Raw genomic sequence first — 57,362 nt, 5'->3', positions numbered from 1 at the left:
CTTTATTCCGAATTCGAACTTAGACCGCCGCGCGCCGCACCGCGCACCCCACCCCCGAAAGGTTCTCCATGCCCTTGGCTCTGCTCGCGCTCGCGATCTCGGCCTTCGGTATCGGCACCACCGAATTCGTGATGATGGGCCTGCTGCCCGACGTCGCGAACGATCTGGGCACCTCCGTGCCCACCGCCGGCTACCTCGTCTCCGCCTACGCCCTCGGCGTCGTCATCGGTGCCCCGCTCCTGACCGCCCTCGGCTCCCGCGTCCCCCGCAAGCGGTGGCTGGTCGTGCTGATGGCGGTCTTCACGGTCGGCAACCTCGCCTCCGCCCTGGCCCCCACCTTCGGCCTGCTGATCGCCGGCCGGCTGCTGGCCGGGCTCCCGCACGGCGCGTTCTTCGGCGTCGGTGCGGTGGTCGCCGCCCGGCTGGTGCGCGAGGGGCGCCAGGCCCGCGCGGTGGCCACCATGTTCCTCGGCCTGACCATCGCCAACATCGTCGGCGTGCCCGCCGCCACCCTGCTCGGCCAGCACCTCGGCTGGCGCGCCACCTTCCTCGTCGTCGCCGTCATCGGCCTGGTCGCGATGGCCTCCCTGGCCCGGCTGATCCCGACGCTGCCGGCCGACCGGAACACCGGCCTGGGCGGCGAACTGCGCGCCCTGGGCGACCGCCAGGTGCTGCTCGGCCTGCTCACCACCGTCTTCGGCTTCGCCGGGGTCTTCGCCGTCTACAGCTACCTGGCCTCGATGATGACCGAGGTCACCGGCTTCGCCGCCGGCTCGGTCCCGCTGGTCCTGGCCCTCTTCGGCATCGGCATGACGCTCGGCGCGCTGGCCGCCGGCCCGCTCACCGACCGGGCCCTGCGCCCCACCCTCTACGGCTCCCTCGGCGCGCTCGCCCTGGTCCTGGTGGTCTTCCACTTCACCGCCCCCGTGAAGTGGGCGGCGCTGGTCACCGTCGTCCTGATCGGCGCCATCGGCTTCCTGACCACCACCCCGCTGCAGATGCTGGTGATGAACAAGGCGCAGCAGGCGCCGACGCTGGCCGCCGCCTCCAACCAGTCGGCGTTCAACCTCGCCAACGCCGGCGGCGCCTGGATCGGCGGCCTGGTCCTCTCGGCGGGCTGGGGCTGGACCTCGCCCACCCTGGCCGGCGCGGTGCTCGCCGCCGCCGGTCTGGCGGTGGCGCTGCTGGCCGGCCTGCTGGACCGCGGCGCACCCGACGTTCCCACGCGGATCGTGGCGCGCGGCGGGGAGGGCGAGCCGGAGCCGGCGACGCCCGGGGCATCGGACGCCGCCCGGCAGGCGGGAATTTGACGGCAGGCACTAGCTATAGCTAGGCCCCCTCCCGCCAGTGGTTCGTGATCGGCAGCCGCCGGTCCTTCCCGAACCCCTTGGCGGAGATCTTGGTGCCGGGCGGGTACTGCCGTCGCTTGTACTCGGCGTGGTCCACCATCCGCAGCACCCGGGTCACCATCGCCTCCTCGAAGCCCTGCGCCACGATCTCCTCGCGGCCCCGGTCGCGGTCGACGTACAGCTCCAGGATCCGGTCCAGCACCGCATAGTCCGGCAGCGAGTCGGTGTCGACCTGGCCGGGCCGCAGCTCGGCGCTGGGCGGCTTGCTGATCGAGTGCTCCGGGATCGGCGGGGTCTGGCCGCGCTCGGCGGCGGCCCGGTTGCGCCAGCGCGCCAGCTCGAAGACGACGGTCTTGTAGACGTCCTTGATCGGGCCGTAGCCGCCGACCGAGTCGCCGTAGAGCGTCGAATAGCCGCACGCCAGCTCGGACTTGTTGCCCGGCGCGAGCACCAGGTGCCCCTCCTGGTTGGACAGCCCCATCAGGGTCGTGCCGCGCAGCCGGGACTGGAGGTTCTCCTCGGCCAGCCCGGTCACCCCCAGCGCCTCCATGTACGCGTCGAACATCGGGCCGATCGGCACCGTGCGGAAGTGCAGTCCGGTGCGGCGGGCCAGTTCGGCGGCGTCGCCGATCGAGTGCTCGGAGGAGTAGCGCGAGGGCATCGCGATCGCGTGCACCTGCGCGGCGCCGACCGCGTCGCAGGCCAGCGCGGCGACCAGCGCGGAGTCGATCCCGCCGGACAGCCCCAGCACCACGCTGCGGAAGCCGTTCTTGGCGACGTAGGCGCGCAGCCCGACCACCAGCGCGGTGTAGATCTCCTCCAGGTCGTCGAGGCGTTCGGCCTGTCCGCCGAGGGTCTGCGGCGGGTAGGGCGGCAGGGGGTCGGCGGAGAGCACGACGTGGTCCACCCGCAGCCCGTCGTCCAGCTCCCCGGACGGCGGCTGCGGCGCGGCGGCGGGCAGCTCCAGGTCGACCAGCACGCACCCCTCGGCGAACTGCGGGGCCCGGGCGATCACCCCGCCGTCCCGGTCGACGACGATCGAGTCGCCGTCGAAGACCAACTCGTCCTGGCCGCCGATCATCGCGAGGTAGGCGGTGGTGCAGCCGGCCTCCTGGGCCCGCTTGCGGACCAGTTCCAGCCGGGTGTCGTCCTTGTCCCGCTCGTACGGCGAGGCGTTGATGGACAGCAGCAGCCCGGCGCCGGCGCTGCGCGCGGCGGGCACCCGACCGCCCTCCTGCCACAGGTCCTCGCAGATGGCCAGCGCCACGTCGACGCCGTGGACCCGGACGACCGGCAGGGTGTCCCCGGGGACGAAGTAGCGGAACTCGTCGAAGACGCCGTAGTTGGGCAGGTGGTGCTTGGCGAAGGTGAGGGCGACGGCACCGCGGTGCAGCACCGCCGCCGCGTTCTGCGGGGCGCCGGCCGGCCGGCCGTAGCGGGGCAGCGCCTGTGGGCAGCGGTCGAGGTAGCCGACGACGACCGGGACGTCGCCCAGCCCCTCCGCGGCCAGCCGGACGGCCAGCGCCGGCAGCGCGGCGCGGCTGGCCTCGACGAACGACGGGCGCAGCGCGAGGTCCTCGACGGGATAGCCGGTCAGTGCCATCTCGGGGAACGCGACGAGATGCGCGCCCTGGCCGGCCGCGTGCCGGGTCCAGTGCACGATCGTCTCGGCGTTCTGGGCGATGTCGCCGACGCAGGAATCGATCTGATTGAGGGCGAGACGAAGCTGAGGCACCCCGCCAGTCTAATCGTCTTTCTGACGCAATGGGGGGTGTGCGGCGCTACGAGGCCGCGCGCGGCGGGTTCTGTAACGGTGTTACTCGACGTCACTCGGCGTGCGGCGGCCCGGTGGTGGCCAGGCGACGGCCCGGCCGGCCCGGCGGAGCGCACCGGGCCGACCGGGCCGCGCGGTCATCCCCGTTGGTAGCCGAGGAGCGTCATCATCCCCGACTCCGAGTGGTAGATGTTGTGGCAGTGCAGCATCCACAGCCCCGGGTTGTCGGCCTCGAAGTCGACCGCCAGGCGCTGGCCGGGCCGCATGATCGTGGTGTCCTTGCGCGGCCCGCCGCCGGGGAGCGTGAAGCTGTGCCCGTGCAGGTGCATCGGGTGCCACATCTTGGTGCGGTTGCGGAACACCAGCCGCACCAGCTCGCCCTCCCGGATCGGATAGCGCTGCGACGGGTCGTACGTCCGCCCGTTGATCGCCCAGTCGAAGCGCTCCATGGTGCCGGTGAGCTTCATGGACAGGACGCGGTCCGGCCGCCGGGACCGGGACCGCACGCCCTCGGCCGCCCGGAGCCGGTCCGCGGTCGTCAGCGGCCCCTCCAACTCCCGGGGGTGGACCGAGGCTTCCGGCGCCCGGCCGCTCCCGGTGCGCAGCAGGGCCAGCGCGGTCTTGTTCCGGCCCTTGCCGTCGGCGACGGCGACCAGCGGGAAGACCCCGGACCCGGCGGTGACCATGACGTCGTAGCGCTCGGCCATGCCGATGAGCAACTGGTCGGCGCGGAAGTGCTCCACCGGGTTGCCGTCGGTGTGCGTCACCGTCATCCGGTGGCCGCCCAGCGCCACCCGGTAGGCGGTGTCGCCGCCGGCGTTGATGAAGCGGATCCGGATCCGGTCGCCGGCCCGGCAGCGGAAGGTCTCCGGGTCGGCCTTCGTACGGCCGTTGATGAGGTGGTAGGGGTAGTCCACGCTGCCCGGCATGCCGCCCAGCACGCTGCTGCGGGCGTTGGCCGGCAGCAGGCGGGAGGGCCCGTTGTTGCCGCGCCGGGGCCCGGGGCCGCCGGCGCGGAGGGTGCTGCGGGGGGCGCTACGGCTCGCCCGGGCCATCGCCGCGGCGCCCGCGGCGCCCGCGGCCGTGGCGGCCGTCATGCCGTGCAGGGGCAGGCCGCCCAGGCCGATGTTGTGCAGGTTCTTGTCGGCGAGGTGCAGGCCCAGGTTGCCCACGCCCGAGGGGTCCACCTTGGGGAGGATCCCGTCGAGGCCCAGGTCCTTGAGGATCGGCGGGGTCCGGGGAACCCGTTCGTCGTTGCCGATGTCGCCGTTGTGGACGTGGTGCTCGGTCCTGCCGGTGTCGTGGCTGCCGCCGTGGCTGCTGGCATGACTGCTGGCATGGCTGGTGGCATGACTGGTGGCGTGGCTGGTGCTCTTGCTGGTGCCGTTGGTCCTGCCGTGGCCCGCGCCGTGGCCGTCGTGGCCGGGTCCCTGGCCGTCGTGCCCCTTGCCGTGGTCGTTCGGGTGCCTGGGCTCGTCGTGCGCGTCGTGTCCGTGCGCCTCGTGCCCGCGCCCCCCGTCCGTGTCGCGTCCGTGCCCCTCGTCCCTGTCGCGTCCGTGGTCGGAGTCGTGCCCGCCGTGGTCGGAGTCGTGTCCGTCGTGGTCGCCGCCGTGCATGGAGCCCCGGCCGTGGTTCAGCTCGTTCAGCACCGCGTCCGGGTTGCTGCCGTCCACCCCGTCCAGCCAGTCGTCCAGGACGACGACCCACTCGTGGTCGTACTCCAGCGGCTCCCGCGGGTCGTCGACGATCAGCGGCGCGTAGAGCCCGTGGTCCTGCTGGACGCCGACGTGCGGGTGCATCCAGTAGGTGCCGGGCTGGGTGACCCGGAAGCGGTAGTGGAAGGAGTCGCCGGGCCGGATCGCGCGCTGGGTGACGTCGGGGACGCCGTCCATGTCGTTGCGCACCCACAGCCCGTGCCAGTGCAGCGTGGTGGACTGCGGCAGGCGGTTGAGGAAGGTCATCGACAGGGTGTCGCCCGCGGTGAGCCGGAGCACCTCGCCCGGCAGGCGGTCGCCGTACGCCCAGGTGGGGACGATCCGGCTGCCGATGTCGATCCGGGTCTCCCGGGCTTCGAGGTGCATCCGGCGCACCCGCCCGGAGGAGTGGCGCCGGTCCTCGACGTCGGCGACCTCCGGGCCGTGCGGGTCGACGTAGCGGCCGGGCGCGATGTGGTCGTCGTGACGACGGCCGTGCGGGCCGGGGGACGCGCCGGCGGAGGTGGCGAGCAGACCGCTGCCGGCGACCGCGATACCGGCGCCGAGCACGGCGCGGCGGGAGTGCGTATGAAAGGAATCCATGGGGTCAGCACCTCGTGGCGATGTCGGGGGCGGGGGAGCGGGGCGGCGCGGGGCCGTAAGGAGGCCGGGGTCGGCTCGTGCGCGCCGAGCCTGCGGTCAGCGGCGAAGCGCCGTGGGCACCGCGGCCCGGGGGGCTATCGGCCACGGTCCGTGCAGCCGGTGGTCGCGCCGGGCGGCGGCCTTGCGGTGTTCACCCATCGCGGACCTCTCGACGGCCGGTGGCGTACGGACGCACCCTTGTTCCCGGGGCGCCGACCCCGGAGGTGGCCCATCGCGCCGCGCTCGCCGCGTCCGGTGGACCGTCTGCCTATTCTTGGTCTTCCCACGTCCCCGGCATATCCGGCATTTCAGACGCGCCGCTGGGATCACCCGAACACCAGGAAGTCCGTGAGTCCGATCAGCTCCACCGCAGACGCCCGTACCGGCATCGCCGGGCGGGCCGCCGCCGTCCTGCTGCTGCTCGGCGCGCTCGCCTACACCGCCTGGGTGCTGGAACTGGTGAGCACCACGGGCCTGGACCCGGTACGGGCGTATGTGAGCGAACTGGCCGCCGCCGATCAGCCGCTGGGCGGCCTGTTCCGCGCCACCGACCTGGTCGCCGGGCTGCTGGTGCTGGCCGGCGCGCTCACCGCGCTCGCCACCGCCCGGCGCCGGCCCTGGACGGTGGCCGGCCTGTGCGCCCTGGCCCTCTTCGGCGCCGCCACCGTGCTGGACTCCCGGCTGCCGCTGAGCTGCGCCCCCACCAGCGACCCGGTCTGCGCCGCCCGGGAGACCGCCGGACTGGTCCCGGCCACCCACACCGCGCACGCCGTCAGCAGCACGCTCGCCATGCTCGGCGCGCTCGCCGCGCTGATCCTGCTGACCGTCGCGGCCCGCCGCTACGGCCACTGGCCCGCGCTCGCCCGCCTGGGTCCGCCGCTGGTGCTGGCCGAACTCGTCGCCACCGCCTGGACGCTGGCGGAGGTCGCCGTCCTCACCGCGGGCCGGGACACCTGGGCGCTCGGCGTCGGCCAGCGCCTCCAGGTGCTGCTGGTCGCCCTCTACCTCGCCGTGCTCGCCGGCTGCCTGGCCCGCGGCGCCCGCCGCGGCGCCCCCGCCGTGCCCCAGGACCTGCCCCGAGGAGCCTCATGAACCCCCGCAACGTCCCCGGTCGGATAGTGCGCGTCGGCGGGCTGCCGCTGCACGTGCTGAGCGAGGGCAGCGGCCCGGTCGTGGTGCTCAGCGCCGGCCTCGGGATGGCGTGGTTCGACTGGGACGCGGTCGCCGCGCTGCTCCTCCCGCACCGCACCGTCGTCCGCTTCGACCGCCCCGGCCTGGGGCTGAGCGCCCCGGCCGCGGCATCGCCGGACCTCGCCGACGAGGCCGACCGGATCGCCGGCCTCCTGGACGCCCTCGGCCACCGGGCGCCGGCCACCGTCGTCGGCCACTCGATGGCCGGCTTCCACGTCGAGGCGTTCGCCCGGCTGCACCCCGACCGGTGCGACGGACTCGTCCTCGTCGACGGCAGCGTCGAGGAGGACCCCCGGCCCCGGCTGCCGCGCGCGGTCCGCGCGGCCTGGGCGCGCGGGGCGGCCGGTGTGCTCTCCGCCGCCGGGCTGCCGCACCTCCTCGGCCCCGCCGCGCGCCGCCTGCTCACCCGCGCCGGGACGGTGGGCCGCCACGGCGGCGGGGACTGGGAGCGGGCCGGCTACCGCACCAGCCGGGTGCTGCGGGCCTGCGCCCTGGAGAACGCCGGCTACCCCTACCAGGCCGCGGACCTGGCGGAGCTGCGCCGGCACCGCCCGCTGCCGGCCGTCCCGGTGACCGTCCTGGCTGCCTACGACGGCAGCGAGTCACCGCGCCAGCTGCGCTGGCTGGCGCGGCAGCGGGCGCTCGCCGCCGAGCTGGGCGGGCGCTGCACGGTCGCCGCCCCCGCCGGCCACCTCGTCATGGCGGACGCGCCGGAGGCGGTCGCGCGGGCGGTGCTGGAGCTGCGCTGAGGGCCGTCCGTGACGCCAGGTGCGAAATGGCCGAACGCCGCCCTACGGACCGCTCAATACCGGGTCAACGGGGCCTTACGGAGCGTCCAAGACTGGGCCAAGGTGCTCGATTCCCGCGCCGCCGGGCGCTGACCCTGTCCGCGGCGGGAAGGATGCCGGAAGCAAGCGAGAAGGGGGTCACGGGTCGACGGTTCTGATTCAGGCCAAGGGTGCGTAATGTGACGGTAACCCCCTGACGTGATACTGGTGGGCCGGAACGCGATGATCCCCGCGCGTGGACAGGCCAAATGACCTGCAAGGATTGGTGAACCATGGACAAGCAGCAGGAGTTTGTGCTCCGGACGTTGGAAGAGCGCGACATTCGCTTCGTCCGGCTGTGGTTCACCGACGTCCTGGGATTCCTGAAGTCGGTGGCGGTGGCCCCGGCCGAGCTTGAGCAGGCGTTCGACGAGGGCATCGGCTTCGACGGCTCGGCCATCGAGGGCTTCGCCCGGGTCTACGAGTCCGACATGATCGCCAAGCCGGACCCGGGAACCTTCCAGATCCTGCCGTGGCGCGCCGAGGCCCCGGGCACCGCCCGGATGTTCTGCGACATCCTGATGCCGGACGGCTCGCCCTCGTACGCCGACCCGCGGTTCGTCCTCAAGCGGATCCTGGCCAAGACCTCCGACCTCGGCTTCACCTTCTACACCCACCCCGAGATCGAGTTCTTCCTGCTCAAGGACAAGCCCGTGGACGGCTCCCGGCCGATCCCCGGCGACTCCTCCGGCTACTTCGACCACACCCCGCAGAACGTCGGGATGGACTTCCGCCGCCAGGCGATCACCATGCTGGAGTCGATGGGCATCTCGGTGGAGTTCAGCCACCACGAGGGCGCCCCCGGCCAGCAGGAGATCGACCTGCGCTACGCCGACGCGCTGTCCACCGCCGACAACATCATGACCTTCCGGCTGGTGATGAAGCAGGTCGCGCTGGAACAGGGCGTGCAGGCCACCTTCATGCCCAAGCCGTTCTCGGAGTACCCCGGTTCGGGCATGCACACCCACCTCTCGCTCTTCGAGGGCGACCGCAACGCCTTCCACGAGTCCGGCGCCGAGTACCAGCTCTCCAAGGTGGGACGCTCCTTCATCGCCGGCCTGCTCAAGCACGCCGGCGAGATCTCCGCCGTCACCAACCAGTGGGTCAACTCCTACAAGCGCATCTGGGGCGGCGCCAACCGCACCGCGGGCGCCGGCGGCGAGGCCCCCTCGTACATCTGCTGGGGCCACAACAACCGCTCCGCCCTCATCCGCGTCCCGATGTACAAGCCCGGCAAGATGGGCTCCACCCGGGTCGAGGTCCGCTCGGTCGACTCCGGCGCCAACCCCTACCTGGCCTACGCCGTCCTGCTCGCGGCCGGCCTGAAGGGCATCGAGCAGGGCTACGAGCTCCCGGCCGGCGCCGACGACGACGTGTGGGCGCTGTCCGACTCCGAGCGCCGGGCGATGGGCATCGAGCCGCTGCCGCAGAACCTCGGCGAGGCCATCGAGCTGATGGAGCGCAGCGAACTGGTCGCCGAGACCCTCGGCGAGCACGTCTTCGACTTCTTCCTGCGCAACAAGAAGCAGGAGTGGGAGGAGTACCGCTCCGAGGTCACCGCCTTCGAGCTGCGGAAGATGCTGCCGGTGCTGTAGGGCCTGGACCAGCCCCTGTGTCCGAGCCGACCCGCCACCGAGAGGCCGCCCCATGGCACTACCCGCTCCGCAGGGACGGCGGAGCAGCACCTTCACCCGGCTGCTGAGGCACGGTTTCACCGATCCTTCGGCGGCCGGCACGCTGCTCGACGCCCCCGAACTCGCCCCCGTACGCGACGACTCGGTGCTCCTGGAGGCGCTGGGCGCCACCCCCGACCCCGACCTGGCGCTGCGCGGCCTGGTGCGGCTGGTGGAGGCGCTGTCGCCGGCGGAGCGGCAGGAGCTGCTGGCCACCGTCGCCGCCGCCAAACCGCTGCGCGACCGGCTGCTGGGCGTCCTCGGCGCGTCCGAGGCGCTCGGCGACCACCTGGTCCGGCACCCGGGGGACTGGCGGTCGCTGGTCACCTACGAGTCGGTCGATCTGCACCCGACCACACCGGAGTTCGAGCAGGCGCTCGCCGACGGCGTCTGGGGCGAGCGGGGCGCCGACCGGCCGCGGGCGGACGCCCTGCGGGCCGCCTACCGCCGCAGCCTGCTGGGCATCGCGGCCCGCGACGTGTGCGGCACCACCGACGTCGCGGAGGCCGCGGCGGAGCTCGCCGACCTGGCCACCGCCACCGTCCGCGCCGCCCTGGAGATCGCCTACGAGGAACAGCCCGGCGACGCCGCGCAGTGCCGGCTGGCGGTCATCGGCATGGGCAAGTGCGGCGGCCGGGAGCTGAACTACGTCTCCGACGTGGACGTCATCTTCGTCGCCGAGCCGCGGGAGGGCGCCGAGGAGGCCAAGGCCCTCCAGGCCGCGACCCGGCTCGCCTCCCGGATGATGCGGCTGTGCTCGGACAGCACCGTCGAGGGCACCATCTGGCCGGTGGACGCCAATCTGCGCCCCGAGGGCCGCAACGGGCCGCTGGTGCGCACCCTGACCAGCCACCTCGCGTACTACCAACGGTGGGCCAAGACCTGGGAGTTCCAGGCGCTGCTCAAGGCCCGCCCGATGGCCGGCGACCTGGCGCTGGGCCAGGAGTACGTCGATGCGCTGTCGCCGATGGTGTGGGACGTCGCCGAGCGGGAGAACTTCGTCACCGACGTCCGTCAGATGCGCCGCCGGGTCGTGGCGAACATCCCCGCCGCCCAGGTCGACCGGGAGCTCAAGCTCGGCCCCGGCGGGCTGCGGGACGTCGAATTCGCCGTCCAGCTCCTCCAGTTGGTGCACGGCCGCACCGACGCCACGCTGCGCAGCGCCACCACCCTGGACGCCCTGGCGGCGCTCGCGGCCGGCGGCTACGTGGGCCGCCAGGACGCCGCCGCGCTCGACGCCGCCTACCGCTTCCTGCGCACCCTGGAGCACCGGATCCAGCTGTTCCGGCTGCGCCGCACCCATCTGATGCCTGAGGACGAGTCCGAACTCCGCCGTCTGGCACGGTCGTTGGGGCTGCGCACCGAGCCGGTCGAGTCGCTGCGCCGGGAGTGGAAGTGGCACGCCCGCGAGGTGCGCCGACTGCACGAGAAGCTCTTCTACCGGCCGCTGCTGGACGCCGTCGCCCACCTGGAACTGGGCGAGGCCCGGCTGTCCGCGAAGGCCGCCGGGCACCGCCTGGAGGCCCTCGGCTACGCCGACCCGGTCGCCGCGCTGCGGCACCTGGAGGCGCTGGCGTCCGGGGTGACCCGCAAGGCGGCGATCCAGCGGACGCTGCTGCCGGTGCTGCTCGGCTGGTTCGCGGACTCCGCCGACCCGGACGCCGGTCTGCTGGGCTTCCGCAAGGTCTCCGACGCGCTCGGCAAGACCCCCTGGTACCTGCGGCTGCTGCGCGACGAGGGCGCCGCGGCGGAGAACCTCGCCCGGGTGCTGTCGGCCGGCCGGCTCGCCCCCGACCTGCTGCTGCGCGCCCCCGAGGCGGTGGCCCTGCTGGGCGCCGCCGACGGGCTCCAGCCGCGCGGCCGGGCCGCCCTGGAGCAGGAGGTGCTGGCCGCGGTCGGCCGCGCGGAGGGCGCCGAGGCGGCGGTGGCGGTGGCCCGCGGGGTGCGCCGCCGGGAGCTGTTCCGGACCGCGGCGGCGGACATCATCGGCGCGTACGGCACCGAGTCCAGCCCCGCCGAGACCGACCACGGCCACGCCGTCGACGCGGTCGGCTCGGCGGTCTCCGACGTCAACGCCGCGACCCTGGCCGGCGCCCTGCGGGCCGCGGTCCGCGAGCACTGGGGCGACACCCTGCCCACCCGGTTCACGGTGATCGGCATGGGCCGCTTCGGCGGCCACGAGCTGAGCTACGGCTCGGACGCCGACGTGCTGTTCGTCCACGAGCCGCGCGAGGGCGCCGACGAGCAGGAGGCCGCCAAGGCCGCCCACGCGGTCGCCAACGAGATGCGCCGGCTGCTCCAGCTCCCCTCCTCCGACCCGCCGCTGCCGATCGACGCGGACCTGCGCCCGGAGGGCCGGTCGGGCCCGCTGGTACGCACCCTCGCCTCGTACGCGGCGTACTACCGGCGCTGGTCGCTGGTGTGGGAGGCGCAGGCGCTGCTGCGCGCCGAGCCGGTGGCCGGCGACGCGGAGCTGGGGGAGCGGTTCGTCGAGCTGATCGACCCGCTGCGCTACCCGGCCGAGGGGCTGGGCGAGGACGCGGTCCGCGAGATCCGCCGGCTCAAGGCGCGGATGGAGTCCGAGCGGCTGCCCCGCGGCGCGGACCCGACCACCCACGCCAAGCTGGGCCGCGGCGGGCTGAGCGACGTGGAGTGGACGGTCCAGCTGTTCCAGATGCGGCACGGCTGGGAGCTGCCCGGGCTGCGCACCACCCGCACCCGGGACGCGCTGGCCGCCGCGCACGCCGCCGGGCTGATCGGCACCGACGAGGCCCGGACGCTGGACGAGGCGTGGGTGCTGGCGGCGCGGGTGCGCAACGCGGTGATGCTGGTGCGCGGCCGGCCCGGCGACACCTTCCCGGCGGACGGCCGGGAGCTGGCGGCGGTCGGCCGCTACCTCGGCTACGAGGAGGGGCACGTCGGCGAGATGGTCGACGACTACCGGCGGATCACCCGCCGGGCCCGGGCCGTCGTCGAGGAGCTGTTCTACGGGGCGTGACCCCACCGGTGCCCCGGGCCGGCCCGCGGTCCGCCCGGGGCCGCCGCCGCACCGTACGCGGGGTCGCGCCCCGCGCGGGGTCACCCCTTGCGGAGGGTCACGCCTTGAGGGGGCCGAGCTCGGCCGCCCCCACGTACCGCGCCAGCCGGTGCGGCAGCCGCCCGTACCACGCGCAGGCCAGCGCATAGCCGAACGCCAGGCACAGCACCCCGCCCAGCGCGTCCAGCCAGAAGTGGTTGGCGGTGGAGACGATCACCGTCAGCGTCGTGGCCGGGTAGAGCAGGCCCAGCGCCTTGGCCCACACCGGCTTCGCCAGCAGCGCGATGGTGATGCCGCACCACAGCGACCAGCCGATGTGCATCGACGGCATCGCGGCGTACTGGTTGGACATCGACGCGAGGTTCCCGGACGCCATGGAGCCCCAGGTGCCGTGCTCGATGACGGTGTCGACGAAGCCGCCGTCCGGCATCAGCCGGGGCGGCGCGAGCGGGTAGAAGTAGTAGCCGACCAGGGCGACGCCGGTGGTCGCGAAGAGCGCGAGCCGGGCCGCCGCGTACCGCCCGGGATGCCATCGGTAGAGCCAGATCAGCACCCCGATCGTCACGATGAAGTGCAGCGTCGCGTAGTAGTAGTTCATCGAGACGATCAACCAGGTCACCGAGTTGACGGCGTGGTTGACGGTGTGCTCGACGGCGATGCCCAGGGCGTGCTCGGCCTGCCAGATCCAGTCGGCGTTCCGCAGCGCCTTGTCCTTCTGCTCGGGCACCGCGTTGCGGATCACGGAGTAGGTCCAGTAGCTGACCGCGATCAGCAGGATCTCGAACCAGAGGCGGGGTGAGCGCGGGGTCCGCAGCCGGGCCAGTCGCCCCCTGTCGACGGGACGCTCCGTGTGCTCCCCGCTGGCTGGCGGGGCGGCCTGCAGGTCGTCCAATGTCCTCACATGCGCATCACCCATAGGCAGACAGTCTGCCAGAAAGGGTTTCGCGGCCGATCATCCTCCGGTCGGGTGAGCGACACCTCATATCGACCTTCAGGAGGACGGGCAAACCCCTAGGGGACGACCCGGGCGGCCCGCAGCGGCCGGGGCACCTTCGCCGTCCCGGGCGCCGCCTTCGGCGCCGACGCCGTCGAACCCCGCACCACCAGCTCGGGGTGGAAGACGAACTCGCTGGGCGGCGCCGGGGTGCCCCCGATCTCCTCCAGCAGCGCCCGGACCGCCGCCTGCCCCATGGCCTGGACGGGCTGCCGGATCGTCGTCAGCGGCGGGTCGGTGAACGCGATCAGCGGGGAGTCGTCGAAGCCCACCACGGACATCTCCCGCGGCACGTCCAGCCCGCGCTGCCGGGCGGCCCGGATCGCTCCCAGCGCCATCATGTCGCTGGCGCACACGATCGCCGTCACGCCCCGCTCGATCAGCGCGGCGGCCGCGGCCTGGCCGCCCTCCAGGGTGTAGAGCGAGTGCTGGACGAACGGCTCCGCCTCCGCCGCGTCCATGCCGAGCCGCTCCTGGGCGCAGCGGAGGAACCCCTCGATCTTGCGCTGGACCGGCACGAACCGCTTCGGCCCGACCGCCAGCCCGATCCGCCGGTGCCCCAGCGCGGTGAGATGGGTCACCGCCAGCTCCACCGCGGCCCGGTCGTCGGGGGAGACGAACGGCGCCCGCACCTTGTCGGAGAAGCCGTTGATGAGGACGAAGGGCACGCCCTGGCCGCGCAGCTGCTCGTAGCGCCCCATGTCGGCGGAGGTGTCGGCGTGCAGTCCGGAGACGAAGATGATGCCGGCCACCCCGCGGTCCACCAGCATCTCGGTGAGTTCGTCCTCGGTGGAGCCGCCCGGGGTCTGGGTGGCCAGCACCGGGGTGTAGCCCTGGCGGGTCAGGGCCTGCCCGATCACCTGGGCGAAGGCCGGGAAGATCGGGTTCTCCAGCTCCGGGGTGATCAGCCCGACCAGCCCCGCACTGCGCCGCCGAAGGCGGACCGGTCGCTCGTAGCCCAGTACGTCGAGGGCGGCAAGCACGGACTGGCGGGTGGTGGCGGAGACGCCGGGCTTCCCGTTGAGAACCCGGCTGACGGTGGCCTCGCTGACACCCGCCTGTGCTGCGATATCGGCCAGCCGGGCGGTCATGACGTGGACTGTACCGGTCGCATGTCAGATTGCCCACCAGCTGCAGCTGTCCCCGGGCAGCACCGCCGACCCGTCGCCGACCGCCACCGGCGCGGTGCCGAGCAGCAGTTCCCCGGGCAGCGGGATCTCGGTGTCCTGGCCGCGGGTGTTGACGGTGCACAGCACCCCGGGCCGGCGGAACGCCAACACGCCCTCGGGGGCGGGCTGCCACGTCATCTCGCCGTCGCCCAGGCCCGGCAGACGGCGGCGCAGCTCCAGCGCCTCGCGGTAGAGCTCCAGGGTCGAGGACGGGTCGCCGGCCTGTGCCGCGACGCTCAGCCGGCCCCAGTCGCCGGGCTGCGGCAGCCAACTGCCGCCCGGCCCGAAGCCGTACGGCGGCAGCTCGCCGGACCAGGGCAGCGGCACCCGGCAGCCGTCCCGGAAGCCGTCCTGGCCGCTGGCGCCGGAACAGCCGTCGGCCGCCTGCCCGTCGCCGCCGAGCCGGCCGCGGAAGAACGCCGGGTCCTGACGCACCTCGGCGGGCAGGTCGGTGACCTCGGGGAGGCCGAGTTCCTCGCCCTGGTAGAGGTAGGCCGAGCCGGGCAGTGCCAGCATCAGCAGGGTGGCGGCGCGGGCCCGGGCGAGGCCGCCGCCGAGGCGGGTGGTGTGTCGGACGACATCGTGGTTGGAGAGCACCCAGGTGGTGGGCGCGCCGACGGCGACGGTGGCGGTCAGCGAGGAGTCGATGACCCCGCGCAGCGCCTCGGCCTCCCACGGGGTGGTCAGGAACTGGAAGTTGAACGCCTGGTGGAGCTCGTCCGGGCGGACGTAGAGGGCCAGCCGCTCGACGCTGGGCGCCCATGCCTCGGCGACCCCGATCACCTCCTTGTCGTTGGCCTCGCCGTAGGTGTCCAGCAGCCGGCGCCAGGCGCGGTGGATGGCGTGCACGCCGTCCTGGTCGAAGAAGGGGAGGATCTGACTGCCAATCAGCCGGGCCTGTTCGCCGTGGCCGATGTCGGGCAGGCCGGCGGCCTTGACCATGCCGTGGGCGACGTCCACCCGGAAGCCGTCCACGCCCAGGTCCAGCCAGAAGCGCAGGATGGCGGCGAACTCCTCGTGCACCTCGGGCCGCTCCCAGTCCAGGTCGGGCTGTTCGGGGGCGAAGAGGTGCAGGTACCAGTCGCCGCGGTCGGTGCGGGTCCAGGCGGGGCCGCCGAAGACCGACTCCCAGTCGTTGGGCGGCAGTTCGCCGTGCTCGCCCTTGCCGGGCCGGAAGACGTAGCGCTGTCGGGCCAGCTCCGGGTCCTGGAACCAGGGGTGGCGGTCGGAGGTGTGGTTGGGGACGATGTCCACGATCACCCGCAGGCCCAGCGCGTGCGCGGTGCCGATCAGGTCGTCGGCGTCCTGGAGGCTGCCGAAGAGCGGGTCGACGGCGCGGTAGTCGGCGACGTCGTACCCGCCGTCGGCCTGCGGCGAGGCGTAGAACGGGGTGAGCCAGACGGCGTCCACGCCCAGGTCCTTGAGATAGGGGAGCCGGTCGCGCGCCCCGCGCAGATCGCCGATGCCGTCTCCGTCGCTGTCGGCGAAGGACCGGACGTAGACCTGGTAGATGACGGCGTCGCGCCACCATCCCTGGCCTCGGTCGGATCCGGCGGCCTGGGGGGCGGGGCTGGGGGAAGTGAGCTCCTGGGTCATCTGCCGTCCCTGTCAGGTCATGAGGCGAAGGTGCTTCCACGAAGTCAACGCTCGGAGGGGCGGCGGGTGACGGTGCGCCAGGGGCTCGGGGGGTTCCGTTCCGGCCAGCGCGCCGCAACTCCTTCCAGAATTCTTGCAGAAAAGTCTCGCAACATCTTTCGGTTTGTTTTCGGCGCTGTTACGTTCCAGACCGCCAACCGAGGCTTTCCCTAAGGAGTTCACATGCGGCGTGGCATACGTGGCGCTCTCGCCACCGCGCTGGTAGCGGGCCTGGCACTGGCGGCGACGGGATGCGGGAGCGGGGGTGACGGCGGCGGAGCGGCCGGAGGTGAACTGTCCGGAACCGTTACCTTCTGGGACACCTCCAACGACGCCGAGAAGGCCACGTACCGGAAGCTTGCGGAGGGTTTCCAGAAGGAGCACCCCAAAGTCCACGTCTCCTATGTGAACGTCCCCTTCGGCGATGCCAACGCCAAGTTCAAGAACGCCGCGGGCGGCGGCGCCGGTGCCCCCGACGTGATGCGCACCGAGGTCGCCTGGGTCGCCGACTTCGCCAACCTCGGCTACCTCGCCCCGCTCGACGGCACCCCGGCCCTGGACAACACCGGCGACTACCTCCCGCAGGCCGTCGGCTCGACCAGGTTCGGCGGCAAGACCTATGCCGCGCCGCAGGTCATCGACACCCTCGCGCTCTTCTACAACAAGAAGCTCCTGCAGGACGCCGGCGTCGCCGTCCCCAAGAACGTCACCGAACTCGCCGCCGCCGCCCGGAAGATCAAGGACAAGACCGGCGCCACCGCCCTCTACCTGCGTGGCGACGACCCCTACTGGTTCCTGCCCTACCTCTACGGCGAGGGCGGCGACATGGTCGACGCGGCCCACAAGAAGGTCACCATCGACAGCGCCGCCGGCGTCCGAGCGTTCCGCACCATCAAGCAGCTGGTGGACTCCAAGGCCGCCGTCACCGACGCCACCGACGGCCAGGAGAACCAGCTCAAGGCCCTCAAGGACGGCACCGTCGCGATGGCGATCGACGGCCCCTGGGACATCGAGGGCGCCCGCGCCGGCAAGGCGTTCCAGGACAAGGGCAACCTCGGCGTCGCCCCCGTCCCCGGCGGCAGCACCGCCCAGGGCTCCCCGCAGGGCGGCTGGGACCTCTCCGTCTACGCCGGCAGCAAGAACCTCCAGGCCGCCTACGCCTTCGTGAAGTACATGAGCTCGGCGAAGGTCCAGCAGGAGACCACCGACAAGCTCAGCCTGCTGCCCACCCGCAAGTCCGTCTACGACGTCCCGGCGGTCAAGCAGAACGAGATGGTCGCGTTCTTCAAGCCCGCCGTCGACGGCGCCGTGCAGCGCCCCTGGATCGCCCAGGGCAACTCCCTCTTCGAACCGCTCAAGGTCCAGATGAACAAGGTGCTCACCGGCGCCGCCACGCCCGAGCAGGCCGCCAAGGCCGTCGGGGACGCCTACCGGAAGCTGCTCAAGGACTACACGTGACGCTCACCGCCCGGATCCGCCGGGCGATCGGCACCCACTGGTACGCCTGGACGATGGTGGCCCCGGTCGTCCTCGTCATCGGCGTCATCATCGGGATACCCCTCGTCCGCGGCGTCTACCTCTCCCTGACCGACGCCAACGAGGCCAATGTCGAGCGCTCGATCGGCATGAACCACATCCCCGCCACCTACCACTTCACCGGCCTGGACAACTACCGGGCGGTGCTGACCGACGGCGTCTTCTGGGACCGCCTCGGCTGGACCGTGGTGTGGACCGTCGGCTGTGTCTCGCTCACCTTCCTCACCGCCCTCGCACTGGCCAACCTGCTCAACCGCCGGATGCGCGGCCGCACCTTCTACCGCCTGGCGCTGATCCTGCCCTGGGCCATCCCCGCCTTCGTCTCCGTCTTCACCTGGCGGATGCTCTACAACGAGAAGAACGGCATCCTCAACAAGCTGCTGGCCGGCGGCGGCCTCGACGCCGTGCCCTGGCTCAACGACCCGACCTGGGCCAAGCTCTCGGTCATCGCGGTCAACGTCTGGCTGGGCGTGCCGTTCATGCTCGTCGCGCTGCTCGGCGGGCTGCAGTCCATCCCCGGCGAGCTCTACGAGGCCGCCGAGATGGACGGCGCCGGCGCCTGGCAGCGCTTCCGCCACATCACCGTGCCCGGTCTGCGCGCGGTCAGCGGCACCGTGATCCTGCTCTCCACCATCTGGACGTTCAACATGTTCCCGGTGATCTTCCTGCTCACCAGGGGCGGACCCGGCGACGCCACCGAGATCCTGGTGACCTACGCCTACCGCCTCTCCTTCGTGGACAGCCCCCGCAACTTCTCCGCCTCCGCCACCTGGGGCATGGTCATCCTCGCCGTCCTCGCCCTCGTCGCCGTCGGCTACCGCCGGGCGCTGCGCAAGCAGGGAGAGGTGTGGTGACGATGGCGCGCACACGCTCCGAACGGCACTGGTCGGCCTCGGTCGGACTGCACCTGGCCCTGGTGCTCGCCGCCGTCGTCGCGGTCTTCCCGCCGCTGTGGCTGCTGGTGACCTCCTTCAAACCCAAGAACGACGCCTTCACCACCAGCGTCGTCACCCACTTCACCCTCGACAACTACACCCACGTCCTGACCGGCACCTCCTTCCTCACCTGGTTCGGCAACTCCGTGGTCGTCGTCGCCCTGACCACCGTCATCGGGGTCTTCACCGCCGCCACCACCGGCTACGCCGTCAGCCGCTTCCGCTTCCCCGGCATGCGCCCGCTGCTGTGGCTGCTGCTGATCACCCAGATGTTCCCGGTCGCGGTGCTGATCGTCCCGCTGTACAACCTGCTCGCCTCCCTCGGCCTGCTCAACCAGCCGCTCGGCCTGGTCCTCACCTACCTCACCATCGCCGTCCCGTTCTGTGCCTGGATGATGAAGGGCTTCTTCGACACCATCCCGGTGGAGATCGACGAAGCGGGCCGGGTGGACGGCCTCACCCCCTTCGGCACCTTCTGGCGACTGGTCCTCCCGCTCGCCCGCCCCGGCCTGGCCGTCACCGGCTTCTACACCTTCGTCACGGCCTGGGCCGAGGTCGCCTACGCCTCCGCCTTCATGACCGGCGAGGACAACCTCACCCTCGCCGGCGGGCTCCAGACCTTCGTCAACCAGTACAACAACGACTGGGGTTCGATGACCGCCGCCGCCGTGATCATCGCCGTGCCGGCCGCGCTCGTCTTCGCCTTCGCCCAGCGCCACCTCGTCGCCGGACTGACCGCCGGCACCACCAAGGGATGACATGACCCGACAGCCCGACGCCCCCTCCGACACCGCCCCGTACGGGCGCCCCGGACCCGGCGACACCTCCACCGCGGCGGCCACCGAGTGGTGGCGGGACGCCGTGATCTACCAGATCTATCCGCGCAGCTTCGCCGACGGCAACGGCGACGGCATGGGCGACCTGCCCGGTATCCGCGGGCGCCTCGCCCACCTGCGCGACCTGGGCGTGGACGCCGTCTGGCTGAGCCCCTTCTACGCCTCCCCGCAGGCCGACGCCGGCTATGACGTCGCCGACTACCGCGCCACCGACCCCCTCTTCGGCACCCTCGCGGACGCCGAGGCGGTGATCCGCGAGGCCCACGACCAGGGTCTTCGCATCATCATCGACATCGTCCCCAACCACTGCTCCGACCAGCACGCGTGGTTCCGCCGCGCGGTGGCCGAGGGGCCCGGCTCGGTCCTGCGCGAGCGCTTCCACTTCCGCAAGGGCCGCGGGGACAACGGCGAACTCCCGCCCAACGACTGGGAGTCCGTCTTCGGCGGCCCCGCCTGGACCCGCCTCCCCGACGGCGAGTGGTACCTGCACCTCTTCGCCCCCGAACAGCCCGACTTCAACTGGGACCACCCGGCCGTCCAGGACGAGTTCCGCTCCATCCTGCGCTTCTGGCTGGACCTGGGCGTGGACGGCTTCCGGGTGGACGTCGCCCACGGCATGGTCAAGGCCCCCGGCCTGCCCGACATCGGCCACGGCGAACAGGCCCGGCTGATCGGCAGTCAGATCCTCCCCTTCTTCGACCAGGACGGCGTGCACGCCGTCTACCGCTCCTGGCGGGCGATCCTCGACGAGTACCCGGGGGAGCGGATCGGCGTCGCCGAAGCCTGGGCACCCACCCTCGAACGGCTCGCCCGCTACGTCCGCCCCGACGAACTCCACCAGGGCTTCAACTTCCACTACCTGAGCACCGATTGGGACGCCGACGCGCTGCGCGCCGCCGTCGACGCCTCCCTCTCCGCCCTCGGCGCCGTCGGCGCACCGGCCACCTGGGTCCTGTCCAACCACGACGTCGTGCGCCACCGCACCCGCCTCGGCGGCGGCCTGGACCGCGCCCGCGCCGCCACGCTGCTGATGCTGGCGCTGCCCGGCTCGGCCTACCTCTACCAGGGCGAGGAACTCGGCCTCCCCGAGGTCACCGAGCTGCCCGACGAGGTCCGCCAGGACCCGTCCTTCTTCCGCGACAGCGGCCAGGACGGCCTCCGCGACGGCTGCCGCGTACCGCTGCCGTGGAGCGGCACAGAACCGCCGTACGGCTTCGGCGCCGGCGACACCTGGCTGCCCCAGCCCGACGACTGGGCGGCGCTCACCGTCCAGGCCCAGACCGGCGACCCGCACTCCACCCTGGAGCTGTACCGCAGCGCACTGGCGGTGCGCCGGGCCCACCCCGGCCTCGGCGCGGGGGACGCGGTCGAGTGGCTGCCCGCCCCCGAGGGCGTGCTGGCCTTCCGCCGCCCCGGCGGGCTGATCTGCACGGTGAACACCACGGCGGGGGCCGTGCGGCTGCCGCTGCCGCCCGTCCGCCAACTGCTCTCCTCCCGGGCCCCGTTCGCCGGCCCCACGCCGACGGGGTCGTCCGCCGCGCCGGTGCGGGAGATTCCCGCGGACACCACGATCTGGTGGGCGGAGTGACCCGTCCGGCACCCCGGCCCACCCCGCGGCTGTCCGACATCGCCGCCCAGGCGGAGGTCAGCGAGGCGACCGCCAGCCGTGTCCTCAACGGCCGGGCGGGCGTGGCGGCGGGCACCCGTCAGCGGGTGCTCGCCGCGCTCGACGTCCTCGGCTACGAACGCCCGGTCCGGCTGCGGCGGCGCAGCGCCGGCCTGGTCGGCCTGGTCATCCCGGAGCTGACCAACCCGATCTTCCCGGCCTTCGCCCAGGTCATCGAGCAGTGCCTGGCGGGACAGGGCTACACGCCGGTCCTGTGCACCCAGATGCCGGGCGGAGCCACCGAGGACGAGCTCGTCGAGCAGTTGGAGGAGCGCGGCGTCACCGGCATCGTCTTCCTGTCCGGGCTGCACGCCGACACCGCCGCCGACCCCTCCCGCTACACCCGCCTGACCTCCCGGGGCGTGCCCTACGTCCTGATCAACGGCTACAACGACCGGGTCGACGCGCCCTGTGTCTCGCCCGACGACCGCGCCGCGGCCCGGATGGCCGTGCGCCACCTCGTCGAACTGGGCCACGAGCGCATCGGGCTGGCCGTCGGCCCGGCCCGCTACGTGCCCTCCCGCCGCAAGGCGGAGGGCTTCGCGGCGGCCCTGGAGGAGTCGTTCGGCCTGCGGAGGGGGCAGGCCGAACGACGCATCCAGCACACCCTGTTCAGCGTCGAGGGCGGCCACGCCGCGGCCGCCGCCCTGCTCGACGACGGCTGTACGGGCATCGTCTGCGGCAGCGACCTGATGGCGCTGGGCGTGGTGCGCGCGGCCCGGCAGCGGGGGATCGACGTCCCCGGCAAGCTCTCCGTCGTCGGCTTCGACGACTCCCCGCTGATCGCCTTCACCGCCCCGCCGCTGACCACGGTCCGGCAGCCGGTGCAGGCGATGGCGACCGCTGCCGTGGGCGCGCTGATCGAGGAGATCCAGGGAAACCCCGTCCAGCGCACCGAGTTCGTCTTCCAGCCGGAGCTGGTCGTACGGGGTTCTACCGGCCCTGGGCGGCGTAGGTGACGAACGCCGCCCAGCCGGCCGCCGGCACCGCGAGCCAGGGGCCGTCCTTGTCCTTGGAGTCCCGGATATGGACGGTGGTGGGGCAGGCGGCGATTTCTATGCAGTCGCCGGAGTCGTCGCCGCTGTAGCTCGACTTCCGCCAGGAGAGGGCTACTTCTACGCAGTCGCCGGAGTCGCCACTGCTGTAGGTGCTTTTGAACCAGGTCAGTTCGGGGGTGCTGCTCATAGCGCTCCTCGGATCTGCTTCAGCAGGCTCCAGGAGTCTTCGGGGGTGAGAGCCTGCGAAAGCAGTTTCGCATAGCGCATGTAGAGGGTGCTGATCGTCTGCGGGTCGGTGATGAACTGGCTGCTTTCCTGGCCTTCGCAGTAGCCGAACCACTGGTTGTCCGGTGTCTCCAGCAACTGCATCGGCCCGTTCAGACCGGCATGCACGCCCCGTCGCAGCGGCATCACCTGCACGTCTACATTCCGGAGCGTCATGCATTCCAGCACCTGGTCGATCAGCCCCCGGACGGTGTCCGGGCCGCCGGTGGGGCGCAGGAATACATGCTCGTCGATGACAAAGCTGAACGCTGTGTTCGGCCGGTCCCGCAGCAGTTTCTGCCGCTCCAGACGGGCGGCCACCTGGGTCTCGACCTCCTCCTCGGACAGTAGCGGGACGCGGTTCTCGAACAGTGTGCGCGCGTACGGCTCCGACTGTAAAAGCCCGGGAACCAGGCGGCATTCGTAGGTGTAGAGATTGATCGCCTGCTTCTCCAGCTCCGCCCACTCCCGGAACCACCGGGCCAGCCCCGGTTGCTTCGACAGCCGCTTCGCCGCCTTGCGTAGCACGCCGTTCGCGCACAGCGCCTCCTCCGAGCGGTCGATGAACTTCTTCGAGGGGAGGCGGCGGCCCTGTTCGACGGAGCCGATGTAGTGCGCCGAGTACCGGATCACCGGCGATAGGGCCTCCTGCGTGAATCCTGCGTTCTCGCGAAACCCTTGATAGACGGCGCCGAAGGTCCGCAGACTGCCGGAGGGCTCCGGCCGGGCACTGTCGTAGGTGTCGGTGCTGCTGTCTTCCATTCGGGTACTCCCGGTCACTGGTCCTGGCCCCGCAAGTCACCCATGGTTATGGCTTGTTACTCAACCCGGTCCACGTACTCAACTCGTACAGTTCCCGAAGTACGAGCCGAGTCCGTGGAGTACGAGCCGGCTGACCAGCAGCGTTGGCGTCATGCCAGCGCACACCACACTCCCGGCGGCGCAAACCCCCGCCGTCGTACGTACGTTCACCCAGCGTTTCAGCTCCACCCGTCTGGGTGCCCGGCTCGCCCGGCGGCTCGCCGTCCACCGGCTCGACGTGTGGGGCTTCCCCTATGGCAGCGGGTTGTCCGATTCCGTCGGCGCGATCGTCGCCGAACTCGCCGCGAACGCCGTGTTGCACGGCCACGTACGGGGGCGGGACTTCGAGCTGCGCCTGGCGAGCGTGTGCCACGCCGATCCCGGCGCGGCTGCCGCCTGCCCCGGCACGCTCCGTATCGATGTCGCCGATACGCGCAGCGAGCGGCGACCGCCGGCTCCTGACCGGCTCATGGTTCCGACGCATGACGCCGAGTCCGGGCGCGGCCTGCTCGTCGTGGCGGCGCTCGCCTCCCGCTGGACGGTGTTCGACCGCGACCCGATCGGCAAGGTCGTCCGCGCCGAACTCGACCTGGTGGCGGGCAGGTAGTCCCAGGTCAACTGCGTTGCGGCAGGCGCTTCCTGGAGTGTTAGGTTTTTCGGACACTTGGTCGTCGCCGAACGATCGGAGTGTCGAGAGATATCCCGGTTCGCCGGGTACCTTCGCAGGAAAGAAGATTGATGAAGAAGTCCTTGAGGGCGGCCGTGCTCGCGGGTGCCACCGCTGCCCTGGCGTTTGCTTCCGTTGCCGTCACCGCTCCGACAGCCTCGGCCGTCGGCTCCAGCGCGTGCACGCGTAAGGAAGTGGACAAGATGCACTCCATGGGCCCGGCCACGCCGATCCACGAGTCTCCTTACGCGTCCTCCAAGGTCGTGACCGGGGGTTGGCGTTCGTTCTCGACCCTGTGCAGCAAGCCGGGACACGACGGCCACCGCTGGTGGTACGGCTACGTGGCCAGCGGCCAGGAGGGCTGGGTGTGGGGCGCCTACCTGGAGACCTGACCCGGACCGGCCTGAGACGGTGATCCGCGAGGCCGAGCTGTGATCCGCGAGGCCCGCAGGCAGGAGCCGCGGGCCTCGCGGAGGCCAACCGAGCGTTTCCGTAAGGGACTCGTGGGGACTCGTGGGAACTCGGGAGCACTCGGAAGAAGAGGCGTGGCGTAAGGATCGGCGACGTCAGCGACGGGCGTGGAAGAGGCCCCAGCGCAGCAGGTTCCGTTGGGTGATGTCCCGCCACAGGGGGAGGTTGGTCAGCAGGCCGTCGAGGTACGCCGGGCTGATGACGGACCGCAGTTCCGGCGCACGCCGGTGGATTTCCTCGTCCAGGCGCCCGTAGTGCGTGGCGATATCCGGGGTGCGGTCCTCGAAGGCGGGGTCCTTGAGGTCGAGGCCGGACAGCTGCTCCAGGTAGAAGGCGGACGTGGCCAGGTCCTTGACGCCGAGACGGGAGAGTGCGGGACGCACGGCCTCCGCCGGAGTCTCCTCGCCCACCATGATGTCCGAGAACACCAGCCCGCCACCCGGTCGCAGCACCCGTACGGCCTCGCTCAGCGCGCGCTTCCGGTCCTCCAGGTGGCAGAGGACCTCCAGCGACCAGACGACGTCGAACCGCTCCGCCTCGTAGGGGAGGTCGTTGAGGGAGCCGGTGACGACCTCGATGAGGCCGTCCAGTCCGCGCCGGGCGTTGGCCGCGCGGTTGCGCCGGTTGTGGCTCTCGCTGAGGTCGAGGGCGACGACGCGGGAGCCGAAGCGCTCGGCGAGCGCGCGGGCGGAACCGCCGTATCCAGAGCCGAGGTCGAGCACGGTGGCGTGCGGGCCGAGCAGGTCCGCGACCTTTTCCGCCGCGTGCTCGACGGTGCGGTGCGAGGCGGCCGCGATCGCCTCGTGGCCGTCGGCGTAGATGCCGACGTGGATGTCCTCGCCGCCCCATACGGCGTCGTAGAAGGCGTCGACGTCGCCGGTGTCGTAGTAGTTGCGGGTCGCGTCGTCATGGTGGTGCGGGTCGCGGGCGGTGGCGTTCTCGGGATTGTTGATCATGATGGGGGGATTCCCCGCGTCCGGCCGGGCAATTCGCCCTGCCTTCCCGATGGGTGACTACGCGCCAGCGGGCGCCGTCTGGTGGCCGGTCCGGGCGGCCGGGCGCGTAGGACCCACCGCGTGGTGGGCCTCCGGTCGGCCGGACCGGCTCGCCTGGGAACGTAACACCGTTGCAATCTCTTGCGAAAGGTCTTGCAGCAATCGTTCCCCGCGACTAGAACCAGGGGCCATGCCCTCCACCGCGCACCGCGCCCGCCGCCGGATCGCCGCCGTCCTTGCCCTGCTGGCCGGCGCCACCGCGCTCGCCCTCCCGCCGCAGCCCCGGGCCCAGGCGGCCCCCTCCGGCGGCCAGGCCAAGGCCGAGGCCCAATGGATCGACCGCACCACCGTGGTCTGGAAGGGCGCCCAACCCACCGCCGCCCAACTGGAGTTCGGCGAGCCCGGACGCACCGCGGGCCGCATCCGGCTCGCCCCCGGCACCCTCACCCCCGCCGAACGGGCCGCCTACCCGCACCTAACCGGCTACCCGGTGTTCACCGTCGATCCCCGCGACCGCGCCCTGGCCCGCACCGCCCTCCGGCAGCGGCTGGTCGCCACCCAGGCCGCCCCCGACGGGCCGCACACCACCGGCGTGCAGATCCCCGGTGTCCTCGACGACCTCTACGGCGCCCGCGCCCAACACGCCGCCCTGGGGCCGGTGTTCCACGCCGGGCGCCCCACCCTCTCCGTCTGGGCGCCCACCGCCCGCACCGTCGCCCTCGAACTGGCCGGCCGCCGCGTCCCGATGTGCCGTGACGAGGCGACCGGGGTGTGGAGCGTGCGGGGTGGGCGGGACTGGACCGGGAAGCCGTACCGCTACCTGGTCACCGTCTGGGCCCCGAGCGCCGGCCGGACCGTCACCGACGCGGTCACCGACCCGTACGCCACCGCGCTGACCACCGATTCCGCCCGCAGTCTCGTCGTCGACCTCGCCGACCCCCGGCTCGCCCCCAAGGGCTGGACGGCGCTGCGCAAGCCCGCGCCGGTGCCGCTGCGCCGGGCCCGCATCCAGGAACTGCACATCCGCGACTTCTCCATCGAGGACGCCACCTCCCACCACCCCGGCCAGTACCTCGCCTTCACCGACACCGACTCCGCCGGCATGCGGCACCTGGCGGCCCTCGCCGCGGCCGGCACCACCCACGTCCACCTGCTGCCGGCCTTCGACTTCTCCTCCGTCCCCGAGCGCCGCGCCGACCAGCGGCGCCCCGACTGCGACCTGACCGCCCTGCCCCCCGACTCCGCGCGCCAGCAGGAGTGCGTGGCGGCCACGGCCGACCGGGACGGCTACAACTGGGGCTACGACCCGCTGCACTACACCGTCCCCGAGGGCTCCTACGCCTCCGACCCCGAAGGGACCGCCCGCACCGTCGAATTCCGCCGCATGGTGCAGGGCCTCAACGGCATCGGCCTGCGCACCGTGATGGACGTCGTCTACAACCACACCGCCGCCGCCGGGAAGGACGACCCGCGCTCCGTCCTGGACCGCATCGTGCCCGGCTACTACCACCGGCTGCTCGACGACGGCACCGTCGCCACCTCCACCTGCTGCGCGGGCACCGCCCCCGAACACACCATGATGGGCAAGCTCGTCGTCGACTCCGTCGTCAGCTGGGCCAAGCAGTACAAGGTCGACGGCTTCCGCTTCGACCTCATGGGCCACCACCCCAAGGCCAACATCCTCGCCGTCCGCAAGGCCCTCGACGCCCTGACCCCGGCCCGGGACGGCGTCGACGGGAAGGCGGTGATCCTCTACGGCGAGGGCTGGAACTTCGGCGAGGCCGCGAACGACGCCCGCTTCGTCCAGGCCACCCAGCGCAACATGGCCGGCACCGGCATCGCCACCTTCAGCGACCGGGCCCGCGACGCGGTGCGCGGCGGCAGTCCCTTCGACGCCGACCCCCGCGTCCAGGGCTTCGCCTCCGGCCTCTCCACCGACCCCAACTCCTCACCCGGCAACGGCGATGCGGCCGCCCAGCGCGCCCGCCTCCTGCACTACCAGGACCTGATCAAGGTCGGGCTCACCGGCAACCTCGCCGACTACGCCTTCACCGACACCACCGGCCGGCGGGTCAAGGGCTCCCAGATCGACTACAACGGCGCCCCCGCCGGCTATGCCGCCGCCCCCGGCGACGCCCTCGCCTACGCCGACGCCCACGACAACGAAACCCTCTACGACGCCCTCGCCTACAAGCTGCCGCCCGGCACCCCGACGGCCGACCGCGCCCGGATGCAGGTCGTCGCCCTGGCGACCGCCGCCCTCTCCCAGGGCCCGGCGCTCTCCCAGGCGGGCACCGACCTGCTGCGCTCCAAGTCCCTCGACCGCAACTCCTTCAACAGCGGCGACTGGTTCAACGCCCTGCACTGGACCTGCACCGACGACCCCCGCGGCGACCCGGCCGGCAACGGCTTCGGCCGCGGCCTGCCACCGGCCGCCGACAACAAGGACAAGTGGCCCTACGCCCGGCCCCTGTTGGCCGACCCCGGGCTCCGCCCGGACTGCGCCACCCGCACCGCGGCCTCGGCCGCCTACCGCGACCTGCTCCGCATCCACGCCACCGAACCGGCCTTCGGCCTGTCCACCGCCACCGCCGTCCAGGCCGCCCTCTCCTTCCCCCTCTCCGGCCCGGACGAGACCCCCGGCGTCCTCACCATGCGCCTGGCCGACCTCGTCGTCGTCTTCAACGCCACCCCCCGACGCCAGGCCCAGACCGTCCCGGCCCTCGCCGGACGGCCCTACGCCCTGCACCCCCTGCAGGCCCACGGCGCCGACCGCACCACGGCCACCGCGACCTACGACCGCGCCGCCGGCACCTTCACCGTCCCGCCCCGCACCGTCGCGGTCTTCCGCCAGGGCTGACGCGGAGGGGGAGCCGGTGGGGGCGGGAGCGGTCGCTACTCCACCCGCTTCTCGAACAGGGTCACCGCGTACCGGCTCCCCCCGCCCCCGTCCTTGGACGACTGCTCTCCCACGACCGCATAGCCCGCGCCCTCGTAGTACGGCCGCAGCCGCGGATTGCTCGCCATGCAGTCCAGCCGCGCCCAGGTCCGCCCCGACTCCGCGATCCGCCGCTCGGCCCGGGCCAGCATCGCCCGCCCGGTCCCCGCCGGTGCGCACGAGCGGTCCACCATCAGCCGGTGCACATACCCCGCCACCGGCGGCTGCGGCCCCCAGGCCGGCTCGTCCGCCCACCACAGCTCGAAGCCGCCGACGACCCGGCCGGCGGCCTCCGCCAGCCAGACCTCGCCCTGCGCGATCCGCCGCCGGAAGTGCTCCTCGTCCTTGCCGCCGGGCTTCCACTGGTCTATGCCGTGCTCCACCATCCAACGGGCCGCCGCGTCATAGAGGCCGACCAGAACGGCCGGGTCGTCCCCCGCCTCGGCCAGCCGGTACGTGATCTCGTCCATGCCCGGGATTCTGCCGCAGCCCGGGCCCGGCCCGGTCGGCCGCCCGGCGTCACACCGGCTGCGGCAGCTCCAGCAACCGCCCCACCAGATCAGCGAACATCCCGTCCGCGGGCTCGTCCGCCAGCATCCGGCGCACCACCTGCGCCATCTCCTGGTCGTACGCGGCGCTGACCGCCGCCAGCGCGGCGAAGTCGTGCACCAACTGCCGCTCCAGCTCCGCGCGCGGCACCCGGCGGCCGTCCAGCCACAGCAGCGCCGTGGTCTCGGCGAGCGAGATCCAGGAGCGGACCACCAACTCCAGCCGCGGCGAGGGGGCGTGGGCGTCCACGTCGAGATGGCTGAGGATCTGCGTGTAGGCGGCCTGCCGCACGCCGTCGATCAGCGCGCTCGTCCGGGTCGAGCCGATCGCCGGCCCGCCGCGCATCAGCGCCGAGAAGCCGGGCCCGTGCTCCTCCACGAAGTCGAAGTACCGCTCCATGACACGCAACAGCCGGGCGCCCAGCGGGCCTTCGTGCGGTTCCACGAACCGGGCGGTGAGTTCGTCCGCGGCGCGCCGCAGCGCCGCCTCGTAGAGCTGCTGCTTGCCCGGGAAGTAGTGGTAGACCAGCGGCCGCGATATGCCGGCCGCCTCGGCGATCTCGTCGATCGAGACGTCCTCGGGGGAGCGGTGGCTGAAGAGGCCGAGCGCAACGGCGATCAACTGCTCCCGTCGCTCCTCGACCCCCATCCTGCGGCGTGCCCCGGTCGTCATGGGCTCACCCTAACGACCGGCCGCACACCGGCACCACCGCCCGAACGCCCCCTCCTCCGGCGGGCGGGCGGCCGGCGTCCGCCCGCCCGCGGCCGGATTCAAAGGTCCAGGACCAGCCCCGACCCCGGCTTCGCCCGGGAGACGCAGATCAGCAGCGAGTCCGCGCGTTCCGCGTCCGTCAGGAGTTCGTCGCGGTGCGCCACCTCGCCGGCGAGCACGCGCTGCTGGCAGGTGCCGCAGAAGCCCTGCTCGCAGGAGTACGGCAGGTCCGGCAGGGCCTCCTCGCGGAGCGCGCGCAGCACACTGGTGCCGGCCGGGACCGTCACGCTGCGGCCGGTCCGCCGCAACTCCACCTCGAACGCCACGTCCTCGCCGGGCCCGGCCCCCGCCTCGGACGCCGCCGGGGCGAAGCGCTCCGTGTGCAGCGTGAGGCCCGCCGGCCCGTCGGGGAGCAGGGCGGCCACGGCGTCCATCAGGGGCTCGGGGCCGCAGCAGTACACGGCGGAGTGCGGGGGCGCGTCGGCGAGCGCCGCGGCCAGGTCGGGCCGGCCCTCCTCGTCCTCCGCGACCACCGTCGACCGCCCGCCACCGGACGCGGCGGCGCCCCCGGCCAGCTTCTCGACCTCCGCCAGGAACGGCATCGACGCCCGCGACCGCCCCGCGTACAGCAGCCGCCAGGGCACTCCCTCCGCCTCGGCCTGCCGCACCATCGGGAGGATCGGGGTGATGCCGATGCCGCCCGCTATGAAGAGGTAGGCGTGGTGGTCCTCCAGGGGGAAGCGGTTGCGGGGCCCGTGCACCTCCACCGTCGTGCCGGCCCGGAGCGCCTCGTGCACCTCCCGCGACCCGCCCCGGCCGTCTTCGATCAGCCGGACCGCGACGGTGTACGACCCGCCGTCCGCCCGTACGGCGTCGGCCGGTTCGCCGCACAGCGAGTACTGCCGCACGGCGCCCGAGGGCAGGACGAGATCGAGGTGCGCGCCCGGTTCCCAGGCGGGGAGCCGCTCGCCCTCCAGGCGGAGGGTCACCACCCCCTCGGCGGCCTCGGTCCGTTCGGCCACCCGCAGGCGCAGCGGGGACGGCCGCCCCTGCTCGGGGGACGGCTCGGCCTCCCGGCGCGCGCTCCAGGACGTCGCCCGGGCCGCCTCCCGGCCCCTCCCGGAGACCGGCTGCTCCAGCGCGGGCAGCGGCCACAGTGGCGACCGTCGGATCCGCCGCCGCAGGGCCCGCCGGACCACCAGGGCGGTGCCGGCGACCACCAGCACGGTACCGAGGCGCGGCAGGCCCTTGCGGGACGGGTCGAGGCGGCCGACGGACGGGGAAACACGGACAGGCGCGGACACTTCAGGCTCCTCCGGGGGCGGCATCGGACTGTGCGGCGGCAGCCGCTCCAGTGGATCCGGTGCTTGCACCGGGGGTCGCGGCGGGCGAGCGGTCGAGGTAGGCCAGGGCCTGCTCGGTGCTGCCGTGCTGCGAGGGGTGGTAGGCGCGGCTCAGGTACTGGGGGATGGAGCGGGCTATCGCCCCGGTGGTCGGCAGCATGCCCTGCCGCCCGCCCCGTACGAAGTCCTTCAGGGCGGCCTTGCCGTTGCTGAGCGTGGGGTCGTTCGCCATGAAGAAGCGGATGCCGCGCTGCCACAGGAACACCAGCGCGGTGAAGGCGGTCGCCCAGGTGCGCACCCGCCGCCGGTAGTCGCCGTCCAGGTGCATGAAGAGGTCGAACGCCACCGACCGGTGCTCGACCTCCTCCGCGCCGTGCCAGCGCAGCAGGTCGAGCATGGTCGGATCGGCGCCCCTGTCGTCCAGGGCGCGGGCGTTGAGCACCCAGTCGCCCAGGAAGGCCGTGTAGTGCTCGATCGCGGCGATCATCGCCACCCGCTCCTTCAGCCACCAGACACGGGCCCGCCCCGGCGGCAGGGTCCGGTCGCCGAGCAGCTTCTCGAAGAGCCAGTCGACCTGCGCGGTGTACGGGGTGGGGTCCAGGCCCTGCTCCATGAGGTGCGGCAGGACGTCGTCGTGCGCCTGGGAGTGCATGGCCTCCTGGCCGATGAAGCCGATGACGTCCGCGCGCAGTTCGGGGTCGCGGATGTACGGCAGCACCTGTTTGTAGACGTGGACGAACCAGCGCTCGCCGGCCGGCAGCAGCAGGTGCAGCACATTGATCGTGTGGGTGCTGGACGGATCGCCGGGTATCCAGTGCAAGGGGGTGTCCGCCCAGTCGAAGGCCACGTTCCGGGCCTTCAGCGGGGTGTGCTCGGACGCGACCGACCGGGGCCGCAACGAGGCCGTATTAGACATGGCGTCAATGTACTGGCGGGTAAGGAATGTCGATACCCCCTGGACGCCGAAAGACGGGAATGCGCGCCCGCCGCAGCCGGCGAGCGGCCCCGCCGGCACACCGGACCCCACGGGGCGAGCGGCCCCGCCCACCGCTCACCGCAGCGCGCGCACCGTCCCGCCGCCCGCCAGCCCGCCCGTCAGATCGGCCCGGGCGCCCGCCGACGCGGGGACCGCCAGCAGCCGGCCGGACGTCCGGCCCCGCACCCCGCCGCTCGCCGTGATCGACGTGATCTGTTCGCTGCCCGCCGCCAACAGCCACCACCGACCGCCGGTGCTCCTCCACAGCACGCCCGACAGCACCCGCGGCATCCGCGGGCCACAGGCCGTACCGCCGTCGGCGCGGGCGGTCACCGAACCCGCCGAGTAGGGCTGCCCGTTCGGCGCCGGCGCCTGGAACTGGGCCATCGCCCGGCTGCCGGCCCCGCGCCAGGTCTCCGCCCGGGTGCACAGCCAGGACGCGACGCCCGCGCCCCCGGGGAGCGGCTGCTGCGCGAACCGCCAGGTGTTCACCGTCCGCACGCCCTGCGAACGGACCCCGGGCAGCTGGCAGGCGGTCCGCGCCCACGCGACGCGGCCCTCCGGCCCGGACACCGCACCCGGCGCGTCCGGCGGGCCGTAGGTGAGCCGGGCGGGAGACAGCTCCCCGAGGTCGGTCAGCAGCTCACCGGCGTTCCGCCCGCCCGGCACCCCGTCGGGCTGCCCGTCCAACTGCCCGCCGACCCGGAGCGCGGGCCAGGCCGAGCACGTCCCGTCGGCGCGCGGCGCCGGGACCGGGGCGGTCAGCCCGTCGGCGCCGACCGCGACCGGCTGGCCCGCCGTGTCCGGCTTCAGCAGGTCCACCAGCTGCACCGACGTCACCCAAGGAGCCGTCAGATAGCGGACGTTGCCCTGTGTGCGGCCCACCACCAGGGCGCCGGACGAGTCCGCCGCCGCGCCGTCCGCCCGGGCGAAGTCCAGGCCCGCCCCGGCACCGTCGCCCCGCTGCCGGCCGTCGACGCCCTCGGCGTACCGCACCACCCGCAGCCCGTCGTGGAAGAGCACCACCACCGCGTGGTCCACCACGCCCGCGAAGAGCAACTGGGGCGGGCCGGCCGCGGGGCCGGTGGGCGTGCCGGGCGTCGAGGTGATCGGCACCCGGGCGCCGGGCCGGGCCCACACCGCCAACGCCCGTCGGAGCAGCGCCTTGTCGGCGGTCCGGTCGCCGCGGGCCGGCCAGGCCGAGAAGTCCGGCCGGGCCGCGGACTTCCAGGCCGTCGCCGAGGACACCGTCAGCCGGGCCGGATCCAGGGCCGCCTCGGCGGCGGCGTTGCGGGCGTACGGCGGGGCCGCGGCGCCGTACGGCCCCCAGCCCTCGCCCGGCAGGCCCAGCAGCGCCCCGCACACCAGCACCGCCACCCCGGCCGCCAGCGCCGCCCGGCCGTGCTGGCGGCGCCGGATCAGGTCCGTCGGCCGGGCCTGCAAGGAGCACGCGTCGAACTCCACCGACTCCAGCAGCGCCCGGTCCCGGCTCCCGGCCGGCAGGACGGCCCCGTCCGCCTCGGCCAGCGCCTCCCGGGCGTCGGCGACCCCCGCCGCCTCCAGCACCCGCCGGGTCTCCTGGACCGTCAGCCGCTCCAGGTCGCGCAGCACGAACGCCGCCCGGGCCGGGCCGGAGAGCGCCGACAGGGCCTGGTCCAGGGCGAGTTCGTCGGCACCGCCGGAGCGCGGGAACAGCCGCAGGCCCCAGACCTGGGGGAGCGGCGCCGGCGGCCGCCACCACCACCGCCGTCCGGCGGTCAGCGCCGCCCGCAGCACCCGCAGCCGCATCAGCGCGTAACCGGGATCGACGGCCGGGGCGCCGCCGCGCTGGGCGGGCAGCGCGAGCCCCGGACCGGGCCGCCGGGGCAGTGCCCGCTGGACCACGGCGTGCGCGGCCAGCACCCGCCGCCCGCGGGTGGGGGCCGGTGGCAGCACCAGATAGGCCAGCCGGGCCAGCCGGGGGTAGTGCTCGACCAGGGCCGCCTCGGCCTGCTCGACGTCGATGGGCTCGCCCTCGTCGGCATGCCCGACGGAGGCGCGGTCCGGGCGCGGGGTCACCGCATGCTGCTGCTCCACATTCCGTGGAACGAGTGAATCCTGTGATGGTCACCGACCGCCGGCCCCCCTCGGACGGGTGACCGCGCCCCGCGCGAGGGGGACCGGCGGGCGCCGGCGGACCTCAGGCCGGGTGGTGCCGGTCCAGGTCGAACTCCCCGTCCCGGGCGCCCAGGACGAACGCCCGCCACTCCGCCTCGGTGTAGCGCAGGACCACGTCCGGTTCGGTGGAGTTGCGCATCGCCACCGCGCCGCGCTCCAGGAAGGCGATCTCCACCGCCTCCGCGTCGGGGTCGCCGGGTGGGCGCTGCCAGACGGCGTCGGAGATGTCGAGGCCGTAGAGCCATTCCTTGTCGGCTGCGGTGCCCATGTGCTGCTCCCCTTACTCGCGTGAGCTGTGCCGGTCAGCGTACGCGGCGCCCGGAGGAGCTTTCCAGCGGCGGGACCCGGACCTGCCGCGGTGCCCGGCACGGGAGTTGGCGGCGCGCGACGGGCACCGCCGGGGCGGCCCCCCACCCGCCCCGCCCCGTGATTGGCCGAAAAACGCCGCGTCGGCGGTGCCCGTACGCGGGATGCCATCGATGGGGGCGACGACGCGGGAACCGGCGCGTGACGAGGTGTTTTCCCCTTCACCCGCGGCGTCGCCCCGCACACCGCGGCGACCAGTGTTCTGCGGACCCTTACCCGTACGCTCCCTGCGCTTCACGCGGGTGGCCGGCGGGCGCGGGAACAGTCTGCCGCGTAGGAGAACACCAGGTCATTGGGGCGCGCACCCCACCGGGGGTGTCCCCAGCACCACCTACGGAGGCTCTGATGAGCACGGCACCCACCACGGCCCACGGTTCGGCCGCCCCGGACACCCCCGCCCCCGAGTACACCGCCCTGATCGCCGACACCCCCGACCTGGTCCGGGCTGCCCAGCGCCTGCGCCACCAGGTCTTCGGCGACGAGCTGGGCGCCGCCCTCGACAGCCCGCTCCCCGGCCACGACATCGACGCGGTCGACGCCCTCGCCGACCACCTCGTCGTCACCCACACCCCCACCGGCGCCGTCGTCGGCACCTACCGGCTGCTGCCCCCGGGGCGCAGCCAACGCCTCTACTCCGACGGCGAGTTCGACCTCACCGCTCTGGACGCGGTGCGCCCCGCCCTCATCGAGGCCGGCCGCTCCTGCGTCCACCCCGACCACCGCAACGGTGCCGTCATCAACCAGATGTGGGCCGCCCTGGCCCGCTACACCCTGCTCTCCGGCCACCGCTACCTCGCCGGCTGCGCCTCCGTACCGCTCGCCGACGGGGGCACCGCCGCCGCCCACGCCTGGGCGCTGGCCCGTACCCGGCACGCCGCGCCGCCGGCGTTCCTGGTCACCCCGCACCGCCCCTGGGAGCCCACCGCCCCGCTGCCCGAACGCCCCGCCCTCGCCCAACTGCCCCCGCTGCTGCGCGGCTACCTCCGGATCGGCGCGTGGATCTGCGGCGCCCCCGCCCACGACCCGGACTTCGGGGTCGCCGACTTCTTCACCGTCCTGGACATCGAGCAGCTCGGCGACCGCTACCGCCGCTTCTTCCTGGGGGAGCGGTGAACGGCCCCTGGGACGTCCGCGCGGTGTGCACCCCGCGCTGCGCCGCGCACACCACCGAGCCCCTCCCGCTCCCCGGCACCGCCCGCCGCGCCACCGCGTTCGCCGGCGCGGCGGGCCGCGCCCTGACGGCCGGTCCGCGGCTGGCGGACCCCGTTCGGCTCCGGGCGTACGCGCGGGCGCTGCTGGCGGCGCTCTCGGTCGGGCTGGAGGTCCGCGGCGCGGCGACCGGGGCGGACCCGCTGACCGTGCCCGCCGCACCCGGCGCCCCGGGCACCCTGATCGCCCTCAACCACATCTCGTGGCTCGACATCGTCGCGCTGCTCGCGGTCGAACCCGCGACCCTGCTCGCCAAGCGCGAGGTCGGCCACTGGCCGCTGGTCGGCGGCCTGGCCCGCCGCGCCGGCACCCACTTCATCGACCGCACCAGCCCCCGCCGACTCCCGCAGACCGTGCGGGAGTTGTCGGCGCTGCTGGCCGCCGGCCGCTCGGTGGCGGTCTTCCCCCAGGCCACCACCTGGTGCACCGCCGACCAGGGCGCCTTCCGCCGGGCAACCTTCCAGGCCGCCCTGGACGCCGGCGCCCCGGTGCGCCCGGTGACCGTCGACTACGTCCAACAGGGGCATCCCACCACGGTGGCCGCCTTCTGCGGGGACGACACCTTCGCCGCCTCGCTGCGCCGGGTGATCACCGCCCGCGGACTGACCGTACGGGTCACCGTCCACCCGGCGCTGCCCACGGCGGGCCGGGGCCTGGACCGCCGGGCGCTGGCCGGCGCCGTCGAGCGGGTGGTGCTCGGCGGCGGCCGGACAGTCGTGGACGGGGGGCCCGGCGGGGTGCGGCCGGCCGACCGGCCCGGTCAGGCGCTCGGCACGTACTTGTAGCCGACCCGCCGGATGGTCACGATCGACCCGCGGTGCTCGGCGCCCAACTTCCGGCGCAGCCGGGCGACGTGCACATCGACGGTGCGGCCGTCGCCGACGTGCCCGTAGCCCCAGACCGTGGTCACCAACTGGTCGCGGGTGTGCACCCGGTGCGGATGCGCGACCAGATGGGCCAGCAGCTCGAATTCGAGGTACGTCAGGTCCAGCTGCCGTTCGCGGACGTGGGCGGTCCGCTGCTCGGGGTCGATCCGGACGATCTCGTCGCCGGTCCGGGCCGCCGGGGCGGGCCCGGCGGGCGGCTGCGGCGCGACGGGGGCCTGCTCGGCCGGGACGAGCACGAGATAGCCGACCATCGGCGGCTGACCGGGCAGGGCGGGCAGGCTGTGCTGCGGCGCCGGGAGCCAGGTCGCACCCGAGGCCAGCAACTCGGCGACGTGCTGCGCACTGTGGCGCGCGGCGACGGCGCCGGGGGCGGTTCCGGGCTGGGGGAATCTCCCGGCGGAGGCCGGGGAGGGCAGGGCCTCGTCGGGCGCCACGGCGCGCAGCCGATGGCGGGGGTGGGGCGGCGGGGGAACGGTGGCCGTGGCGGAACCGGCAGGCACGGTACGGAGATTGGTCATCGAACGTCAGCTCTTTCGCGCAGGGGATCGTCGGGGGACGTCATGCGCGCGGGCAGGGCTGGGGACACCGGTCAGCGGTGTCGGAGAGGGAGGTGCGGGCCCGCGCTCAGTGCGCGCGGCAACACAGACGGTCGAAGGCGTGCGCCTGCCGGGACGGCCAGAACGGCTCAAGGTCGCTGCGACCTGTCGCGATGTCTGTAAGGCTGGCCATGGGGCTATTGAACCAGACGGTCACTGATCTGTCTTTCACACCCCGGCCCGTGGTGACGCGATCCCGCCGGGCCCCCGCCCCGCCGGCCGCCACGCAGGTGCCGGGAGTGCCCCGACTGCCCTCCCGTGCACCGGAGTTGCGGACGGGACCGGCCCGGTGACGTCCCGCTCGGTGGCCGGAATTCGCCCCCGTACGGGGGTCCCCGCGGCTCCCATGGCCACTCCGAGCGCCAGCGCCGTCAGATGCCCGACGTCGGTGAACGTCCGGCCGCGGCGGACCACCGGCACCGCGCCCAGCGCCAGCAGCCCACCGGTCGCCGCCGCCCGCGCCCCACGGTGCGGCACCGAGGCGGCCAGCGCGCCGAGGGTGGCGTAGAAGCCGTAGCTCGCCCCGACGTCCACGGCGTGCGCGGTGCCGGCCCCGCCGGCCGCCTCCAGCTCCGGCGCCGGCCGCGCGGCTGCCCGCCGTGCCCACCGGCGCCCGTGCAGGCCGGCATAGACCAGCAGGCTCGCGCCGACGTGCCCGGCCGCGAACACCGCCGCCGCGCGCCCGGTGCCCCACCGCGCCTCGGCCGTCCCGAGCGCCGCCAGCAGTGCCACCCCGTACGCCGCCGGCAGCGGCTCCTCCACGAAGGCCGCGCTGGTGGCCAGCGTGCCCCACCGTCCGGCGCGCAGATTGGCGACGTTGGTGGAGTGCGCCCGCAGCAACTCCGCACGCCGTGGCACCGGCAGCCGGGCGGTGGCATACGCCCCGCACTGCAGCGCCCCCACGTACAACGGCGCCATCCAGGGCAGTCCCCCGCTCCACGATCCGCTCCGCACCCCGCGTCCCCCTCCGCTCCCGGTCCTGCCGTCCCCCCGCCCCGACGGCGAGCGCAAGCACGGGTCCAGCGTGCCATCCGTCACCGACGACCGGCCCGGCCGCCCGGCCCGCGCCCGCCCACCGGGATGCCGCCCGGACATGCGGAAGGGGCCGGACCCGCCGGTCCGGCCCCGCTCCACCCCTCCGCTCCGGCGGGCGGTCGGTCACGCCTGGGCGCGCCGCTCCAGCTCCGTGCAGCAGGTGTCCACGATCAGCCGGGTCACCACGTAGGGGTCCACGTTGGCGTTCGGCCGCCGGTCCTCGATGTAGCCCTTCTTCTCGACCTCGACCTGCCACGGGATGCGCACCGAGGCGCCGCGGTCCGAGGCGCCGTAGGAGTACGCGTCCCAGGGCGCGGTCTCGTGGTCGCCGGTCAGCCGCTCCTCGATGCCGGTGCCGTACTGGCGGACGTGCTCCAGCGGCTTGTCACCCTCGCCCAGCGCCTCGCAGGCGGTGATGATCGGGTCGTAGCCCTCGCGCATCGCGCGGGTGGAGAAGTTGGTGTGCGCGCCCGCGCCGTTCCAGTCGCCCTTGGCCGGCTTGGCGTCCAGGGAGGCGGTGACGCCGTACTCCTCGGCCGTGCGGTGCAGCAGCCAGCGCGCCACCCACAGGTGGTCGGAGACCTCCAGCGGGGCCAGCGCGCCCACCTGGAACTCCCACTGGCCCGGCATCACCTCGGCGTTGATGCCGGACAGCCCGAGGCCGGCCGCCAGGCAGCGGTCGAGGTGCTGCTCGACGATCTCCCGGCCGAAGATCTCGCCGGCGCCGACGCCGCAGTAGTAGCCGCCCTGGGGAGCGGGGAAGCCGCCGCCCTCGGGGAAGCCCAGCGGGCGGTCGCCCTTGAGGAAGGTGTACTCCTGCTCGATGCCGAAGATCGGCTCCTGGCCGGCGAACTGCTCGGCCACCGGGCGCAGCAGGGCCCGGGTGTTGGAGGAGTGCGGGGTCAGGTCGGTGTTGAGCACCTCGCACAGCACCAGCAGGTGGTCGCCGCCGCGGATCGGGTCCGGGCAGCTGAAGACCGGGTCGAGCACGAGGTCGGAGGAGTGGCCTTCGGCCTGGCTGGTGCTGGACCCGTCGAAGCCCCACCGCGGCAGCGAGCTGCTGTCCGTCAGGATCTTGGTCTTGGAGCGGAGCTTGGCGGTCGGCTGGGTGCCGTCGATCCAGATGTACTCGGCCTTGATGGTCACGGGGTCCTCTTATACGGGTCGGTGCGGGTACGCGTGCGGGGCGTACTGGAGCACTCTCGCAACAGGCCGTTTCCCGTCCGTTGCCCGTATGTGAACCGCAGGTTACCCAGTCGGACATCCTCTGATTCTGCGACTATTCGCCACGAAACGCCTGGCATTCCATGACCGCGGTGCGCGGTCATGCTCCCGCAGTCACCCTCGAACCTCAAGTGCCGTATCCGGCCGGACAGTTCGGCGGCGCCGCCGCCCGTGGTGGCCGCGACACCCCCCGCACGGCCGTATCCGTTTTCTGCCACCCCTCATAACCCCAAGTGCATATCCACATGGCGCATTTGGTCGTGGAAGGCATGACCGACCCCGCCTAACGTCACAACCGACCGGCACCCCGTGTGCCGCCTTCCCGGAGGAGCCCACCATGACCGCCGCGCCCACCGACGCCCCGCCCTTCACCAGTTACGTCGACACCCTCCTCACCGTCCTCGCCCGCGACCCCGACCGCCCCGTCGTCACCACGGCCGACGGCCAGGACGTCACGGCCGGCACCCTGCACGCCGCCGTCCACCGCATGGCCGCCGTCCTGCGCACCCACGGCGTCGATCGCGGCCGAACCGTCTCCGTCCTCAGCCGCAACCGCCCCGAGGCGCTCGCCGCCCGTTACGCCGTCAACCTCCTCGGCGCGCGGGTGGTCCTGCTCTACGAGGGGATGGCCGCCGAAACCCTGTCCCGGATGGTCGAGAGCGCGGAGACCGTCCTCCTCCTGGTCGACCCCGACCTGCACGACACCGCGCGCGCCCTCCTGGACGGCTGCACCGGCTCCCGCCCCGAGGCGATGACCTTCGGCCCGCCCCCCGGCGCCGCCGCCCCGCTCGGCCCCGACCTGCTCGCCGCCGGTGCCGCCCTCCCCGCCACCCCGACCGTCCCCGGCGCGGTCCGCCCCGAGGACGACTGGTGCATCCGGCACACCGGCGGAACGACCGGCATCCCCAAGGGCGTGCGGATGACGCACGGCCCGTTCGCCGGGATGCTCGGCCAGCTCGCCGGCGGCGCCGGCGGCGAGCCGCCCCGTCTCCTGGCCTGCACCTCGCTGGCCCACATGGCGGGCATCATGGCCGACGTCACCCTCGTGGCCGGCGGCAGCGTCGTCCTCCACCGGGACTTCGACCCCACCGCCGTCCTGGCCACCATCGCCCGCGAACGCATCACCCAGCTCTGGCTGCTGCCGCCGCTCCTCTACCGCCTCCTGGACGACCCCACCCTCCCCGCCACCGACCTCGGCTCCCTCACCCGCATCGTCTACGGGGGCTGCACCGCCTCCGCGCCCCGGATGCGCCAGGCGGCCGAGGTCTTCGGGCTGGTCCTCTACGGGTGCTACGGCCAGTCCGAGGCGATGGCGATCACCGAGGCCGGCCCCGCCGACCACGCCGACATCCGCATCGACGCCCCGATGACCGTCGGCCGTCCGATGCCCGGCGTGACCCTCGCCATCCGCGACGCCGAGGGCCGCGACCTGCCGCCGGGGGAGCCGGGCGAGGTCCACGTCCACTCCGCCGGCGCGATGCGCGGCTACTGGAAGCGCCCCGACCTCACCGCCCAGGTCCTCCGCGACGGCTGGGTGCACACCGGTGACGTCGGCTACCTGGACACCGACGGCCGCCTCTACCTCGTCGACCGCCTCAAGGACGTGATCATCGTCGTCGGCGGCCATGTCCACCCCTCCGAGCTCGAAGACCTCCTCCACACCCATCCCGCCGTCGCCCACGCCGCCGCCTACGGCGTCCGCACCCCCGACGAAACCGAGGAGGTGCACCTCGCCGTCGTCCCCGCCCCCGGCCACGCGGCCGACGAGGTCTCCCTCACCGCCCTGCGCACCTTCATCACCGCCCACAAGGGCGCCCTCTACGCCCCCGCCGCCGTCCACCTCATCGACGCCATCCCGCTCACCCCCGTCGGCAAGCCCGACAAGAAGCTCCTTCGCGCCCGCCCCGTTCCCACCCCCTGAACCGGGCGTCGGACCACCCCCTCCGGCCGCGTCCCGAAACCCCCGCCCGCACACCGGCAAATCCCCCCTGGCCAGGGCCTTTTGTCAGTGCCCGGCAGTAAAATGGGAACCAGTAAGTGAGGGTTCACCAAAGCTCCAGGAGGTCCGCCCGATGGCTGCTGCCACGCTCATGACGAAACCCCTCCCGGCCCACCCGCTGCCCAAGAAACCGCTCCCCGCCGGATGGCCCCGCGAGCGGTACGAATCCCACAACCGCCGCCTGAAGGCCATGCGCCTGGCCATAGCCCTGCTCGACACCGGCGTCTACCGCCCCGAGCACGCCACCAACACCAAGATCCGCACCACCGCCCTCGCCATCGGCGTCCACCGCCCCTCCGACACCACCTGCCGCCTGGTCCGCGCCCTGATCTACGACAACTGCTGACCCGCTCGCCCGGTTGCCCCGACGGCCGGCCCGGAACGCCACGCGCCCCGGGCCGGCGCACGTCGGCCCCGGCCCCGCGGCCGCCTCCGGGCGGCGGCGGTGGGGCAGCGGGGCGGTCTCCACCCGTGCAGCGATGCGGAGTTCGAGACTCCGCGGCAGGAAGGATGCGGAGGAAGCGCGGAATCCGGTGCCGCGGCCCGTGCCGTGGACTACCTTTCCCCCGTGGATCAGCTGATTTCCTCAGACCCGACGCACATAGGTCCGTACCGCCTGATCGCCCGGCTGGGCGCCGGCGGTATGGGACTGGTCTATCTGGGCCGTTCCGAGGTCGGGCGGACCGTCGCGGTGAAGGTCGTCCAGGCCGAGCACGCACAACACCCGGAGTTCCGCCGCCGCTTCGCCCGCGAGGTGGCGGCCGCCCGGAAGGTGGGCGGCTCCTGGACGGCGGCCGTGCTCGACGCCGACACCGAGGCCGCGGTCCCCTGGGTGGCGACCCAGTACATCCCCGGGCCCGACCTGACCACCGTGGTGGCGCACGACTTCGGGCCGCTGCCCGAGCGCTCCGTGCGGGTGCTGGCCAACCGCCTCGCCCTCGCCCTGCAGGCGGTGCACGGGGCGGGCCTGATCCACCGGGACCTCAAACCGTCCAACGTCCTGGTGACGGTGGACGGGCCGCGCGTGATCGACTTCGGTATCGCGCGGGCCATGGACAGCCTCGCCGGGGACAGCCTGCACACCCGCACCGGCATGCTGATCGGTTCCCCCGGCTTCATGTCGCCCGAGCAGGTGCGCGGCCTCGAACTCACCCCCGCCAGCGATGTGTTCTGCCTGGGCGCCGTCCTCGTCTACGCCGCCACCGGCCGCCTGCTCTTCGGCGCCACGGAGACCGGGCTGAACGCCCACCTCTTCCGGATCGCCGAGGAGGAGCCGGACCTGACCGGCGTCCCCGAGCCGCTGCTCGATCTCGTCCGCGCGTGCCTCGACAAGGACCCGGCCGCGCGGCCCACCCTCCAGCAGGTCGCGGCCCGCACGGCGGCGGACGCGGACACCGACCGGGGCACGGGCCCGGACGGGGAATGGCTGCCGGGCACGGTACTGGCCCAACTCGGCCGGCACGCCGCGCAGTTGCTGGACTTCGCCCCCGAGGCGGCTGCCGCCCCCGCCGCCGCACCGGTGCCCCCACCGCCCGTGTACGCACCCACGGCCCCGGCGCACGCCGTCCCCCCACAGGGTTTCGGGCCACCCCCGGGCATGGCCCCCCAGGCGTGGCCCGTACCGCCCTCCCCGCCCCCCGCCCATGACCCGTCGCTGCCGCACCGCATGCGCTGGTGGGGCCTGGTGGTGGTCGGCCTCGTACAGCTCCTCGTGCTGCTCGACGCGACGTCCCTGCGGATGGCGGCGCCGACGATCATGGCCGATCTGCACCTCCGCGCCGACGACCTGAACGGGCTGTTCGCCGGCTATGGACTCGCCTTCGGCGGGCTGCTGCTGCTCGGCGGCCAGCTCGCCGACCTGGTGGGCCGCAAACGGATGCTGATCATCGGCCTGGCCGGCTTCGCGGTGGCCGGCGTCGTCGGCGGCCTGGCCGCCACCTCCGGCATGCTGCTCTCGGCCCGCGCCCTGCAGGGCGTCTTCGCCGCGCTGCTGTCGCCGGCCGCACTGGCCCTGGTGTCCGCCGACTTCCCCGAGCCGAAGGCCCGCGGCAGGGCCTTCGGGATCTACGCCGCGATCGCCGTCGGCGGCTCGACGGCGAGCCTGCTCGTCGGCGGCTGGCTGGTGGAATTCCTGAGCTGGCGCTGGTGCCTGCTCATCGACGTCCCGCTCGCCCTGATCGCCGTGCTCGGTGTGGCCACCGTGGTCCACGACCGCCCGGTCCGCACCGGCCCCCGCTTCGACGCGCCGGGCCTGCTGCTCGGCTCCGGCGGGATCGCCGCCCTCGTCTACGGCTTCCAGCAGACCGGCTCGCGCGGCTGGGCCGACCTCCTGGTGCTGGCGCTGTTCGCGCTCGGCGTCGCCCTGCTGATCGCCTTCTTCTGGTGGCAGACCAGGGCGGACACCCCGCTCCTTCCGCCGTACGCCCTCGGGGACCGCGACCGCGTCGGCTCCTTCGCCACCTTGTTCCTGGCCGGCGCCGGCACGCTGGCCCTCCTCCCGACCCTGACGGCGTACCTGGAGAACGTCCGCGGCTACTCCCCGATGGGCACCGCCCTGGCGATCCTGCCCACGGCCGTCGCGGTCGTCATCGGCGCCACCCAGGTCTCCGCCCGTCTGCTGCACCGCATCGCGCCGCGCATCCTGATCGTGCCGGGCCTGCTGCTCACCGCGCTCGGCCTGGCGCTGCTGACCTTCCTCACGTCCGACAGCCAGTACGCCGCCCTGGTCCTGCCCGGCATGGTCCTCGCCGGCCTGGGCCTCGGCACGGCCCTGACGCCGCTCCTCTCCCTCGCCACGGCCGGCCTCGCCGCGCCGGACGCGGGCGGGGGCGCGGCAGTGGCCGGCGCGGCCAACCAGGTGGGCGGGGTGCTCGGCGCGGCGCTGTTCGGCAGCGTGCTGTCCTCGGCCATCGCCGCCCGCATGGAACGGGTGCCCGGCCTCGGGCCGAACTTCGCCGAAGCGGCCCGGAGCGGCCGGCTCCTCAACCCGCGAGGGGTTCCGCCGCAGTTGGCGGAGTACCTCACCCATGCAACGCTGGGCGGCTACGCCACCGCCCTGTGGTGGTCGGTCGGCATCACCCTGCTCGCCGGCCTGGCCGCCGCCCTCCTGATCAGGTCCGCCGCCCCCGCACTCCCCGCACCGCCCCTCCCCGCCTACGCCCAGCGGGCCACCCCCTGACCCTGCCCACGAGACCGGCCGCCGGCCGCGCCTTCCTTGAGGGGAAGGACGCTGCCGCCAACCGGAGCACGCCTGCCGAAGCGCCACCCTGGGCAAACTACGCGCCGCGAAGCCCTGGCGGACCGACCTCGACGAGGCCCTCGCCGACATGCGGCGCCGGGCGACCGGCGTCCAGGGCGACCCGGCGGACCTCGCCTCGCTCCTGCACGACCACCTCATCGATCAGCACCGGATCCGCGCCGACGTCGTCCTGTACGGCGCCGTGCTCGCGCGAGGCGGTCGCTTCATTGACAACGACAACGTCTTCAGGATCGCGTGACGTCGTGTCGGAATGGAGGCAGTGCCGTCTCTCGGTGCGTTTCACCTGATCGCGATTACATGGTGGGTCGTCGAGCGACTTCTCTTCTGGCCGTAAATGTATGGACCGGCGGCCGTGCCAGCTGTCGGCATCCAGTCCCTCAGGACTTCGAATCAGCCGAAATGTGTGGGTCACAGCACGTCGGCCATGCCCGCCCGTGACGATGTGCTCAGTGCACCGAAGGGGCGGGAGGACAAGTGGCCAAGCAAGTCAAGTGCGGATCGACCAAGACCGCGACCGGCAAGCCGTGTCAGAACCCTGCGATGATCGGCTATTCGCGCTGCCAGCTCCACCGAGGTGAGTGGACGCCGCGGCAGAAGAGGAAGACCAAGAAGCGCTGACCACGCCCGGGCCCGGCCGCCAAGTGCGCTGGCAGTTGGGCCCAGTTCGCGTACCCATGTGACCGAGGCCCTGGAGTGAGAGTGAGGCACTCGGTGCTGCTCGCCCCCCCCGCAGGGTGGCGCGGGGCCGACATTCCGACTCGGTGCCCACCGCATGCCCGCGCGGTCTTCCACGCCGCTACCGACGGAAATCACGACGCGTTTTCCGGCTCAATAGCCACTTTGCTCAATAGCCACTTTGACGTTGAGGGAAAACGCGAGGGGGGGTTGCTCCCGTCGGTCTCGGACGGAAGCAACCACCCCAGGCTTCTCGGCTACTGCCCGCCGAGGTCGAGAGCTACTTTTTAGATGTCGAAGTACAGCTCGAACTCGTGCGGGTGCGGGCGGAGCTGGATCGGGGCGATTTCGTTGGTGCGCTTGTAGTCGATCCAGGTCTCGATCAGGTCGGAGGTGAAGACGCCGCCCTGCTGCAGGTACTCGTTGTCGTCTTCGAGGGCGTTGAGGACCGCAGGGAGGGAGGTCGGGACCTGCGGGACGCCGGCGTGCTCCTCCGGCGCGAGCTCGTAGAGGTCCTTGTCGATCGGCTCGGCGGGCTCGATCTTGTTCTTGACGCCGTCGAGGCCGGCCAGGAGGAGGGCCGAGAAGGCGAGGTAGGGGTTCGACGACGGGTCCGGGGCGCGGAACTCGACGCGCTTGGCCTTCGGGTTGGAGCCCGTGATCGGGATGCGCATGGCGGCGGAGCGGTTGCGCTGCGAGTAGACCAGGTTGACCGGGGCCTCGAAGCCCGGGACCAGGCGGTGGTAGGAGTTCACGGTGGGGTTGGTGAACGCCAGCAGCGACGGGGCGTGCTTGAGGATGCCGCCGATGTAGTAGCGGGCGGTGTCCGAGAGGCCCGCGTAGCCCTGCTCGTCGTAGAAGAGCGGCTGGCCGCCCTGCCACAGCGACTGGTGGACATGCATGCCGGAGCCGTTGTCACCGAAGATCGGCTTGGGCATGAAGGTGGCGGTCTTGCCGTTGCGCCAGGCGACGTTCTTCACGATGTACTTGAAGAGCATCAGGTCGTCGGCGGCGGCGAGCAGGGTGTTGAACTTGTAGTTGATCTCCGCCTGGCCGGCGGTGCCGACCTCGTGGTGCTGGCGCTCGACCTGGAGGCCGGACTTCTCCAGCTCCAGGGAGATCTCGGCGCGCAGGTCGGCGAAGTGGTCGACCGGCGGGGCCGGGAAGTAGCCGCCCTTGTAACGGACCTTGTAGCCGCGGTTGTCCTCGCGGGCGCCGGTGTTCCAGGCGCCGGCCTCGGAGTCGATGTGGTAGAAGCCCTGGTTCGCGGAGGTCTCGAAGCGGACCGAGTCGAAGACGTAGAACTCCGCCTCGGGGCCGAAGTACGCGGTGTCCGCGATGCCGGTGGAGGCGAGGTAAGCCTCGGCCTTCTTGGCGATGTTGCGCGGGTCGCGGCTGTACTGCTCGCCCGTGATCGGGTCGTGGATGAAGAAGTTGATGTTGAGGTGCTTCTCCTGGCGGAACGGGTCCAGGCGGGCCGTCGACAGGTCCGGGCGCAGCGCCATGTCCGACTCGTGGATCGCCTGGAAGCCGCGGATCGACGAACCGTCGAACGCCAGCTCCTCGTCCGGGTCGAACGCCGCAGCGGGGATCGTGAAGTGCTGCATCACGCCCGGCAGATCGCAGAAACGGACGTCGACGAACTTCACGTCCTCATCCGCGATGAACTTCTTCGCGTCGTCGGCGTTCTGGAACATCCAACTCCTCCTAGCCCGGTCACCGCTCGGCGGATGCGGGGTTGCGACTCGGAGCGCGTCCATGTGCGGTGGCGCGCTTGCCCGACCATAGGCAGGCGGGATTTCCCAAGCATGACCCATTTGTTTCGCCGAGGTTAACCGGCGCGCTGTCGGCCTCACCCCCCAGTGTGCGCCCACGGGCCGGGGGCGGGGAGCGGCGGGGACGAGGGTTGGGGGCGGTGCGGCGACGAGGCGCGCTCTCCCCAGGAGCGGGGAGGGAGGGGCGGCCCCTGGGGGCGGTGCGGGAACCCGCTGCCGGGGGAACGTATGCGGTCGCAGTACCGTGGACGGGTGGACAACAGGCAAGCAATCGGATCGTGGATCTCCGGGCCCCGTGCGGCAGCCGAGGACATGGGCGTCGAATTCGGCTACCGCGGGCAGCGGCTCGGGCTGCCCGAGGAAGGCCCGGGCTCGATTGCGCGGGTCGGCCGCCGCTTCGGCGCGCTCTTCATCGACTGGGCGCTGTGCCTGCTCATCGCCTACGGGCTGCTCAGCGGCGGCAAGGCGCAGTCGGCGAGCAACTGGGCACTGCTGGTCTTCGCGGTGATGAGCGTGCTGACCGTCGGCACGGTCGGCTGCACCCCCGGCAAGCGGCTGCTCGGTCTGCGGGTGGTCGCCGAGGGCGGTGGCCGGATCACCCTGCCGCGGGTGGTGCTGCGGACGCTGCTGCTGGTGCTGGTCATCCCGGCGGTGATCTGGGACCGCGACGGCCGAGGGCTGCACGACCGGCTCGCCCGCGCGGTCGAGGTGCGGATCTGATCCGTGGCGTGGATCTGATCCGTGGTGCGGATCTGACCTCCGTCGCGGTCGCGCGGAGCCGCTCGCGTCGCGCGGAGCCGTTCGCCGTGATGCGGAGCTGAGCTGAGCTGATCCGGTGGGTGCTCCCGTGTCGCTCGTCGCCGTTTCTGCCTGTCGACGGTCATCGGCTGTGCGCGCCCCCACGCCCCCTCATGTCAGCCCCACGCCCCCATGCGTCTGACGCCCGCCGGCCACCGCGTGCGGCAGGGCGGAACGCAAACAAGCGAAGAAGGCGCAGCGAAGCGGCGAAGAGACACGGACGCAGGCGCAGGCGAAGACGACGACGCCCCGAGGCCAAGCCCCGGGGCGTCGTCGTCTGTGCCGTGCCGTACAGGCCGTCGGCGGTCAGCGCGTCTTGCCGCCGCCCTTGGGCATCCGCATGCCCTTGGGCATCGGGCCCTTCGGCAGCGTTCCCCGAGGTGGCTTATGTGTTCACTCTGCGCGTGTAGCCACTGACCTGGGGGATGGCTGGGGAGGCCGACGCACGTCGGCCCGAGCTCGACGAGTACTGGTTCCGGGAGCGCTGGCAGGACGCTGTCGACGAGACCGAGGACTGCCGCTGGCCCCGTGCTTCGACTGCGGCGTCTGCCCGCGGTTCGACACATGGCCACAACTGGGCCAGAGCGGCAAGAAGCTCCCGCCGCTGACCGTGAACAAGCCCGCGAACAGAGGGGACGAAGGGTGGAGCCCCTTGTGGCACTTCGGGGCGGTCGCTGTTCGTCCCTCATACGGTCGGCTTTCCTCGACCGGCTGGCTCTGCGGCGTTCTGGGCGTAAGGCACAAGGCCATCCTCCGCGATCGAGGCCCCGAACTTGGGGGCGGGCTGCCGCAGAAGTCCGGATGGTCGATCATCTGGCCCTCGTAGCGACTCGCAAGCACTGCCCGCGGGGTGGCGTCGCCTTGCTTTCCGAAGTGGTTTGCCGGCTGATCCGACGGTTCGGCGCGACGCACCCGTTTGGTAGTAGTCAAGGTGCGCCTCACCTTCCAACGGGATTTAGTTGCGGCGAACGGCCGACGCGCGGCCTGACCGAAGGGACTCACCATGCCTGAATACACCGTGCGTGTCACGATCGACAAGGATTCCATCAAGGAGATGGACAAGTACACCCTTTACGGGTTCAAGGCAGTGAGGACGTCAGGCGATGCTGAGCCTGTCGTGTGGTTCGCGGACAACTCCTACACCACGGACACCGATATCGCTTGGCATACGGAGTACCAGGCGTACGCGTCTCCCTACGCCCAAACAGGCCCGATCAGCACGTACCACCCCGAGGATATTCAATTGGGGGAGACCTTCGTCGTCGAAAGTAAAAAGTGTCTGGGCAGGGTAGACGGGAAGCCGGACCCTACGAAACCCATCACCGTGACAAACAGGGTCCCCGAGACGAAGTTCAGAGTGGGAATCGCGCAGAAGCCATCGATCAGCGAGGAATTCCGCCCCCTTTGCACATCGACGATGATTGCGGATGGGACGAACGCCTTCTCGCCGGTCGAGAAGGTGCTGCTCATTTTTGCGACGGCCGAAATCGACGAAGGTGCTGTCATCACGCGAGCCTTCTCGGCCGGTGTGTTGATCGACCTGACCGGCGCCGCTAAGAGGAGCGTCACGTTCAGTACGCAAAAGTCGTGGGGCTGGGCGAAAGATGCAAAGTGGGCGGAGAAGATCACGCAAGATGATCCGATCACCAAACACTTGATTTCCGCAAAACAGCAAAAAATGCTGATGCATGCCTAGTTGCGTCTCTCCGGCGCCACGCTACTCCTTCTCGACGTGGCAGTGGCGCCGGAGCTGGGCAGTCGTGAGAGGGATGTGGCCATGGCTGAGTACGAACTGACCTTGTTTGTTGACACCAGTACCGCTGTCTCCGGAGGTAAGTGGCCCAAGCTCTACGGGTTTAAGGCGGCAGGGGATAACCACCCGCAGAGTAAGCCACTCGTCTGGTTTGGTACCGACGAATACGCAACCAAAACTTCAATCAAGTGGGATACCCGGTGCTGGGTATACGTCGCCAATCCTCGCCGCGATAAGGAACCACTAACTTCGTACAGTCCACGCGAACTCCGATGTGGGCAGCAGTTCTTAGTTGATTCAGTAAAGGGGACTGGGGAGGAGCTGAAGTACGAGGACCCTACGCACATGGCCGTAATCAACAAATCAGGGAAGGGGCTCCGGACGGGTCTGGCTGGGGAGGTCTCGGTGGCCGGTGTCCCCGTGGAGACATCCCCCTACTGTGAGAACCCCCTGGTGAAGGGTGCGATGACTACTTTCAAGCCCGTAGAGAAGGTGATTCTTTTCATCGCCCAATCAAGCGGCGAAGAAGCTGAAATCAAGAAAGGGATTGTCGTTGAAAATGCACTGTCGAGCGGTGTGGTGATCGACGCGGCTGCCGCTGTTCGTGACGAAGAGGACATGAAAGTGCATTTCAACGAGAAAAAGGGAATCTGGCGCTGGCCTGAGGGGGCGGCTTGGGCACGCAGCATCGGGCAGGGGGATGACCTCACCAACTTCATCCATTCCTAGCGTCCGAGTGAAGTCGCACTACCAGTGTCGGTGGATCAAAACTCCGAGCCCGCAGATTTGGCTGTAAATCTCTCACGCGCTGAATGTGGCCACGGATAGGCGTCTCGCCTATCCGTGGCGTTATGTAGCGCCGAGTTGAAACTTACGAGGCCCCCGCCGTCCCCGAAGGGCCTGGAGCGCCCGATCGGGCGCTGGTTCCGCGACAACAACCGCCTTGTGCCGCTGCCTTGTGATCACAGCTGGGAATTGGTGATGGCTTCGAAGGGCTTTCCCGACGGGGGGACGGTCCCTCGGCTGAGGGGCGTACTCGCGCCCTGGACGATCCTTGAGGCGCTTCTGAAGAAAGCCCGGACCGGGGTCGCCCGGCCCGGGCTGCATGACGAGTACGGCTCCACGGGCCTCATCGGGCACTGGAAAGCGCTGGGTGGCCTCTCTGGCCAGTGGGGGAGCGCGTCATGGAAGCCCCTGAAGGGCGCGGAGGGCCTTCCTGCCGCGCCCCGCTACCCCCTCCCGCCCTTGTTCATGACGGGAGAGGTGAAGCCGGGAGTCATCCTCGCGGCGAGCGTCCCTTCATGCCACGCCCGGGAATCGGCCCCTTCGGTACCGGCATGTTGCTCATCAGGTCGCCGAGCGCGCGCAGGCGGTCGTTGACGGCCGTCACCTGGGCGCCCGGGAGGACGCGCGGGAGCTTCAGCAGGTGGTTCCGCAGCTTCTTGAGCGGGATCTGGCCCTCGCCGTCACCGACGACGACGTCGTGCACCGGGGCGTCGGCGACGGTGCGCGCCATGCGCTTCTTCTCGGCGGCCAGCAGGCCGCGCAGCCGGTTCGGGTTGCCCTCGCCGACCAGGACGATGCCGGCCTTGCCGACAGCGCGGTGCACCACGTCCTGGCTGCGGTTCATGGCGACCGCGGGGGTCACCGTCCAGCCGCGGCCGACGTTCTCCAGGACGGCGGCCGCCGCACCGGGCTGGCCCTCCATCTGCCCGAAGGCCGCCCGCTCGGCGCGCCGGCCGAAGATGATCGCCATCGCCAGGAATGCCAGGACGAAGCCCAGGATGCCCGCGTAGACGGGGTGGCCGATCAGGAAGCCGATGGCGAGGAGCACGCCGAAGACGACGATTCCTGTGCCAGCGACGACAAGACCGACCTTGGAATCGACCCGACGGGTCATCTTGTAGGTCAGGGCGATCTGCTTGAGCCGCCCGGGGTTCTCAGCGCCGCCAGCGCCGGTTGCGTTTGCCTTCCTCGCCATACAGCGAAGTTTACGTGGCGTGCGGGCGTCGGGTGGCCGCGGCCTCCAGGACGTACTCGGCGTCGTACCGGTCCCTGGCGCGGCGGCGGTCCTCCAGGACCGACGTCCAGGCATTGCGGCGGGCGGTGCGCTGGCCGCTGCGCAGCAGCACGGCCTCGATGGCACGCAGTGCACCGGTGACGGAGGGGATGGGGCGGGCGGTGGCGCGGAGCGGCGCGGCCTCCATGGTGGTGGTCTCCCTCGTACGAACGGAACGATCAGGGGGATGCGTGGGGAGGTGTTGAGCGGTGCGTACATCCATCGTCACTGAAGGGTGTTACCAACGGATGACCTGCCGGTCAAACACCTATGAAACGTTGACGCGGCCCCCACGCCCCCCTGCCAGGGGGAGTGCGGGGCCGCGTCTCTCAGCATGTGCCACGATTCACAAAATGGCGCGCCGGGGCCGTCAAACCGCCTGACTGGACGCCTCGACCTCGCGCCGCTCGATCGCCTGCTGGTACAGGCGGCCGGCACGGTAGGAGGAGCGGACCAGCGGGCCGGACATGACGCCGGCGTAGCCGATCTCCTCGGCCTCCTCCTTGAGCTCCACGAACTCGGCGGGCTTGACCCAGCGCTCGATGGGGTGGTGGCGGACCGAGGGGCGCAGGTACTGGGTGATCGTGATCAGCTCGCAGCCCGCGTCGTGCAGGTCCTGGAGTGCCTGGCTGATCTCCTCGCGGGTCTCGCCCATGCCCAGGATGAGGTTGGACTTGGTGACCAGGCCGGCCTCGCGGGACTTGGAGATGACCTCCAGCGACCGCTCGTAGCGGAAGCCGGGGCGGATCCGCTTGAAGATCCGCGGGACCGTCTCGACGTTGTGGGCCAGCACCTCGGGGCGCGAGGAGAAGACCTCGGCGAGCTGCTCGGGGACCGCGTTGAAGTCGGGGATCAGCAGTTCCACGCCGGTGTCGGGCATCGAGGCGTGGATCTGGCGGACGGTCTCGGCGTAGAGCCAGGCGCCGCCGTCCTCCAGGTCGTCGCGGGCGACGCCGGTGATCGTGGCGTACTTCAGGCCCATGGTCTGGACCGACTCGGCGACCCGGCGCGGCTCGTCGCGGTCCAGCTCCTGCGGCTTGCCGGTGTCGATCTGGCAGAAGTCGCAGCGGCGGGTGCACTGGTCACCACCGATGAGGAAGGTCGCCTCGCGGTCCTCCCAGCATTCAAAGATGTTGGGACAGCCCGCCTCCTGGCAGACCGTGTGCAGACCCTCACTCTTGACCAGGCCCTGGAGGTGGTTGTACTCGGGACCCATTTTCGCCCGGGTCTTGATCCACTCGGGCTTGCGCTCGATGGGGGTCTGGCTGTTGCGGACCTCCAGGCGCAGCATCTTGCGTCCGTCGGGTGCGACTGCGGACACGTCGGCTCCCTAACAACTTCGATTCTTCGGCGTACACCAGGGTACGCCCGTCAATTCGCACGCATTTCCACGTGCGGGTGGTGCAGGGCCAACCTCGGACGGGAGGGCGGCATTCCCGCGGCCTCGGCCGCGGGCGGCCCTCAGACCGCGCGGGGCAGCAGGACGGCGTTCTCCAGGACGCCCCGCAGGTGCTTCTCGACGACCGGCAGGACCTCGGCGATGGTGACCTCGCGGCCCAGCTCGCCGGAGAGCGAGGCGACCCCGGCGTCCCGGATGCCGCAGGGCACGATCTTGTCGAACGACGTGGTGTCCGGATTCACGTTGAGCGCGAAGCCGTGCATGGTGACGCCCTTGGCGACGCGGATGCCGATCGCGGCGAGCTTGCGGTCCTCACCGCGCTGGCCGGCGTTGGACGGCGCGTACTCGGGGCCGTTCAGCCGCGGGTCGAACAGCTCGTCCGCGGCCCGCGGGTCGAAGTCGAGCTGGAGGCCGCCCAGGGCCGGCCGCTGCTCCGTCGGATCGCCCAGGACCCACACCCCGCTGCGGCCCTCGACCCGGGTGCCCTCGACGCCGAACTCGGCGCAGACCCCGATCAGCGCGTCCTCCAGGCGGCGGACGTGTGCGACCACGTCGACCGGGCGCGGCAGCTTCTGGATCGGGTAGCCCACCAGCTGGCCGGGGCCGTGCCAGGTGATCTTCCCGCCGCGGTCCACGTCGACGACCGGGGTGCCGTCCAGCGGCCGCTCGTCGTCGGAGGTCCGGCGGCCCGCCGTGTAGACGGCCTGGTGCTCCAGGAGGAGGCAGGTGTCGGGGATCTCGTCGGCGAACCGGGCGCTGTGGACCCGACGCTGCTCCGCCCACGCCGACTCGTACTCGACGGCGTCCGTCCCGAAGCCCAGATGCACAAAGCGCAGCCCCTCGGGTGCGGGGGTCTCCCCCCGAGAGATCGCAGTCACGGCAGCTCCTCTTCGAACCCTTGTCGCAGTTGCGTGCGAGGTCTCAATGCCCCTCGCGAGGCACTTCCGATGCCACGTCGCGCCCATGCCACTGTACGGCCGCCCTGCGCGCCCCCCACACGGGGGCGACGCGCCGCGCAGCCCCCGACGCGCCCGTGACGTGCTCACACGATCGGATGAACGCGAGGCGCAGGCCGCGAGAAAGGCGCCGAAGGCCGTTACATTCACGCCGTTCCACAAGGGCGAAGAGCACGCCGGACTGGGTCAGTCGAGCCCGGCGGCCCGGCCCGGAAGGCAGGAGACCGGTAAAGCTGATGACGGAACGACCCCCGCACCACACGCCCAACCGACAGCTCGCCGCGCTCATCGCCGAGGCGGGCTTCTCCAACGCAGGGCTGGCCAGACGGGTTGATCAACTCGGCATCGAGCACGGCCTCGACCTGCGCTACGACAAGACCTCGGTGACCCGCTGGCTGCGCGGGCAACAGCCCAGAGGCACCACCCCCGCGCTGATCGCGGAGGTCTTCACCCGCCGGCTGGGGCGCCGGCTCTCCGCCCAGGACCTGGGCCTGGACGCCTGCGCGCCGGTGTACGCCGGGCTGGAATTCGCCTCCACCCCCGCCGAGGCGGTGGACATCGTCAGCGGTCTGTGGCGCAAGGACTCCGGCAGCCATGCCGAGCTCCGCAAGATCGCGTTCACCCCGGCGGGGCTGGTGGTGCCCAGCCGGGACTGGCTGATCGGCCGCCCCGACGAGCGCGTCGCGCACGGCGAGCCGGGCGGCGAGGCCGGGGAGCGGGTGCCCGTGCAGGGCGGCCGGTCGTCGGTGCCCCGGCAGCGCCAGACCGAGCGGGTGGACCGCACCCAGGGCGGCCGGGTCACCTCCGGCGACATCGCGGCGCTGCGCTCGGTCGGCGAGCTGTTCCGGGCCCTGGACCACGCCTACGGCGGTGGCCACGCCCGCCAGGCCCTGGTGCGCTACCTGGAGCACGAGGCCGAGCCGATGCTCCGCGGCACCTACGGGGAGACGGTCGGCCGGCGGCTGTTCGCGGCCGCCGCGGACCTGACCCGGCTGGCCGGCTGGACCTCGTACGACATCGCCGCGCACGGGCTGGCGCAGCGGTACTTCGTCCAGGCGCTGCGGCTGTCCCAGGCCGCCGGCGACCGCGCGTACGGCTCCTACGTCCTGGTGACGATGAGCCGGCAGGCGGTCTATCTGGGGCACGGCCGGGAGGCCGTCCAACTGGCCCGGGTCGCCCAGCAGGGCGTCGGCAGCAGTGCGCCGCCCACCGTGCAGGCGCTGCTGCACGCCGCGGAGGCGCGCGGCCACGGCGTCCTGAGCGAGGTCCGGGCCTGCACCGCCGCACTGGCCCGCGCCGAACGGGCCCTGGAGAGCGCCCGCCCCGGGGACGACACCCCGTACTGGGCGCGCTTCTTCGACGAGGCACAGCTCGCCGACGAACTCGCGCACTGCCACCGCGATCTCCAGCAGTACCGCGCGGCCTCCCAGCACGCCGAGCGCTCCCTCCAGCTGCGCGCCGCCGGGTTCGCCCGCAGCCGGCTGTTCTGCCGGGTGGTGCTGGCGACCGCCCGGCTCGGCCTGGGCGAGCTGGAGCAGGCGTGCACGCTCGCCGCCGAGGCGGCCCTCCAGGCATCCGAGATGCGCTCGGTACGGGCCCACGAGTACGTCCGGGACTTCGAGCGGCGGCTGGAGCCGTACCGGGACGCGGCGGCGGTGCGCGGCTACCGCGAGCGGGTGGCCGCGCTGGGATGACGGACGGGCGTCGCACGGCGGGGCCGACCTATGCCGCGGCCGGTACGGCGTCCGGTTCCGGGCGGGCCGGCAGGCCGAAGTCCTGGAGCAGCGCGCGGGCGGCGCGGTGGCCGGAGCGCAGTGCGCCCTGGAGCGTGCCGGTGTCGCGGTGGTCGCCGCACACATAGAGCCCGGCCAGCATCCGTACGGTGCGCTGCGGGTCGTGCGGGGCGGCCATCGCGGGCACCGCGTAGGGGTCGTGATGGCCGGTCAGCAGCCGCCATTCCTCGGCCCGCACCCCGTGGATCCGGTCGAGCTGCGGTCGGACGGTCTTGTCGAGGACGTCCAACGGCAGTGCCGCGGCGGGGCCGAGCACGACGGTGGTGACCAGCGGCCGGCCGGGCGGGGTGCGGGACGGGTCGATCGCGCCGGCGAGGTAGGTGAAGCCGATCGGGCCGTCGGTCGGCAGGACCAGGGTGGTGTCCCGGTGGGGACCGCCGCGGGTGCCGGTCGGGGCGTCCGCGGTGTGGTGCAGCACCGTGACCGGGTGGAAGGCGGGCAGCCGCAGCCCCGGCAGCAGCGCGGCGGCGTCCCGCGCACCGGTCGCCACCACCACCGCCCGGCACGCCGTCCGGCCGTGTTCGCGGGTGCCGACGCCGTTGGCGTCGACGGCCGTGACCTCCACGGACGTCCGGACCGTGCCCGGCGGCAGGCCGGCCGCCAGCAGCTCCGGGACGGCGAAGGCGCCGCCCGTCGGCAGCGTCAGCCGCCCCTCCGCGAAGGTCCGCAGCACCTGCGCGGCGCCCCGGCTGGAGCCGCCCAGTCGGGGGTCGCAGAGCAGCGCGCCCAACAGCGGCCGCAGGAAGGTGTCGTGGGTGCGCGGCGGGAACGCCGGCCGGCCGGCCAGGGCCTCGCTGACCGGAAGGTCGGCGATCCGCTCCGTACGGCGGTCGGCGCGCGTGAGGGCGCGCGCCGCGGACAGTGCGCCCCTCGTGCACCGCAGCGGACTGATGCGCTGGGTCCGCTGGCCGTTGTGGAGGCTCAGTCCGGCCGCGAACGGACGCAGCGTCAACTCGCCCAGGCCCGGCGTCCGGCGCAGCGCGGCGGGGGAGACCGCCAGCGGCCGGCCGCAGCGGTCCAGGCGGAAGCCGTCCACCTCGTCGGTGACGGACCGGCCGCCGACCCGCGGCGCGGCCTCCAGGACGGTGACCGCGAGCCCCGCCGCGGTCAGATGGCGAGCGGCGGCGAGACCGGCCGGCCCGGCCCCCACGATGACGACGTCGACGACCGATGCGGTGCGCAGCACATGCCCCTCCCGAGGTCGGTCCCAGCGGCAGCGCACGGTTCTCCTGCCCGGTGCGGCGGTCCGGGATGCCCAGTGGTGTGTCCGAGGACCGTAGGGCGCCGCGGCCCGGCCGACAGGGGCGCCCTGGGGGCGCGTCGGAGCGGCCCCCGCGCCACGTCCCGACCCGTCGCGCCCTACGACGCCAGGGCGGCGCGCACCGCGTCCGCGATCCGCGGGTCCGCGAAGGCGAAACCGGAGTCCAGCAGCTGCCGCGGCACGATCCGCTGACTTCCCAGCACGTCCGCGGCGAACTCCCCGAGGGCGATCCGCAGCACCGGCGCGGGCACGGTGCACAGCGTGGGGCGGCGCAGCACACGGCCCATCACCGCCGTCGCCTCGCGGTTGGTGACCGGCTCCGGCGCGGTGAGGTTGACCGGCCCGGACAGCCCCTCGGTGACCAGCAGATGGCGGAGCGCCGCGATGTGGTCCCGCAGGGAGATGAAGCTCCAGTACTGGCTGCCGTCGCCGAGCCGACCGCCCAACCCCAGCCGGAACAGCGGGAAGAGCCGCCCCCAGGCACCGCCGG

General features: G+C 72.7%; 46 protein-coding genes and 1 pseudogene (1 of these 47 cut by a window edge). 23 read left to right on the top strand and 24 right to left on the bottom strand.

Annotated elements, in window-relative coordinates; genetic code table 11:
- Positions 1-68 precede the first annotated feature (68 nt).
- On the top strand, positions 69-1,310 hold the full coding sequence (locus JNO44_RS14580; RefSeq protein ID WP_235093156.1) for an MFS transporter: 1,242 nt from the start codon (positions 69-71) through the stop codon (positions 1,308-1,310).
- A 19-nt stretch (positions 1,311-1,329) separates the two neighbouring features.
- Here JNO44_RS14580 and JNO44_RS14575 read toward each other — a convergent pair whose 3' ends face one another.
- Positions 1,330-3,084 (bottom strand): NAD+ synthase, encoded by a 1,755-nt coding sequence (locus tag JNO44_RS14575; protein WP_205364506.1) that lies wholly within the window; start codon positions 3,082-3,084, stop codon positions 1,330-1,332.
- Positions 3,085-3,260: 176 nt separating this feature from the next.
- Positions 3,261-5,420: a multicopper oxidase domain-containing protein gene (locus tag JNO44_RS14570; RefSeq protein ID WP_205364504.1), complete on the bottom strand. Its 2,160-nt coding sequence runs from the start codon at positions 5,418-5,420 to the stop codon at positions 3,261-3,263.
- A gap of 387 nt (positions 5,421-5,807) precedes the next feature.
- On the opposite strand from JNO44_RS14570, the gene JNO44_RS14565 reads away from it, so the two are divergent.
- The 4 genes from JNO44_RS14565 to JNO44_RS14550 all read left to right on the top strand — a co-directional run bounded on the left by JNO44_RS14565 (position 5,808) and on the right by JNO44_RS14550 (position 12,148).
- The gene (locus JNO44_RS14565) at positions 5,808-6,551 is read left to right on the top strand and encodes a DUF998 domain-containing protein (protein ID WP_205364502.1); all 744 of its coding nucleotides are present in this window, start codon (positions 5,808-5,810) and stop codon (positions 6,549-6,551) included.
- Positions 6,548-7,399 (top strand): alpha/beta fold hydrolase, encoded by an 852-nt coding sequence (locus tag JNO44_RS14560; RefSeq protein ID WP_205364500.1) that lies wholly within the window; start codon positions 6,548-6,550, stop codon positions 7,397-7,399. Before JNO44_RS14565 ends, JNO44_RS14560 begins: the two co-directional genes overlap by 4 nt.
- A 311-nt stretch (positions 7,400-7,710) precedes the next feature.
- A complete protein-coding gene (gene glnA, locus JNO44_RS14555) occupies positions 7,711-9,072 on the top strand; it encodes a type I glutamate--ammonia ligase (protein WP_205364498.1) in 1,362 nt (453 codons plus the stop codon).
- 52 nt (positions 9,073-9,124) lie between these two features.
- Positions 9,125-12,148, top strand: a complete 3,024-nt coding sequence (locus tag JNO44_RS14550; protein WP_205364496.1) for a bifunctional [glutamine synthetase] adenylyltransferase/[glutamine synthetase]-adenylyl-L-tyrosine phosphorylase — start codon at positions 9,125-9,127, stop codon at positions 12,146-12,148.
- A gap of 97 nt (positions 12,149-12,245) precedes the next feature.
- On the opposite strand, the gene JNO44_RS14545 is transcribed toward JNO44_RS14550, so the two are convergent.
- From JNO44_RS14545 to JNO44_RS14535, 3 genes are all read right to left on the bottom strand, one after another.
- A complete protein-coding gene (locus JNO44_RS14545) occupies positions 12,246-13,103 on the bottom strand; it encodes a phosphatase PAP2 family protein (RefSeq protein ID WP_205364495.1) in 858 nt (285 codons plus the stop codon).
- Positions 13,104-13,198: 95 nt separating this feature from the next.
- Positions 13,199-14,272, bottom strand: a complete 1,074-nt coding sequence (locus tag JNO44_RS14540; protein ID WP_205364494.1) for a LacI family DNA-binding transcriptional regulator — start codon at positions 14,270-14,272, stop codon at positions 13,199-13,201.
- 24 nt (positions 14,273-14,296) lie between these two features.
- A complete protein-coding gene (locus tag JNO44_RS14535) occupies positions 14,297-15,946 on the bottom strand; it encodes a glycoside hydrolase family 13 protein (protein ID WP_205364493.1) in 1,650 nt (549 codons plus the stop codon).
- Positions 15,947-16,168: 222 nt separating this feature from the next.
- Here JNO44_RS14535 and JNO44_RS14530 point away from each other — a divergent pair, with 222 nt between their 5' ends.
- From JNO44_RS14530 to JNO44_RS14510, 5 genes are read left to right on the top strand one after another with little or no spacing between them, the layout of a single operon-like run.
- Complete coding sequence (locus tag JNO44_RS14530) at positions 16,169-17,443, top strand: extracellular solute-binding protein (RefSeq protein WP_205364492.1); 1,275 nt, start codon at positions 16,169-16,171, stop codon at positions 17,441-17,443.
- Complete coding sequence (locus JNO44_RS14525; protein ID WP_205364491.1) at positions 17,440-18,375, top strand: carbohydrate ABC transporter permease; 936 nt, start codon at positions 17,440-17,442, stop codon at positions 18,373-18,375. The genes JNO44_RS14530 and JNO44_RS14525 overlap by 4 nt, the downstream gene beginning before the upstream one ends.
- 2 nt (positions 18,376-18,377) lie before the next feature.
- The gene (locus JNO44_RS14520) at positions 18,378-19,214 is read left to right on the top strand and encodes a sugar ABC transporter permease (protein WP_205364490.1); all 837 of its coding nucleotides are present in this window, start codon (positions 18,378-18,380) and stop codon (positions 19,212-19,214) included.
- A gap of 1 nt (position 19,215) precedes the next feature.
- Complete coding sequence (locus JNO44_RS14515) at positions 19,216-20,880, top strand: glycoside hydrolase family 13 protein (RefSeq protein WP_205364489.1); 1,665 nt, start codon at positions 19,216-19,218, stop codon at positions 20,878-20,880.
- Complete coding sequence (locus tag JNO44_RS14510) at positions 20,868-21,917, top strand: LacI family DNA-binding transcriptional regulator (RefSeq protein WP_205364487.1); 1,050 nt, start codon at positions 20,868-20,870, stop codon at positions 21,915-21,917. The genes JNO44_RS14515 and JNO44_RS14510 overlap by 13 nt, the downstream gene beginning before the upstream one ends.
- Here JNO44_RS14510 and JNO44_RS14505 read toward each other — a convergent pair.
- Positions 21,892-22,143: a DUF397 domain-containing protein gene (locus JNO44_RS14505; RefSeq protein ID WP_205364485.1), complete on the bottom strand. Its 252-nt coding sequence runs from the start codon at positions 22,141-22,143 to the stop codon at positions 21,892-21,894. The genes JNO44_RS14510 and JNO44_RS14505 overlap by 26 nt on opposite strands.
- A complete protein-coding gene (locus JNO44_RS14500; RefSeq protein ID WP_205364483.1) occupies positions 22,140-22,982 on the bottom strand; it encodes a helix-turn-helix domain-containing protein in 843 nt (280 codons plus the stop codon). The genes JNO44_RS14505 and JNO44_RS14500 overlap by 4 nt, the downstream gene beginning before the upstream one ends.
- Positions 22,983-23,133: 151 nt before the next feature.
- Between JNO44_RS14500 and JNO44_RS14495 the strand changes: the two genes are divergently transcribed.
- Both JNO44_RS14495 and JNO44_RS14490 read left to right on the top strand, forming a co-directional pair.
- Positions 23,134-23,628, top strand: coding sequence for an ATP-binding protein (locus JNO44_RS14495; RefSeq protein ID WP_205364481.1), 495 nt, complete (start codon positions 23,134-23,136; stop codon positions 23,626-23,628).
- Between the two features lie 131 nt (positions 23,629-23,759).
- Positions 23,760-24,080: a hypothetical protein gene (locus tag JNO44_RS14490; protein WP_205364480.1), complete on the top strand. Its 321-nt coding sequence runs from the start codon at positions 23,760-23,762 to the stop codon at positions 24,078-24,080.
- Positions 24,081-24,254: 174 nt separating this feature from the next.
- Here JNO44_RS14490 and JNO44_RS14485 read toward each other — a convergent pair whose 3' ends face one another.
- Positions 24,255-25,115, bottom strand: a complete 861-nt coding sequence (locus JNO44_RS14485; RefSeq protein ID WP_205364478.1) for an SAM-dependent methyltransferase — start codon at positions 25,113-25,115, stop codon at positions 24,255-24,257.
- A 256-nt stretch (positions 25,116-25,371) separates the two neighbouring features.
- On the opposite strand from JNO44_RS14485, the pseudogene pulA reads away from it, so the two are divergent.
- Positions 25,372-28,014, top strand: a pseudogene (gene pulA / locus JNO44_RS14480) (pullulanase-type alpha-1,6-glucosidase); the annotation flags it as partial.
- Positions 28,015-28,049: 35 nt separating this feature from the next.
- Here pulA and JNO44_RS14475 read toward each other — a convergent pair.
- From JNO44_RS14475 to JNO44_RS14450, 6 genes are all read right to left on the bottom strand, one after another.
- Positions 28,050-28,562: a GNAT family N-acetyltransferase gene (locus JNO44_RS14475; RefSeq protein WP_205364474.1), complete on the bottom strand. Its 513-nt coding sequence runs from the start codon at positions 28,560-28,562 to the stop codon at positions 28,050-28,052.
- Between the two features lie 49 nt (positions 28,563-28,611).
- On the bottom strand, positions 28,612-29,313 hold the full coding sequence (locus JNO44_RS14470) for a TetR/AcrR family transcriptional regulator (protein WP_205364472.1): 702 nt from the start codon (positions 29,311-29,313) through the stop codon (positions 28,612-28,614).
- A 98-nt stretch (positions 29,314-29,411) separates the two neighbouring features.
- Positions 29,412-30,656 (bottom strand): PDR/VanB family oxidoreductase, encoded by a 1,245-nt coding sequence (locus JNO44_RS14465; RefSeq protein ID WP_240167539.1) that lies wholly within the window; start codon positions 30,654-30,656, stop codon positions 29,412-29,414.
- 1 nt (position 30,657) lies between these two features.
- Complete coding sequence (locus tag JNO44_RS14460; protein WP_240167538.1) at positions 30,658-31,611, bottom strand: metal-dependent hydrolase; 954 nt, start codon at positions 31,609-31,611, stop codon at positions 30,658-30,660.
- Positions 31,612-31,746: 135 nt separating this feature from the next.
- Positions 31,747-33,747: an RNA polymerase sigma factor gene (locus tag JNO44_RS14455; RefSeq protein WP_205364468.1), complete on the bottom strand. Its 2,001-nt coding sequence runs from the start codon at positions 33,745-33,747 to the stop codon at positions 31,747-31,749.
- Positions 33,748-33,850: 103 nt separating this feature from the next.
- Positions 33,851-34,096 carry a DUF397 domain-containing protein gene (locus tag JNO44_RS14450; protein WP_205364466.1) on the bottom strand — a complete coding sequence of 82 codons (246 nt, stop codon included), beginning with the start codon at positions 34,094-34,096 and terminating at the stop codon, positions 33,851-33,853.
- Between the two features lie 443 nt (positions 34,097-34,539).
- Here JNO44_RS14450 and JNO44_RS14445 point away from each other — a divergent pair, with 443 nt between their 5' ends.
- Both JNO44_RS14445 and JNO44_RS14440 read left to right on the top strand, forming a co-directional pair.
- Positions 34,540-35,307, top strand: coding sequence for a GNAT family N-acetyltransferase (locus tag JNO44_RS14445; protein WP_205364465.1), 768 nt, complete (start codon positions 34,540-34,542; stop codon positions 35,305-35,307).
- Complete coding sequence (locus JNO44_RS14440) at positions 35,304-36,188, top strand: lysophospholipid acyltransferase family protein (protein ID WP_205364464.1); 885 nt, start codon at positions 35,304-35,306, stop codon at positions 36,186-36,188. Before JNO44_RS14445 ends, JNO44_RS14440 begins: the two co-directional genes overlap by 4 nt.
- Here JNO44_RS14440 and JNO44_RS14435 read toward each other — a convergent pair.
- The 3 genes from JNO44_RS14435 to glnII all read right to left on the bottom strand — a co-directional run bounded on the left by JNO44_RS14435 (position 36,164) and on the right by glnII (position 39,067).
- Positions 36,164-36,808: a winged helix-turn-helix domain-containing protein gene (locus JNO44_RS14435; protein ID WP_205364463.1), complete on the bottom strand. Its 645-nt coding sequence runs from the start codon at positions 36,806-36,808 to the stop codon at positions 36,164-36,166. The genes JNO44_RS14440 and JNO44_RS14435 overlap by 25 nt on opposite strands.
- A 246-nt stretch (positions 36,809-37,054) precedes the next feature.
- On the bottom strand, positions 37,055-37,804 hold the full coding sequence (locus JNO44_RS14430) for a rhomboid-like protein (RefSeq protein ID WP_240167537.1): 750 nt from the start codon (positions 37,802-37,804) through the stop codon (positions 37,055-37,057).
- Positions 37,805-38,044: 240 nt separating this feature from the next.
- Positions 38,045-39,067 carry a glutamine synthetase gene (gene glnII, locus JNO44_RS14425; RefSeq protein WP_205364462.1) on the bottom strand — a complete coding sequence of 341 codons (1,023 nt, stop codon included), beginning with the start codon at positions 39,065-39,067 and terminating at the stop codon, positions 38,045-38,047.
- A 415-nt stretch (positions 39,068-39,482) separates the two neighbouring features.
- Between glnII and JNO44_RS14420 the strand changes: the two genes are divergently transcribed.
- From JNO44_RS14420 to JNO44_RS14400, 4 genes are all read left to right on the top strand, one after another.
- Positions 39,483-41,066 (top strand): AMP-binding protein, encoded by a 1,584-nt coding sequence (locus tag JNO44_RS14420; protein WP_205364461.1) that lies wholly within the window; start codon positions 39,483-39,485, stop codon positions 41,064-41,066.
- Positions 41,067-41,217: 151 nt separating this feature from the next.
- Positions 41,218-41,490, top strand: a complete 273-nt coding sequence (locus JNO44_RS14415) for a hypothetical protein (RefSeq protein ID WP_039637183.1) — start codon at positions 41,218-41,220, stop codon at positions 41,488-41,490.
- Between the two features lie 222 nt (positions 41,491-41,712).
- Positions 41,713-44,322 carry an MFS transporter gene (locus JNO44_RS43410; protein ID WP_240167536.1) on the top strand — a complete coding sequence of 870 codons (2,610 nt, stop codon included), beginning with the start codon at positions 41,713-41,715 and terminating at the stop codon, positions 44,320-44,322.
- 148 nt (positions 44,323-44,470) lie between these two features.
- A complete protein-coding gene (locus JNO44_RS14400; protein ID WP_205364460.1) occupies positions 44,471-44,641 on the top strand; it encodes a hypothetical protein in 171 nt (56 codons plus the stop codon).
- A 724-nt stretch (positions 44,642-45,365) separates the two neighbouring features.
- Here JNO44_RS14400 and glnA (JNO44_RS14395) read toward each other — a convergent pair.
- A complete protein-coding gene (gene glnA, locus JNO44_RS14395) occupies positions 45,366-46,775 on the bottom strand; it encodes a type I glutamate--ammonia ligase (protein ID WP_039637185.1) in 1,410 nt (469 codons plus the stop codon).
- A gap of 330 nt (positions 46,776-47,105) precedes the next feature.
- Here glnA (JNO44_RS14395) and JNO44_RS14390 point away from each other — a divergent pair, with 330 nt between their 5' ends.
- From JNO44_RS14390 to JNO44_RS14380, 3 genes are all read left to right on the top strand, one after another.
- A complete protein-coding gene (locus JNO44_RS14390) occupies positions 47,106-47,573 on the top strand; it encodes an RDD family protein (protein WP_180990153.1) in 468 nt (155 codons plus the stop codon).
- A gap of 1,081 nt (positions 47,574-48,654) precedes the next feature.
- Entirely contained in the window at positions 48,655-49,347 is a 693-nt protein-coding gene (locus tag JNO44_RS14385) for a hypothetical protein (protein WP_205364458.1), read from the top strand.
- Between the two features lie 81 nt (positions 49,348-49,428).
- On the top strand, positions 49,429-50,133 hold the full coding sequence (locus tag JNO44_RS14380) for a hypothetical protein (protein ID WP_205364457.1): 705 nt from the start codon (positions 49,429-49,431) through the stop codon (positions 50,131-50,133).
- Between the two features lie 547 nt (positions 50,134-50,680).
- Here the strand turns inward: JNO44_RS14380 and JNO44_RS14375 are convergent.
- The 4 genes from JNO44_RS14375 to lipB all read right to left on the bottom strand — a co-directional run bounded on the left by JNO44_RS14375 (position 50,681) and on the right by lipB (position 53,740).
- Positions 50,681-51,385, bottom strand: coding sequence for a DUF4191 domain-containing protein (locus tag JNO44_RS14375; RefSeq protein WP_205364454.1), 705 nt, complete (start codon positions 51,383-51,385; stop codon positions 50,681-50,683).
- 10 nt (positions 51,386-51,395) lie between these two features.
- On the bottom strand, positions 51,396-51,611 hold the full coding sequence (locus tag JNO44_RS14370; protein WP_073447829.1) for an SCO2195 family GlnR-regulated protein: 216 nt from the start codon (positions 51,609-51,611) through the stop codon (positions 51,396-51,398).
- 222 nt (positions 51,612-51,833) lie between these two features.
- Positions 51,834-52,784, bottom strand: a complete 951-nt coding sequence (gene lipA, locus JNO44_RS14365) for a lipoyl synthase (RefSeq protein WP_039637197.1) — start codon at positions 52,782-52,784, stop codon at positions 51,834-51,836.
- 140 nt (positions 52,785-52,924) lie between these two features.
- The gene (gene lipB / locus JNO44_RS14360; protein ID WP_235093128.1) at positions 52,925-53,740 is read right to left on the bottom strand and encodes a lipoyl(octanoyl) transferase LipB; all 816 of its coding nucleotides are present in this window, start codon (positions 53,738-53,740) and stop codon (positions 52,925-52,927) included.
- 314 nt (positions 53,741-54,054) lie between these two features.
- Between lipB and JNO44_RS14355 the strand changes: the two genes are divergently transcribed.
- Positions 54,055-55,512, top strand: a complete 1,458-nt coding sequence (locus JNO44_RS14355; RefSeq protein WP_067352413.1) for an NsdA family TPR-like regulatory protein — start codon at positions 54,055-54,057, stop codon at positions 55,510-55,512.
- A 28-nt stretch (positions 55,513-55,540) separates the two neighbouring features.
- Here the strand turns inward: JNO44_RS14355 and JNO44_RS14350 are convergent, their stop codons facing one another.
- Both JNO44_RS14350 and JNO44_RS14345 read right to left on the bottom strand, forming a co-directional pair.
- Positions 55,541-56,797 carry an FAD-dependent oxidoreductase gene (locus JNO44_RS14350; RefSeq protein WP_205364452.1) on the bottom strand — a complete coding sequence of 419 codons (1,257 nt, stop codon included), beginning with the start codon at positions 56,795-56,797 and terminating at the stop codon, positions 55,541-55,543.
- A gap of 173 nt (positions 56,798-56,970) precedes the next feature.
- Positions 56,971-57,362, bottom strand: partial view of a TIGR01777 family oxidoreductase gene (locus JNO44_RS14345; protein WP_205364449.1) — the final stretch only. It continues 499 nt past the right edge of the window; 392 of the gene's 891 nt are visible here — the last part of the coding sequence; the start codon falls outside the window, past its right edge; the stop codon is at positions 56,971-56,973.

The sequence above is a fragment of the Streptomyces noursei genome, from assembly GCF_016917755.1.
Lineage (GTDB): Bacteria > Actinomycetota > Actinomycetes > Streptomycetales > Streptomycetaceae > Streptomyces > Streptomyces yunnanensis.
Note: the sequence above shows the minus strand (reverse complement) of the source record. Positions and strands in the feature narration are given on the sequence as shown.

Excerpts from the sequence above, each read along its gene's own strand:
- JNO44_RS14570 (WP_205364504.1), bottom strand. The coding sequence starts at position 5,420 with ATGGATTCCTTTCATACGCACTCCCGCCGCGCCGTGCTCGGCGCCGGT.
- JNO44_RS14400 (WP_205364460.1), top strand. The coding sequence starts at position 44,471 with ATGCGGCGCCGGGCGACCGGCGTCCAGGGCGACCCGGCGGACCTCGCC.
- JNO44_RS14470 (WP_205364472.1), bottom strand. The coding sequence starts at position 29,313 with ATGACGACCGGGGCACGCCGCAGGATGGGGGTCGAGGAGCGACGGGAG.
- JNO44_RS14580 (WP_235093156.1), top strand. The coding sequence starts at position 69 with ATGCCCTTGGCTCTGCTCGCGCTCGCGATCTCGGCCTTCGGTATCGGC.
- JNO44_RS14475 (WP_205364474.1), bottom strand. The coding sequence starts at position 28,562 with ATGGACGAGATCACGTACCGGCTGGCCGAGGCGGGGGACGACCCGGCC.
- JNO44_RS14500 (WP_205364483.1), bottom strand. The coding sequence starts at position 22,982 with ATGGAAGACAGCAGCACCGACACCTACGACAGTGCCCGGCCGGAGCCC.
- JNO44_RS14560 (WP_205364500.1), top strand. The coding sequence starts at position 6,548 with ATGAACCCCCGCAACGTCCCCGGTCGGATAGTGCGCGTCGGCGGGCTG.
- JNO44_RS14490 (WP_205364480.1), top strand. The coding sequence starts at position 23,760 with ATGAAGAAGTCCTTGAGGGCGGCCGTGCTCGCGGGTGCCACCGCTGCC.
- JNO44_RS14545 (WP_205364495.1), bottom strand. The coding sequence starts at position 13,103 with ATGGGTGATGCGCATGTGAGGACATTGGACGACCTGCAGGCCGCCCCG.
- JNO44_RS14485 (WP_205364478.1), bottom strand. The coding sequence starts at position 25,115 with ATGATCAACAATCCCGAGAACGCCACCGCCCGCGACCCGCACCACCAT.
- JNO44_RS14355 (WP_067352413.1), top strand. The coding sequence starts at position 54,055 with ATGACGGAACGACCCCCGCACCACACGCCCAACCGACAGCTCGCCGCG.
- JNO44_RS14535 (WP_205364493.1), bottom strand. The coding sequence starts at position 15,946 with ATGACCCAGGAGCTCACTTCCCCCAGCCCCGCCCCCCAGGCCGCCGGA.
- glnA (WP_039637185.1), bottom strand. The coding sequence starts at position 46,775 with ATGTTCCAGAACGCCGACGACGCGAAGAAGTTCATCGCGGATGAGGAC.
- JNO44_RS14450 (WP_205364466.1), bottom strand. The coding sequence starts at position 34,096 with ATGGGCACCGCAGCCGACAAGGAATGGCTCTACGGCCTCGACATCTCC.
- JNO44_RS14380 (WP_205364457.1), top strand. The coding sequence starts at position 49,429 with ATGGCTGAGTACGAACTGACCTTGTTTGTTGACACCAGTACCGCTGTC.
- JNO44_RS14505 (WP_205364485.1), bottom strand. The coding sequence starts at position 22,143 with ATGAGCAGCACCCCCGAACTGACCTGGTTCAAAAGCACCTACAGCAGT.
- JNO44_RS14420 (WP_205364461.1), top strand. The coding sequence starts at position 39,483 with ATGACCGCCGCGCCCACCGACGCCCCGCCCTTCACCAGTTACGTCGAC.
- JNO44_RS14375 (WP_205364454.1), bottom strand. The coding sequence starts at position 51,385 with ATGGCGAGGAAGGCAAACGCAACCGGCGCTGGCGGCGCTGAGAACCCC.
- JNO44_RS14460 (WP_240167538.1), bottom strand. The coding sequence starts at position 31,611 with ATGTCTAATACGGCCTCGTTGCGGCCCCGGTCGGTCGCGTCCGAGCAC.
- JNO44_RS14530 (WP_205364492.1), top strand. The coding sequence starts at position 16,169 with ATGCGGCGTGGCATACGTGGCGCTCTCGCCACCGCGCTGGTAGCGGGC.
- JNO44_RS14370 (WP_073447829.1), bottom strand. The coding sequence starts at position 51,611 with ATGGAGGCCGCGCCGCTCCGCGCCACCGCCCGCCCCATCCCCTCCGTC.
- JNO44_RS14540 (WP_205364494.1), bottom strand. The coding sequence starts at position 14,272 with ATGACCGCCCGGCTGGCCGATATCGCAGCACAGGCGGGTGTCAGCGAG.
- glnA (WP_205364498.1), top strand. The coding sequence starts at position 7,711 with ATGGACAAGCAGCAGGAGTTTGTGCTCCGGACGTTGGAAGAGCGCGAC.
- JNO44_RS14435 (WP_205364463.1), bottom strand. The coding sequence starts at position 36,808 with ATGACCAATCTCCGTACCGTGCCTGCCGGTTCCGCCACGGCCACCGTT.
- JNO44_RS14495 (WP_205364481.1), top strand. The coding sequence starts at position 23,134 with ATGCCAGCGCACACCACACTCCCGGCGGCGCAAACCCCCGCCGTCGTA.
- JNO44_RS14520 (WP_205364490.1), top strand. The coding sequence starts at position 18,378 with ATGGCGCGCACACGCTCCGAACGGCACTGGTCGGCCTCGGTCGGACTG.
- JNO44_RS14385 (WP_205364458.1), top strand. The coding sequence starts at position 48,655 with ATGCCTGAATACACCGTGCGTGTCACGATCGACAAGGATTCCATCAAG.
- JNO44_RS14445 (WP_205364465.1), top strand. The coding sequence starts at position 34,540 with ATGAGCACGGCACCCACCACGGCCCACGGTTCGGCCGCCCCGGACACC.
- JNO44_RS14430 (WP_240167537.1), bottom strand. The coding sequence starts at position 37,804 with ATGGCGCCGTTGTACGTGGGGGCGCTGCAGTGCGGGGCGTATGCCACC.
- JNO44_RS14550 (WP_205364496.1), top strand. The coding sequence starts at position 9,125 with ATGGCACTACCCGCTCCGCAGGGACGGCGGAGCAGCACCTTCACCCGG.
- JNO44_RS14415 (WP_039637183.1), top strand. The coding sequence starts at position 41,218 with ATGGCTGCTGCCACGCTCATGACGAAACCCCTCCCGGCCCACCCGCTG.
- JNO44_RS14515 (WP_205364489.1), top strand. The coding sequence starts at position 19,216 with ATGACCCGACAGCCCGACGCCCCCTCCGACACCGCCCCGTACGGGCGC.